This is a genomic window from Kitasatospora sp. NPDC018058 (assembly GCF_044327205.1).
Classification (GTDB): Bacteria; Actinomycetota; Actinomycetes; order Streptomycetales; family Streptomycetaceae; genus Kitasatospora.
The window spans coordinates 1-53,768 of sequence record NZ_JBIRFA010000010.1 but is presented as its reverse complement, the minus strand read 5'-3'; the positions used below and the strand labels follow the sequence as shown (position 1 = coordinate 53,768).

Here is a 53,768-nt window from a genome sequence, read left to right as displayed (position 1 = left end):
TCCACCTCCCGAGCCCCCCGAGCCCCCCGAGCCCCCCGACCGCCGCCGTCCGAGCACCGGAACCCGATCTCCCCGGCTCCGAGTACCAACTCCCCGCCCGCGCAGGCCACATGCTCACTGCGGCGCGGGGCGAGCCGCAGCGCCCCGGCCAGGTCGACCACGAAGGTGAACGGCTCCGCCCATTCCGCCGCCGTCCGCTCGCCCGCCCAGGCGGCGAACTCGCGAGCCGTCCGCACCCGTCGACCATCAGGGCTGCCGTCCGACGTCAACTCCCGCAGCTCCGGCGGCCCCACGTACCGGTACGCCCGCCCGAAGCCCTCCTCGACCTCCGTCGCGACACCCCGCTCGCCCAGCCGCACCCGCCAGTACGCCATCTCGACGGCCGTCCCGCTCAGCCCGAACTCCCGCAGCTCCGCGAGCAATTCACGCGCCTTCGTCAGCGGAACTCCCTTCCGCGGCACCCGCAGCGCGGCCACCGGGTCGTCGAGTGGCTCCGTGAGCCGCAGCCGGGCCGGACCATGAGCGGTCAGCAGCGCCTCGCGGACGTCCGCCGGCGCCGCCTCCGGTCCCGCGTGCTCACACGAGGCGGCGCCGCAGGACGGGCAGCGGCGCTCGGCGTCCCACCACAACTCCCGCCCGCCGCGCAGGAACTGCCCGAGGCTCCGGACGGCAGCGCCCCCACAATCCGTACACCGGACGGCCATCCTCGCGCCCTGCTCCGCCCACGTCATGCCGGCCACCCCGCGAACCCGCTCACGGACGGCGACCGGCGTCGGCGCGCTCGAACAGCCGGACCAGGACGAGCGTGGTCTCCGGATCCGGCTCCACGAAGGCGGCCCGGACCGGGTGACGCCCGGCGGGCAGGTCGAGGCGCAGCCGACCCTCGGCAGCGGACTCCTCGGTCGTCCAGTGGTCGTCGAACGGATGGGTCGCTCTGCATGTCATCTCCCAGACCAACTCCTCCTCCCACTCGGCGAGTTGCAGCGCTCGTGGCGCGGCGGCGACGGTCGCCTCCGCCGACTCGGCCGCCAACCCGCCGCAGCGGCAGCCCCTGCTTCGGCAGGGAGGCGGTCGGCATCGACGCCTCGCCGAGCACCGGCACCGGCACCAGTACCTGCGTCCCGCCGACGTCCAGGAGCCCCGGGTGCCCGTCGACCTCGACGGCCCGGCCGCGGTCCGCGCCCGCACCCCCCGGTCCGCGCGTCCAGCGCCACCTCGGGGCCGGCAGCAGCGGCCCGATCAGGGGATCGACCCACTCCGGCTCGTTCGGTTCCACCCCGGCACCGTAACCCGCGGGTCAGATGAGCCCGCCGGCCTCTCGGGCAGCCCGCTCCACGCGGTCGTGGTGGGACTGCCACCAGTCCTCGTCGCCCGGAGCGGTGTTGACGCCGTCCGAGCGCTGGCCGGTGGCGCCGTCGATGAGTTCGCGGACCAGGTCGGCGTGGCCGACGTGGCGGTGGGTCTCGGCGATCATGTGGACGAGCACCCGGTGCAGGGTCTGCTGGTTGCGGTTGCCGAACGGCACCTGGCCGACCGTGTCCAGCGGCAGTTCCTCGATGATGGCGTCCGAGTGCGCCCAGACCCGCCGGTAACGCCCGACGATCTCCTCGGTGCTTTCGTCCGCCCGGGCCCACAGGTCGCCGTTGGGTTCGGCGTCGCCGACGATCCACAGCGGGGTCGGCTCGGGGAAGGGCCGCCCGAAGGTGGCACCGAAGTGCAGCGCCTCGGCCCCGGTGACGTGCTTGACCAGCCCCAACAGGTTGGTCCCGGTGGGCGTGAGCGGGCGCCGCAGGTCGTACTCGCAGAGGCCGTCGAGCTTCCACAGCAGGGCGTCACGGGCGTCCTGGATGTAGATCCGGAGGTCGTTCTTGTCGTCTGTCGCGGTCATGGGATCAGTCTGTTGACCGCGGGGGAACTGTCCATTGAATTCGGTGCCTGGCGAAGCGCCAGCCCATGTCGTGATTGCCGGGGCGCGTCGGGAGGGCGCGCACGGCGGGGCGCAGCCCCGAGCGGGCCCGAACGGGCCCGGAACAAGCGTGGAGCAAGCGCGGAACGAGCCCTGCGGCGGCCCGACGGCAGCCCGACAGCGGCCCGACGCCCACCATGACGAGCACGGAGAGTGACGGGTGGGGTGGGTATGGCGGACTTGAATCTTTGCGAACGAATGTTCGATCCTGGGGCTGTGCCCATTTTCGAATCTGTTTTCGAATCTGCCGCCGAGCAGCCCGAACGCCCCGCGCTTCGGCCGGTGGCGTCCCCGGCTGCCCTGGCCGGAGAGTCGGGAGAGCCGGGGGAACAGGAGGAACCGAAGACGAAGCCGGTGACGCTCCGCCCGGTGGCGTCCGCCGTCGCGCCCGAGGGCGGGCAGGAGGCGGTGCGCGGGCTGGTGCCGGTGGTGCCCGCGCTGAGGGAGGTGCTGCCGGATGGCGGGCTGCGGCGGGGGACGGCGGTGTCGGTGGCGGGCGGGGACGCAGGGCTGCTGCTGGCGCTGGCCGCCGGGGTGCGGGAGACCGAGGGCGGCTGGGCCGCGGCGATCGGGCTGCCGGACCTGGGGCTGGCCGCCGCCGAGGGGTACGGGCTGGACCTGCGGCGTCTGCTGGTCGCGGACGACCCGGGGCCGCACTGGCCCGAGGTGGTGTCGGTGCTGGCCGGTGCGGTGGAACTGATCATGCTGCGCCCGGCCGGACCGGTGCCGCCGAAGCTGGCCGCCAGGCTGGCCGCGGTGCTGCGGCGCAACGGTTGTGTGCTGTTGGTGGCCGGGCCGTGGCCGGGGGCGGTGCTGCGACTGGGCGTGCGGTCCGGGCGCTGGTTCGGGCTGGGGGACGGCTACGGGCAGCTCGCCGGGCGGCAGGTGGAGGTGGTGGCCGAGGGCCGCGGCTCGGCGGTGCGCGGCCGGTCGGCTCGGCTCTGGCTGCCGGACGAGCACGGCGCGGTGCGCCCGGTCCAGGAGCAGCCCCTCCGGGAGCGCCCGCAACCGGTGGCGGCGGTGGTGTGACATGCCGACGATGCGGGACGGCGACCGAACCCCCCGGGTGCTGGTGGTCTGGTGCCCGGACTGGCCGGTGGTGGCCGTCACCGGCGACGACCCGGTGGCGGTGACCGAGGGCGGGCGGATCCTCGCCTGCTCGGCGGGCGCCCGGGCGGCCGGGGTGCGGCAGGGGCAGCGGCTCAAGCTGGCCCAGCGGCTCTGCCCGGAGCTGGAGCTGCGCGACCGCGACCCGGAGGCGGAGACCCGCCGCTTCGAGCCGGTGGTCGCGGCGGTGGAGGCGTTCACGCCCCGGGTGGAGGTGATCCGCCCGGGCCTGTGCGCCATTCCGGTGAAGGGTCCGGGCCGTTACTTCGGCGGTGAGGAGGCGTTGGCGGTCAAGGTCGGTGCGGCGGTGGCGGAGGCGCTCGGCCGGCCGGCCGTCCCGGACGCCGTCCCCGGCGCGGTGACGGTGCCTGACGCAGTACCGGCAGCACCGGCCGACCACGCAGACCAGTCCGACCAAGCGGATCAAGCGGATCAAGCCGACCAAGCAGACCAAGTAGACCAAGTAGGCCAAGTCGACCCGGCAGCGTCGCCGACCACCCCCCACGCCCAGGTCGGCGTCGCCGACGGCCTGTTCGCCGCCGTGCTCGCCGCCCGCGCCGGGGTGCTGGTGCCCGCCGGACGTACGGCGGAGTTCCTCGCCCCGTACCCGGTGGGCGCGCTGGGCGACGAGACGCTCGCCGAGCTGCTGGGGCGGCTCGGCCTGCCCACCGTCGGGGCCTTCGCCGCGCTGCCCGCGGAGGCGGTCGCGGACCGCTTCGGCCCGGCCGGGACGGCCGCGCACCGGCTGGCCCGCGGCCTGCAGCCGCGTCCGCTGGTGCCGCGAGGCGAGGAGCCGGACCTCTCCGTCGAGCAGCGCTTCGACCCGCCGGAGCCGCTCGCCGAGCCGCTGGTGTTCGTCGCCCGCACGCTGGCCGAGCGGCTGCACCAGCGGCTGGCCGGGGCCGGGCTGACCTGCCGCCGGGTGGCCGTCGAGGTGGCCTGCGCGGACGGCCGGACCGCCTCGCGGCTGTGGCGGCACGAGGGCCGGTTGTCGGCGACGGCGCTGGCCGAGCGGGTCCGCTGGCAGCTCCAGGCCTGGCAGAGCGCGGGCACCTTCGAGGACGGCGGGCAAGAGGGCTTCACCCTGCTCCGCCTGGCCCCCGACGGCCTCTCCCCGGACCAGGGCCGCCAGCTCGCGCTGTGGGGCCAGGCCGTCGCGGACGACCGGGTGGAGCGCGCGGTGGCCCGGGTGCAGGCGGTGCTCGGGCACGCCGGGCTGCGCCGGATCGAGCCGGCCGGCGGGCGCGGCCCGGGCGAGCAGCAGGTCAAGGTGCCGTGGGGCGAGCCGTACGAGGCGGCGGCCCCGGCCGACGCGCCCTGGCCGGGGCGGCTGGCGGACCTCTGGCCGGCCGTGGTGCTGCGCGAGCCGGCGCCGGTGCGGGTGCTGGACGGGGCGGGGCAGCCGGTGACGGTGGACGGCCGGGCGGGGGTGTCGGGCCGGCCGGCCCTGGTCGTGGTCCGGGGTCGGGAGGAGCGGGTGGAGGGCTGGACCGGGCCCTGGCCGGCGGTCGAGTACTGGTGGGACCAGTCGCTCGCCCGCCGCCGGGCGCGGTTCCAGGTGGTGGTGGACGGCGGCCGCGCGCTGCTGCTCACGGTGGAGGGGGGTGCGTGGTACCTGGAGGCCGGCTACGACTAGCGGTCCCGGAACCCGGAGAGCCGGCGGTCCCGGAATCCGAAGGAGGGCCTTCGGTCCCCGGGACCTGAAAGAGGGGGGAGCAGGACGAGCACGAGAACGACGAAGGCAACCCCCGATGGGCTTCACCAGCCACCCCACCCTCCCCTGGAGCGAGCTGCACCGACGGCTGACCGGCGCGGCGCCGGACCGTACGGTCGTCCCGCTGCGCCGCCCCGCCGGGGAACCCCCTGCCGTCAGGGTCGACAGCGACGAGCCCTGGGCCGAACTGCACGTCCACTCCGCCTTCAGCTTCCTGGACGGCGCCAGCGACCCGGAGGACCTGGTCGCCGAGGCGGCCCGGCTGGGTGTGGAGACCCTCGCGATCACCGACCACGACGGTCTGTACGGCGCCGTCCGGCTCGCCGAGGCGGCCCGGGGGACGGGCGTGGCCACCGTGTTCGGCGCCGAGCTGACCATCCGCCACGAGACGGGCGACACCGAACACCTGCTGGTCCTCGCCCGTGACCCGGCCGGCTACCGCCGTCTCTCCGCCGCGATCGCCGCCGCCCAACTGGCCGGCGGCGTCAAGGGCCGCCCGAGGTACGACCTCGCCACGCTGGCCGGGGCGCACGACGGCCACTGGGCGGTGCTCACCGGCTGCCGCCTCGGCCGGGTCCCCGCCGCGCTCGACGGAAAACCGCTCGACGGAAAACCGTTCAACGGAAAACCGCTCGACGGAACACAGCGCCCCGAACACCAACTCCGCACCCTCACCGAGGCGTTCGGCCGTGGGAACGTGTACGTCGAGCTGATCGACCAGCGGCTGCCCGGCGACGACCGGCGCAACGACGCCCTCGCCGCGCTCGCCGCCCAGGCGCGACTTCCCGTCGTCGCCTCCACCAACGCCCACCACGCCGGCCCCGCCCAGGGCCGCCTGGCGCAGAGCCTGGCCGCGCTGCACGAGCGCCGCACCCTGCAGGAGGCGGCCGGCTGGACCAGGGCGGCCGGCACCGCGCACCTGCGCTCGGGCCGGGAGATGGCCGCCCGGCTGGCCCGCTTCCCCGGGGTGCAACGGGCCACCGTCGAACTCGGCCGGTCCTGCGCCTTCGACTTCGCCAAGCTGGACCCGGAGCTGCCCGGCTACCCCGTGCCCGAGGGCGAGACCGAGATCAGCCATCTGCGGGTCCTGGTCGCGGCCGGGGGCCCGGCCCGCTTCGGCCCCGGCAACGCCGCCGCCCGTCGCCAGCTCGCCAAGGAGCTGGACGTGATCGAGGACCTCGACCTGGCCGGCTACTTCCTGATCGTGCACGACATCGTGGACTTCTGCCGCCGCGAGTCCATCTGGTGCCAGGGCCGCGGCTCGGCCGCCAACTCGGCGGTCTGCTTCGCCCTCGGGATCACCGCCGTCGACCCGATCCACTACAAGCTGCTGTTCGAGCGCTTCCTCTCCACCGCCCGGGACGGTCCGCCCGACATCGACCTGGACATCGAGAACCGTCGCCGCGAGGAGGTCATCCAGTACGTCTACCGCCGCTACGGCCGCGAGCACGCCGCCCAGGTCGCCAATGTGATCACCTATCGGCCCCGGCTGGCGATCCGCGACGCCGCCCGGGTGCTCGGCTACCCGCAGGGGCAGGTGGACGCCTTCAGCCGGCAGACCGACTTCCGCTCCGCCCCCGGCGCGGACGCCGTCATCCCCGCCGACGTGCTCTCGCTCGCCACCCAACTCCACGGCCTGCCAAGCCACTTGGGCATCCACTCGGGCGGCATGGTGCTCACCAAGGAGCCGATAGGTGAGATCTGCCCGACCGAGTGGGCCCGGATGTCCGGGCGCTCGGTGCTGCAGTGGGACAAGGAGTCCACCGCCGGCGCCGGGCTGGTGAAGATCGACCTGCTCGGCCTCGGCATGCTCGCCGCGCTGCACGACACCTGCGACCTGGTCGCCGAACACCACGGCCTGCGCTACGACCTGGCCACCATCCCGGACGACGACCCGGGCGTGTACGCGATGCTGCGCCGCGCCGACACCGTGGGCGTGTTCCAGGTCGAGTCCCGGGCGCAGATGGCCACCCTGCCCCGGCTCAAGCCGGACCACTTCTACGACCTGGTGGTCGAGGTCGCGTTGATCCGCCCCGGCCCGATCCAGGGCGGATCCGTCCACCCGTACCTGCGCCGCCGCGCCGGGGTGGAGCCGCCCGGCTGCCCGCACCCGCTGATGGAGAACGCCCTCGGCAAGACCCTCGGGGTGCCGCTGTTCCAGGAGCAGATGATGCAACTCGCCATCGACTGCGCCGGGTTCACGCCCTCCGAGGCCGACCGGCTGCGCCAGGCGATGGGTGCCAAGCGCTCCCACGAGCGGGTCGCCCGGCTGCGCGAGCGGCTACTGGGCGGGATGGCCGAGCGCGGCATCCCGCCCGAGGTGGCCGAGGACGTCTACGGCAAGATCGAGGCCTTCTCCAACTACGGCTTCCCGGAGAGCCATGCGATCAGCTTCGCCTACCTGGTGTACGCCAGCGCCTGGCTCAAGTACCACTTCCCGGCGGCCTTCACCTGCGCCCTGCTGGCCAACCAGCCGATGGGCTTCTACTCGCCGCTCAGCCTGGTCGCGGACGTCCGGCGGCACGGCGTACGGGTGCGCGGGGTGGACGTCAACGCCAGCGGGCCGCGCCCCACCCTGGAGCCGTACCGGGGCCCGACGCCCGAACCGCCGCTGACCGCCGGCCGCCCCCAGCCGGCCATCCGGCTCGGCCTGGAAACGGTGCGTGGCATCGGCACCCCGCAGGCCGAGGCGATCGCGGCCGGGCAGCCGTACGCCGACCTGGAGGACTTCGCCCGCCGCACCGGCCTGCCCGCGCCCGTCCTGGAGGCGCTGGCGACGGCCGGCGCCTTCGGCTGCTTCGGGCTGACGAGGCGTCAGGCCTTGTGGGCGGCGGGCGCGTTCGCCGGGATCTCGGCCGAACTGCTGCCCGGCACCACCCCCGGCGCCGAGGCGCCGGAGCTGCCCGAGCTGAGCCCGGTCGAGGCGACCATCGCCGACCTGTGGGCCACCGGCACCTCCGCCACCAGCCATCCGCTCCAGCACCTGCGTGCCCACCTGGAGCGCGGCGGCGCGCTCTCCGCGGCCCAACTCCCGGACGTGCCGCCGGGAACGGCGGTGGTGGTCGGTGGCCTGGTCACCCACCGGCAGCGGCCGCCGACGGCCGGCGGGGTGCTCTTCCTCAGCCTGGAGGACGAGACCGGCCTGATCAACGTGATCTGCAACCGCCCGGTCTGGGAGTCCCAGCGCCGCACCGCCCTGGACCGGGCAGGCCTGCTGGTGCACGGCCACATCGAGCGTGACCGGGGCGCCACCAACCTGATCGCCACCCGGCTCACCCCGCTCCGGATCGGCCTCTGAGCGGGGTGAGCCGGGGAGGCCGGGAAGGCGGGCTCGTCGCCCAGGTCGAGGATCCGGCCATGGGGCGACCGGTCGGCTCAGTGGACAGCCGATCTCCGTGAGGTCCTCGGCCGGTTCCTCCAGGTCCGGGTCCGGGGTGAGCGCCGCCACCTGGCGGGCAGGCGGCTGAGCGGGGCGTTCATGCCCGCCATGGAACGCCAGGGGTCCGACAGGCCCTACGCCCGGGGCTGCCGTCCCTTGCCGGGCGGCCCGGCGAAGGCCTGGGCGATCGGGATCCAGGCGGTGGCGACCGGGCCGGTGGCGGTGAGGGCGAGGTCGTCCCGGTGGCGGCGCTGGGTCACCAGCAGGCAGAAGTCCAGGGCCGGGCCGGTCACCACATCCGGCACGTCGGCCGGGCCGAGGGCCCACAGCCCGCCGTCGGGGGCGGTCAGTTCGAGTCGCACCGGTTGCTCCGGCGCGGGCAGCCCGTGCGCGGCGAAGGCGAAGCCCAGGGTGCGCAGCCCCAGGTGGGCGATGTGCCGCAGTCGGGCGGTGGGCTCCCGGGTCGCGCCGAGCGCGTCCGCGACATCCTGGCCGTGCGCCCAGGTCTCCATCAGTCGGGCGGTGGCCATCGAGGCGGGCTTCATCGGCGGGCCGAACCAGGGCAGCCGGACGTCGGCCGGGGCGGCGGTCAGCGCGGCCAGCGCCTCCTCCCGGCCGGCCCGCCAGCGGGCCAGCAGCTCTGTGGGCTCGGCGGCCGCGCCCTCCCGCGCCCCCTCCTCGACCGGGTCGGCCCCGGAGGCCAGCAGCTCGGTGAAGCGGCCGCCGAGCGATGCGGTGAAGCGCTCCGGGTCGCGTGCGGCCAGTACCGTCCAGTCGTCGGTCCACGCCAGGTGGGCGATCTGGTGCGCGATCGTCCACCCCTCGGCGGGGGTCGGCCGGGCCCAGTTCTCGGCCGCCGTCCCGGCCACCAGGCCGTCCACGACGGCGCTCTCGGCCCGCAGGTCGGCCAGCAGGCCGCGCAGGACGTCATCCGGGCCGCGCAGGACGTCACCAGGGGCGTTCGGGTCGGTCATCGGCTTCCCCTTCCAGGAGTGCCATCAAGGCAGTTGCTACCCGCCGGTAGCTCGCGGCCGCACCCTACGCCGGGCCCGGCACCGGCGTCCGCCACTCCACGAAACACGCATGTCAGGACTCTCGCCACCGGCCCCACCGCGTGTGACAATTCCGCGATGACCAGGGCCGCGGACACCCCCACCGCTGCGCGCACGGACGACCCGACCGTTGAGCGAACGGACGACCCGACCGTTGAGCGCACGGACGACCCGACCGTTGAGCGATCCGACGAATCCGAACTCGCCGCGCGCGCCGCCGAGCTGGTCCGGGACGCCGTGCTCGGCGACCTCGCCCGCCGGGTGGTGGCCGAGTGCGGCGCCGACGTCGGCCTGATCGGCGTGCCCGAGCCGCTGCCCGGGAGCCGCCCCGGCAGCGAGGGCATGGTGCTGCGCCACTGGGCCGGCACCCGGGCGGACCTGCTGCACGACGTGCCCGTCCCGGCCGGCCTCGGCCTCGGCGGCCGGGCGCTCGCCGAGCGCACGCCCACCTGGGTGCCCGACTACCGTGCGGCGACGACCATTTCGCACCACTACGACGCGGCCGTGGCCGCCGAGGACCTGTACGCGATGCTCACCGTCCCGCTGATGGACGGCGGCACCGTGCACGGCGTGGTGTACGCCTCACTGCGCGCCGTCGTGCCGTTCGGGGACGTCCGGATCTCCGCCGTCGGCAAGCTGGCGGCGGCCGCCTCCCGGGCGCTCGCCGGGGCGGCCGCCTGGAACCGGGAGCGCCCCCGACCGGCTGCCCCCGTACGGCCGTTGACCCCGCGCGAGCACGAGGTGCTGCGCTGGGCGGCGACCGGCCGGACCAATCCGGAGATCGCCGCCCGACTGGGCCTGACCTGCAACACCGTGACCGGCTACCTCAAGTCCGCGATGCACAAGCTCGGTGTCCGCAACCGGACCGAACTCGCCCTCGCGGCGCGCGAATCGGGCCTCGTCGGTTGAGCCCTGACGTCAGCTGAGCCCTGACGTCGGCTGAGCCCCGACGTCAGTTGACCTGGCGCTCCCGCGTCGACCAGTACGGCTCGCGCAGCCGGAACTTCTGCAGCTTCCCGGTCGCGGTGCGCGGCAGCGTGTCCCGGAACTCCACCGAGGTGGGTGACTTGTAGCCGGCCAGCCGCTGCTTGCAGTGCGCGATCAACTCCGCCTCGGTGACGGCCCCCTGGCCCTCCCGGAGCACCACCAGCGCCTTGACCGTCTCGCCCCACTTCTCGTGCGGCACCCCGATCACCGCCGCCTCGGCCACCGCCGGGTGGCTGTACAGACAGTCCTCCACCTCGATCGAGGAGACGTTCTCCCCGCCGCTGATGATGACGTCCTTCTTCCGGTCCGAGATGGTCAGCTGGCCGTCGGTGAGGGTGCCGCCGTCGCCGGTGTGGAACCAGCCGTCCCGCAGCGCCTCGGCCGAGGCCTCGGGCTGCTGCCAGTAGCCGTCCAGCACGGTGTTGGAGCGCACCAGCACCTCGCCGGAGGGGTCGATCCGCAGCTGGGTGCCGAGCGCCGGGGCGCCGGCCTGCACCAGCTTCTCGGCCCGCTCGGCGGCCGGCAGGGCGTCCCACTCGGCGCGCGAGCGGTTGACCGTGACGATCGGGGCGGTCTCGGTCAGACCGTAGAGCTGCATGAACTCCCAGCCCAGCTGCTCCTCGACCTGCTGCACCACCGAGGTCGGCGGCGGCGCGCCGGCCACGATCATCCGCACCCGGTCCCGGCCGGGCACCGGGCCGTCCCAGTCGGCGGCCGCGTCCAGCACCATCTGCACCACGGCGGGCGCGCCGGACAGGAAGGTCACCCCGTGCCGCTCGACCCGGCGCAGGATCTCCGCGCCGTCCACCTTGCGCAGCACGATGTGCTGCGCGCCGAGCCCGGTGAGCGAGAACGGCAGGCCCCAGCCGTTGGCGTGGAACATCGGCAGGGTGTGCAGGTACACGTCCCGGTCGTTCGCGCCGTAGTGCAGGCCCATCAGGGTCGCGTTCAGCCAGGCGTTGCGGTGGGTGAGCTGAACGCCCTTGGGGCGGGCGGTGGTTCCGCTGGTGTAGTTGATCGTGGCGGTGTCGTTCTCGGAGACGGCGTACCGGCGGGGTGCGTTGTCGAAGTCGTAGAGCACGGCGTCGCTGTCCGCGCCGAGGACGAACTTGTGCTTGGCCACCACCCCGGCCAGCGCGTCGGCGAGTTCGGGGTCGACCAGCAGCACGGAGGCGCCGCTCTGCTCGACGATGTACGCGACCTCCTCGGCCTTCAGCCGGAAGTTCACCGGCACCAGCACCCGGCCGTACCCGCTCACCCCGAAGAAGGCGGTCAGCAGCCGCGCCGAGTTGTGCGAGACGATCGCGACCCGTTCGCCCGGCCCGACGCCGAGCCGGTCCAGCCCGGCCGCCTGGGCCCGGGCGAGTTCGGCGATCCGCCGGTAGCTCAGCTCGCCCCAGGTTTCGGCCGGTTGCACCGGCTCGTCGACGATGCCGACCCGGTCGCCGTAGACCAGCTCGGCCCGGTCGAGGAAGTCCATCACGGAGAGTGGAATCTGCATGCGCCCACTGTCCTCTCCCGCCCGCCCCCTGCACACCCCCGATCGGGGGTGTCACCCGTCCGGGCAAGGCCTGTCCGCGTGTGGTCCGACGGCCGCCAGCGCCGCGACCAGCCGGTCCCGCGCCTCGGTCTGGGCGGCGATCCGGCGCTCCAGCACCGCCAGCCGCTCCCGGACGATCCCCAGCACCCGATCGGACGGCGGGCGCGAGAGCACGTCCCCGTCCAGGCAGCCCAGCAGTGGCCGGAGGTCCTCCAGGGTGAGCCCGGCGCCCACCAGCGCGCGGATGTTGCGCACCCGGACGACCGCGGACTCCCCGTACTCCCGGTAGCCGTTGGCGGCCCGCTCGGAGTCGATCAGCCCGGCCTGCTCGTAGTGCCGCAGCGCCCGGGCCGTACTGCCCGTCCGCTGCGCCAGCTCACCGATCCGCACTCGCCACCGCCCCCACCGCCTAACCCGCCGGGGCGCCCCCACGGCCTAACCCACCAGCGCGCCCCCGTCGACCGACAACACTACGCCGGTGACGAACGAGGCGTGCGGCGAGGCGAGTTGGGTGATCGCCCAAGCCACCTCCGCCGGTCGGCCGATCCGGCCCAGCGGGGTGTGCTCGATCTGCCACGTGCGCACCGCCGCCCGCTGCTCGGGGCTGTACCCGGAGTGGTCGGCGATCGGGGTGTCGATCGCCCCGGGCGCCACCGCCGCCACCCGGATGCCGCGCGGCGCCAGCTCCACCGCCCAACTGCGGGTGATCGTCTCCAACGCGGCCTTGCTCGCCGCGTACACCGAGTTGGTCGGCCAGCCGCGCTGCCCGACGGCGGTGCTCACGTTGACCACCACCCCCCGGCTCTCGGTCAGCGCCGGGACCGCGGCCTGCCCGAGCAGCACCGGCGCGACCAGATTGACGGCCAGCAGCGCCTCGATGCCCGCCGCGTGGTAGCGGCCCAGGCCCTGCCCGCTCTGCACGATCCCGGCGTTGTTGACCAGTACGTCCAGCCGCCCGAACTTCTCCAGCGCCGCCCCGACGATCGCCTCCGGCGCGTCCGGCCCGGTGATGTCCGCGGCCAGCGGCTCGATCAGCCCCGGGTGTGCGGCCGCCGTCTCCGTCAGCGGCTCCACCCGCCGCCCGACCGCCAGCACCCGCGCCCCCTCGGCCGCGAAGGCCCGCGCGGTCTCCCGCCCGATCCCCGTCCCGGCCCCGGTGACCACCACGACCCGCTGCTTCACCACGTTCTCGTCGCTCATGCGGAGAACCCTCCGACCCTGCCGCCAGCGTCAAGGTCAAACCGAAGTCCGGGCCTCCGCTTACTGAGCCCCGCGCGAACAGCGCCGCCACGACCCCGCCCGAGCAGCCACCCGCCTGCTAGGAAGGTCGTACTGCGCAGCCATACGCACCCACGGGGAGAACGACCATGAGTGACCAACGCCCTGACACCCTCTACGAGGCCGCCGGCGGTATCGAGGCCCTGCGCCGCCCGATAGTCGACGGCCTGCTGCTGCGTCCCTTCCGGGACTCCGACGCCCCGGCCCTGATCGAGGCCTACCGGGACGAGGTGCTGCGCCGCCGCAACCGCAAAGTGATAGACGACGCCGAGCAGGCCGCGCACTGGCTGGGCCTGCAGTACGAGGGCTGGGCGGCCGGCACCCGCTACTCCTTCGCCGTCCTCGAAGCCGGCGAACTGGTCGGCAACGTCGCGCTCAAGCGCGGCGTCCCGGGCGGGGAGAGGGCCGAGGTCGGCTACTGGACGGCGGCCCCGGCGCGTGGTCGGGGTGTGGCCCCGCGCGCGGTGGAGGCCCTCACCGACTGGGCCTTCGCCACCTTCGCCGAGGACGGCCTGCTCCGGATCGACCTTTTGCACGAGGGGGACAACGACGCCTCCTGCCGGGTCGCGGAGAAGAGCGGCTACGCCTTCACGGAGATCGTCCCGGCCTTCCCGCCGTATCCGCTGGACGGCCACCGGCACACCCGGAAAAGGCTGGACACGTCCGAACGACACAGGTCAGAGTGAGCGCATGGCCTCTCTGGTACGGCATGTGACGATCGATTGCGCAGACCCGTTCGCCCTCGCGAGCTTCTGGGCGCAGGTGCTGGACGGCACCCTGGCCGAAGACGACAACCCGGGCGACCCGGAGGCGGTGGTGAACTCCGCCGGTGCCTCGCTGCTCTTCATCAAGGTGCCCGACGGCAAGTCGGTGAAGAACCGGACCCACCTCGACCTCCAGCCGCAGGACCGCAGCCGGGACGCGGAGGCGGAGCGCCTGGTCGCCCTGGGCGCCACGGTGCTGGCGGACCACCGCCGCCCGGACGGCACGGGCTGGATCACCATGGCCGACCCGGAGGGCAACGAGTTCTGCGTCGAGCGCAGCCGGGCCGAGCGCATCGCCACCGGCAGCGCCTGAGAAAGCGCCCTGGTCCGGCCACTCACCCATGGCCGCCCGCCAGTCCCACGAGGCTCGCGCGGGCGGCCGTTCAGTTCCCCGGGCCGTCACACGATAGGGCGAGGCTCCGGGCCGCCGCCGAGGGTTCGTCTGATAATCGACCCTGTCTGACGCTTTCGAAGCGATCCCCGTACTCGAGCACCCAGGCAGGTACCCCATGGCCAGAATCGTCGTGATCGGCGCCAACGGCAGCATCGGCAGCGCCGTCGTCGCGGAGGCGGCGTCCCGCGGACACGAGGTCACCGCCGTGGTCCGCGACCCGGACCGCTACCGGGGCGAGGCCGCCTTCGTGGAGCGAGCCGACGTGCTGGACCCGGCCGACGTGGCCCGGGTCGCGGTCGGCCGGGACGTCCTGGTCAGTGCCGTCGGCGGCGGCAACGGCCCAGGCCACCTGGCGCTGATCGAGCCCGCCGCCCGCTCCCTGGTCGAGGGCCTGCGCGCGCTCGGCGACGGGGCGCCCCGGCTGGTCGCGGTCGGCGGCGCGGGCAGCCTGGAGACCGCGTCGGGCGTTCGGGTCTGGGACACCCCGGGCCTGCCCGAGCCGCTCCTGCAGATCATGCACGCCCACGGTGCGGCGCTGGACTACTACCGGACGGTCTCCGACATCCGCTGGACGGTGCTCAGCCCGCCCGCCGAGATCGGCCCGGGGGAGCGGACCGGCCGCTACCGGACGGGCCTGGAGCAGCTGCTCACCGACGCCGAGGGGAACAGCCGGATCTCGGTGCCGGACTACGCGGTCGCCCTGGTGGACGAGGTCGAGCAGCCGGAGCACATCGGCGAGCGCTTCACCTGCTGCGCCCTGTAGCCGTCGGCGGCGGGAGCCCCCGGTCAGCCCAGCTGGATCGACCGCTTGGCCAGCCCCATCCAGAACCCGTCGATGACGCTGCGCTGGCTGCCGAGGTCGGCCTCGCCGGCGCCGAGGGTGACGAACAGCGGGGCGAAGTGCTCGGTGCGCGGGTGGGCGAGGCGTCCGGCCGGGGCCTTGTGCTCGAAGTCGAGCAGCGCGTCCAGGTCGTGGGCGTCCAGGGCGCGCCGGCCCCAGTCGTCGAACTCGGCCATCACCGAGCTGATCCGGCCGTCGCTGCTGAGCGCCCGCAGGTTGTGGGTGAAGAAGCCGCTGCCGATGATCAGCACGCCCTCGTCGCGCAGCGGGGCGAGCCGACGGCCGGTCTCCAGCAGGCGCTGCGGGTCGAGGGTGGGCAGGGAGATCTGCAGCACCGGGATGTCGGCCTCCGGGAACATCTCCACCAGCGGCACGTACGCGCCGTGGTCGAGGCCCCGGTCGGGGATGTCCTGGACGGGCGTGCCGGGGGCGCGCAGCAGCTTGCGCACGCGCTCGGCGAGCTCCGGGGCGCCGGGGGCGGCGTACTGGACCGTGTAGTAGTGCTCGGGGAAGCCCCAGAAGTCGTAGACCAGCGGGACGGTGGTGACGGCGCCGACGGCCAGCGGAGCCTCCTCCCAGTGGGCGGAGACCATCAGGACGGCCTTGGGGCGCGGCAGGTCGGCCGACCAGGCGGCCAGCTCGCCCGGCCAGATCGGGTCGTCGGCGAGCGGCGGCGCGCCGTGCGAGAGGTACAGGGCGGGCATACGCTCGGGGGCCGCGGCGCTCATGGCGTCCTCCTCGGATCGGACCGGGGCGAGTAGTTCAAATTTGAACCTCTGTACTCGACGGTACACCTTCGTTCGAATTTGAACAACGGGAGTAGGCTTCGCCTCATGTCCTCACTGAACGAACCCCGCTGGCTCGACCAGGACGAGATGGCCGCCTGGCGGGGCTTCGTCGTCGCGAGCAACCTGCTCAACCGTCGGCTGGAACGCCAGCTCAAGGAGGACTCCGGCCTCTCGCACCAGCAGTACGAGATCCTGGTGCACCTGTCCGCCGCCCCGGGCGACTCGCTGCGGATGACCGAGCTGGCCGACAAGCTGGTCACCTCCAAGAGTGGACTGACCTACCAGGTCACCCAACTGGAGCGGATGGGCCTGGTCGCCCGCCGCTCCTGCCCCAGCGACGTGCGCGGCGTCATCGCCGAACTCACCGACCAGGGGCGGGAGATGCTCCGCCAGGCCGCCCCCGGGCACGTCGCCCTGGTGCGCGAGCTGCTGATCGACGTGCTCACCCGCGAGCAGCTGGCCGTCCTCGCCGAGGGCCTCGGCGCGGTCAGCGCCCGGCTGCGCCAGGACGAGACCCCTTAGGTCCTCTGAACTCCCCTGAGTTCCCCCTGATCTCCCTGATCCCCCAGCGAGGCGGCCCGCCCCCGCAACAGCTCCCGCTCCCGCGCGTTGCGGGTCAGCTCCGCCGCCCGCTCGAACTCCGCCCCGGCCTCCGTCGTCCGCCCCAGCCGGGCCAGCAGGTCGCCCCGCACGCTCGGCAGCAGGTGGTACTCGCGCATGGCCGGCTCCGCCGCCAGCGCGTCCACCAACTCCAGTGCGGCGGCCGGGCCCTGGGCCATCGAGACGGCCACCGCCCGGTTCAGCGCCACCACCGGCGAGGGCGTCAGGACGAGTAGCCGCCCGTACAGCGCGGCGATCGTCGCCCAGTCGGTGTCCTCGTACCGCCGGGCCTTGGCGTGGCAGGCGGCGATCGCGGCCTGCACCGAGTACGGCCCGCTGCCCGCCCGCTGGATCGCGTCGAAGCCGCGCCGGATCAGCAATCCGTCCCAGCGGGCCCGGTCCTGCTCGGCCAGCAGTACCGGCCGCCCGTCCGGCCCGGTCCGGGTGGCCGTCCGCGAGGCCTGGAACTCCAGCAGCGCGGCCAGCCCGTGCGCCTCCGGCTCGGCGGGCATCAGCGCGGCCAGCACCCGGGCCAGCCGCAGCGCGTCCTCGCACAGCTGCGGGCGCAGCAGGTCGTCCCCGGCGGTGGCCGAGTAACCCTCGTTGAAGATCAGGTAGATGACCTCCAGCACCGAGGAGAGCCGCCGCGCCCGGTCGTCGCCGTACGGCACCTCGAACGGCACGCCCGCCTTGGCCAGCGTCCGCTTCGCCCGGACGATCCGCTGCGCCACCGTCGCCTCGGGCACCAGGAAGGCCCGGGCGATCTCCGGAGTGGTCAGCCCGCCGAGCAGCCGCAGGGTGAGCGCGATCCGGGCCTGCTCCGGGAGCAGCGGGTGGCAGGCGGTGAAGATCAGCCGCAGCAGGTCGTCGTCGATGTCGTCCGGCTCGACCGGCTCCGGCGGCGGTACGTCCTCCACCGACCGTCCCACCTCGGCGAGTTTGCGGGCGTAGACCTCCCGGCGGCGCACCAGGTCGATCGCCCGCCGCTTGGCGGTGGCCGTCAGCCAGGCGCCCGGGTTGTCCGGGACGCCGTCGCGCGGCCACTGCTCCAGCGCGGCCACCAGCGCGTCCTGCGCCAGCTCCTCGGCGATGCCCACGTCCCGTACGATCCGGGCGGCCCCGGCGATGATCCGCGCGGACTCGATCCGGAACACCGCCTCGACGGCCGCCGCCGCATCCCTCTCCGTCACGGCCACCCATCAGAGCAGTCGACGGCGAGGGAGGCAAATACTGCCACGGCTGTCGCCACCGCCACGCCGGTCACCGCGGGGGCTGCGGCATCTCGTCGATCTGCCGGACCTCCGCCTCGACCGTCCACTTCGCCGGGTGGGTCTGCAGGAAGCGACGGGTCCACTCCAGGGCCTCGGCCTTGTCCTTGCACTGCAGGATGGCGTAGCCGCCGACGACCTCCTTGGTCTCGGTGAACGGCCCGTCGGTGTAGCCGACCTTCCCGTCGGTCCAGGTCAGCCGGGTGCCTTCGGCGGTCGGGGTCAGCCCGGCGGTCTCCAGCATCACCCCGGCCTTGGTGATCTCCTCGAACAGCGCCCCCATCCGCTGCTCGAACCCCGGGTCCGGCTCCCAACCGCCGCGGGCGTTCTCGTCGATGCGGATCAGCGTCATGAAGCGCGGCATGGTGACTCCTCGGTCGTGCGGGCGGGGCCTGTCCCCGCCTCTCACCCCTGCGTCGATCGGGCCGGTGCCGGATCGACACCCGCCGCGAAGAATTCTCCGCCGGTTCCCGTGCCGGGGTCCGCGGACTGCTCCGTCCGTGGTCGAATGATTCGAACGCGACAGCGACGGTGGGGGGAGAGGACGATGCTCGGGGACATTCTTCTGGCGGTCGGAGAAATGCTGGGGACCGCGATCGGGGAGGGGCGGACCGAAGCCCGGAAGACGCGTGACGGCTTCGCCAAGGGGCAGGTGGTGGTCGTCGAGGGCTGCGTCGCGGGCGCCCGGCCGTACTGCCGCCCGGAGCCGGGCTTCCTGCACGTCTCGGCCACCGCGCTCGCCGTCTCGCCGGTGCGGGAGCCCAGCGCGCTGGCGCGCTACCTGCCGAGCGGCGGCCTGGAGCTGGTCGAGCTGCGCCGGTGGCGCCAGGGCGACCCGGAGACCGTGGCGAAGCATTGGGACGTGTTCGTGTGCCGGGACGGCGAGGACGTCGTTCTGATCGGCTGCTCGGACTACGCGAGCCTCGTCCGTGCGGCGCTTCAGTTCGACGGGGCCTGAGGCGCGGCGCCCCCGGCGCCCCCGGCGCGTACAGCAGTGCCGCCCGCAGGTCGATCCGGTCGGTGACGGCCCGGAAGCTCACCCCGGCGGGTACCGCGAGCAACGGGATGCCGTGAGTGCGGCAGGCCTCGGCCGTCTCCTCCGGCGCGTGACCACGGCCAGGCTCGCAGCTGCGAGCTGAACGCCGCCAGTGTCATCGCAGCTGCTGATGAAAGACGCCATTCAGCGCCGCAACTGCGAATGTCCGGGCTTCCCCTCGGGTAACCCTCTCCCGGGCCGCAGCGGCGCGGCCCGGGAGGAGGAGCACCATGACCCCGGCGAGACCCACCGTCCGGCTGCACGGCCACCTCGACCAGCCCGCCGAGTTGACCGTCGAGCAACTGCGCACCCTCCCCGCGCACCGGGTCGAGGTCAGCTTCGACTGCCTGACCGAGGGTGAGCAGCGCCACGGCTACGAGGGCCCGGCGCTGCTGGACGTCCTGCTCGCCGCCCGGCCCCGGATCGACTTCTCCGGCCGCAAGCAGCGGTTGCGCTTCCTGCTCAACGTGGTCGGCGCCGACGGCCACCGGGCCGTGGTCTCCTGGGCCGAGATCGACCCGGACTTCGGCGGCCGCCGGATCCTGCTCGCCACCAGCATGGACGGCGCCCCGCTGGACACCGCAGGCCCGCAGCTGGTCGTCCCCGACGACCACTGCGGCGCCCGCTACGTCAGCGCCGTCACCGCCGTCTGGCTCGGCCCGCTCGGCGACCCGGCGCCACCTACCGCGTGACTCCCCGACTCCCTTACCGCAGGCCCGCCTTGGGCCGCAGCTCCGGCGGCAGCGGCTGCGCGCCGGAGAGCCGGACGGCGGCCCCGCGCGCCTGCTCGAAGGCGGCCACCGGGTCGTCGGACTCGGTCCACGGCTTGCAGCCGCAGTACGGGCCGATCGCCCGGAACTGCTCCAGCGCGACGTCGTACAGCTCCGCCCGGCCCGCGTAGGCGGCGAGCAGGTGCCGCGGCATGGTCAGCCGCTGGTCGTCCGGCCGGACCTGCGCCAGCGACGCCGCCACCTGCTCCAGCCGGCGCTGCGTCGCGTGACTGGTCAGTCCGCCGAGGGTCTTGCGCAGCTGCAGCTCGTACAGCGCGAAGAGGTAGATGCCGGCCAGCGGGCTGCCGGCCGGGGCCGAGTCCATCGCCTTCTCGGCGAAGGCCATCATCTTCTTGTCCGAGCCGAACCACTTGGCGCACCAGTACTGCAGCGCCTGCAGGTGTCCGTCGTAGTGGAACGGCGCCCGCTCGACCAGGCCGCGCCACAGCTCCTCGAACTGCTCGGGCTGGTACCGCGCGCCGCGCGCGGCGGTCACCATGACCACCCAGGGCGCCGGGTTGGCCGGGTCGAGCAGCGAGGCCCGCTTGGCCGCCTCGATCGCGGCGGGCAGCATCGCCCGGAAGCGGTTCATGTCCTCTTCGGGCACCTCGTGGGCGTACTTGCTCCCCCGGATCTCCCAGGCCGCGTGCACCATCCGGCTGGCCTCCAGGGCCGCCGCGTCGCAGTGGCCCGGGTCGGCCGCGCGCCAGGCCTTGAGCCAGGCGTCGTCCTGGTCGGCGATCGAGTCCAGCAGGTCCAGTCGGGACCAGCGCTCGTCCCAGTCCTGCCCGGCGGCCTCGACGTACTCGGCGGCGGGCCGCCAGTTCCCGGCCCAGGCCGCGTCGGCTATCGCCTGCGACTCCTTGCGGCGGTGCGGGGCGGGCGCCGGGCCGGCCCGGCGCGGGTCGAGCCGGTCGCGCGGGGCGAGTCCGTAGGCCGCGGCGTCGAACGCGGTCTGCGTCCAGGTGGTGGCCCTGGACTTCCGGGCCCTGGTCACGGCGGCGGAGATCGCCACGACCAGCACGATGATGATGAAGTGTGTCACGGCGGAGCATCATCCCTGGTCGCGCGGGGTGCGGGCAATGCGGTCAAGGCTGCGGGCAAGGTGGTCAAACCGCTCGCCGCAGGCCGGTTTCCGTGCCAACATGCCCCATATGGGGACGATTCTGCACGGCACCTTGGTCACCCTCCGCCCGGCCACCGGGGACGACATCCCGGCGCTGGTGGCGATCCGCAGCACGCCCGAGGTGTTCGCCCGCTGGCGCGGCGGTGACGACCTGGCCGACGAGGTCGCGGGGGACTTGGAATCGCCCGACACCGAGACCTTCGCGATCGACCTGGGCGGCCGGGTGGTCGGCGCCATCCAGTGGTACGCCAACAACGACGACGAGTACCGGCACGCCGGGATGGACCTGTACCTGGACCCGTCGGTGCACGGTCTGGGCCTGGGCACCGACGCCGTCCGCACCATGGCCCGGCACCTGGTGCACGACCACCACTACCACCGGCTGGTGATCGACCCGGCCGCGGACAACGCCGCCGCGATCCGCTGCTACGCCAAGGTGGGCTTCCGCCCGGTCGGCACCATGCGCCAGTACGAGCGCGGCCCGGACGGAAGTTGGCACGACAACCTGCTGATGGATCTGCTCGCGGACGAACTGTTGGACGGCTGACGGCGGTTCACCGGGGCTCGGGTGTCGGGTGCGAGGGTGTACAGACATCTTGTCGTCCACCCGCCCAGAGCTGTACAGACATCTCACGGCCACACGATCTGCCGGAACTGATCGCCTGGCGTTCTTCCCGACGTACCGAGCGGTAGCTAGCGTTCCCCCGCCAATCCCCGGCGGCCGGTCCCCTCCGGCGCCGGGACCACCGGATTGACGGATCCCCCCAGGAGAACGCCCATGCTCTCGCGTCGCACGGCCACCGCCCTCACCTCGGCGGCCGCCGCCGCACTGCTGTTCGGCGGCACCGCCCCGACCGCTTCCGCCACCGCCTCGGCGAACCCGACCACGCTCTCCGTCTTCGCCTTCAACGTCGACCTCGGCACCGCCGTCGTCGACAGCACCCAGAACGAGCAGGCCGCCCGCCGTACCCCGGTGATCGAGCAGATCGTCCGTCAGCACAACGCCGACGTGGTCATCCTGGACGAGCAGTTCAACAACAGCTCGACCGCCGACATCAACAGCAAGCTGGCCGACCTCTACCCGTACCGCACCCCGGTGGTCGGCGAGACCTGCTCCGGCGGCGGCTGGACCGGCATCAGCGGCAACTGCTCCAACTCGTGGTTCGTCATCAACGGCGGCACGATGATCCTCTCCAAGTACCCGATCACCGCCCAGTACGCCCACGTCTTCAGCAACTCCACCTACGGCACCTGGGACTACCACGCCAACAAGGGTGCGGCGCTGGTGCAGGTGGACAAGGGCGGCAACACCTCCTGGGTGGTCGGCACCCACCTGCAGGCCGACGAGTCGGACGTCTCCACCGACACCACCCAGTCCACCCGGCTCGGCCAACTCGCCGAGATCCGCGCCTGGGTCGACGGGATCGTCGGCAGCAGCGCGCCGGTGCTGATCGGCGGCGACCTCAACGTCGAGTACTTCCACGGCCAGAGCCGCGGCGACTACTCCAACGCCCAGAACGCGGTGAACGGCGTGCTCGGCACCCCGGCCACCGACCCGGGCCAGGACCGCACCACCATGGACTGCCCGGTCGCGTCCTGGTGCCAGTACATGGCGGGCGTCGAGACCTTCCCCAAGGACTACCGGGACGACCTCGACTACATCGGCTACCTCAACGCCCCGGGCCGCCCGGTGCCGGCCGGGATGTCCAACGTGAAGGTCGACTTCGACCCGCAGGCCGGCTGGACCCCGGGTCAGCTGGACACCAACGCGCCCAGCGACCACTACCCGGTCGAGGCCACCTTCCAGCTGAACTGACCCGCCGCATCACGTCCTCGGCGTCACGGCTTTGACATCACGGCTTTGACATCACGACAGGCGGCTCGGAGCCGGGCAGCCGCAGGAGCGCCGCACCACCAGCCTGGCCGGGAAGGTCCGGGCCCCGGTGGCGCGGCGCTCCGGCCCGCCGAGGACCAGCTCCAGCGCGGCCCGGGCCATCTCGTCCTGCGCGGTGGTGACGGTGGTCAGCGCCGGTCCGGCGATCACCGCCTCGGCGATGTCGTCGAAGCCGGCCACCGCGAGGTCCTCCGGCACCCGGATACCGAGGTCGTCGGCGGCCCGCAGCAGGCCTATCGCCTGGTCGTCCGTCGCGCAGAACACGGCGGACGGCCGGTCGGGCCGGCTCAGCAGGGCGAGCGCCTCGGCGTGCGCCCGGACCCGGTCGAAGGGCGCCTGGGTCAGCCGGCCCTCGGGGGACAGCCCGGCCTCGGCCAGCGCCTCGGCCCAGCCGGCCGTCCGCCCGGTGACCGGGTCGAGCGGGCTGAGCGCCAGGGTGCCGCCGAAGCAGTGCACCTCGGCGTGGCCGTGGGCCAGCAGGTGGCGCACCACCTCGCGGGCGCCGCCCTCGTCGTCCGCCACCACGGCCACGCCGTCCGCGCTCTCCGCCCGGTGGTGCAGCAGCACGACCGGGGTGCCGTCGGCCGAGTCGAAGCCGGTCAGCCCGGGGGTGGCCGGGTCCTGGGTGACCAGGATCAGCCCGTCCACCTGCATGCCGAGGAAGGCGCGGATGTAGTGCGCCTCGCGCTCGTCGGCGTAGTCGGAGTTGCCGATCAGCAGCAGCCGCCCGTGCTCGGTCGCGGCCTGCTCCACGGCGTGGGCGAGCCCGGCGAAGAAGGGCTGGCGGGCGTCCGGCACGACCATCCCGAGCAGGTTGGTCCGCCGCCGCGCCATCGCCTGGGCGACCCGGTTGGGTCGGTAACCGAGCTCCTCGACCGCGGCGAGCACCCGGGCCCGGGTCGCCGGTGCCACCGGCCGGGGCCCGTCATTGATCACATAACTCACGACCGCCGTGGATGTCCCCGCCACCCGCGCCACATCGTCCCGTGTCACCCTCGCCATGAGCATTGAGCCTACACAGCACCTCCGACCAGCGGGTTTCCCGAGCCCCGAACGGGCCCCGATCGGCCCGCCGGGTTTGCGGAACCGGTGCTGCCGTGTCGAGGCTGGCGGGACGGGCGGCATTCGGTGCCGCCGCCGACCGTGGGAGCAGGTCGATGAGCACGCCGCCGCACCGCCGGACCGCCCGGCCACCGCGCCCGACGGCCCGGCCGCGGGTCCGCGTCCACACCCGGGTGCGCGCCGTCAGCGCCACCCGGCCGAAGGTCAGGCCCTGGAGCGCCTACGCCGTGGTGGTGACGATCGTGCTGTCCGTGGCCGCCGGGCTGCTGTTCTACCTCAACGAGCGCTCCAGCCGCGGTCACGCCCAGGTGGTGAGCACCGCCTCCGGACCGGACTTCGTGGAGGTCGACGTGGTGCTCCAACGGGTGGACGCGACCGCGCAGACGGTCGCCGCGAAGGTCCTGGTCCAGCCGCGCGGCACTCTGCAGGGGCCCTCCGGCCAGTTGGTTCCCGCGCAGGACATGGTGGTGGAGACCACCTCGCTGGAACAGACCCTGCTCAGGTACCCGGCCGGGCAGCCGATCGGTTCCAACCCGGTGTCGTTCAGCCTGTTCGGCGGGCGGATCACGGACTACCCCTTCGACGGCTACCGGGCGCAGATCGGCTTCCGGGCCACCGTCGGCGGGAAGCCGACCCCGGTGGTGGTCGGGATCCAGGAGGCCGACCCGTTCTTCGCCTTCAAACTGGGCGACAAGGAGACCGAAGGCCTCGGCATCGGGGTGACCGAGCGGATCAGCCGCTCGCGCAGCACCTTCATCCTGGCCTGGTTCATGATGGCGGCGATGTGGGCGCTGGCCCTGGCCGTGCTGCTCGCGGCCTGGCTGATCGTCCGGCAGCGCCGGGGGATCATCTGGCCCGCCCTGAGCTGGATGGCGGCGACGCTGTTCGCCCTGGTCGGGATGCGCAACGCCGCGCCCGGCAACCCGCCGATCGGCTCGCTGCTGGACTACGCGGCGTTCTTCTGGGCGGAGCTGCTGGTCGCGGTCGGCCTGACCATGGTCGTGGTGCACGGCGCCCGGGTCGAGGGCGAGCACCGGCCCCGCTCCTAGCCTGCTCACGGGCGGTTCTAGTAGGCGTAGCGCGCGCAGGCGTCCGCCGAGAGGCGCAGGGCCTGCTCCGCGCGCGGCCCGCGCAGTGCCAGCAGGGTCTGGGCGAGCGCGTCCACGGCGGCCAGGTGGGCGAGGCGGCTGGCCGTGGTCTCCAGGCCGAAGACCAGGTCCTGCCCGCCCGCGATCAGGGCGCAGGTCGCCGTCTCGGTGAGCGGCGAGCGGGCGTAGCTGGTGAGCGCCAGCACCTCGGCCCCGGCCTCGCGGGCGCTGCGCGCCGTGTCCACCACGATGCGGGTCGCGCCGGTGTGGCTGACGGCCAGGCAGACGGCACCCGGCGCCAGCGTGGCGGCGACCAGCTGGGCGGTGATCGAGTCGGCGGGGGCGTCCACCGGCAGGCCGAGCGCGCGCAGCCGGTAGGCGAGGTCGAGCACCACCGCGCCGGACAGCCCGGTGCCGACCAGGAGCACCTGGGGGGCGCCGTTCAGCAGTTCGGCCGCCGCCCGCAGGTCGTCCGGGCCGAGCGTGGCGGTGATGCCCTCCAGGGCCTCCCGGGCGGCGCGCAGGGTGTCGGCGAGCGCCCGGGCGGCCGGGTCGTCGGCGTCCGCGGCCGGCCCCGGGGTGGGGACGGCGGGGGCGTGCAGGGCGGCGGCGATCTTCAGCTCCTGGAAGCCGCGGAAGCCCAGCCGCTGGCAGGCCCGGACCACCGAGGAGGGTGCCGTCCCGGCCAGTGTCGCCACGTCGCTGACGCTCAGGTGCACCAGGTCGGCGCCCCGGTCCAGCACCACCTGGGCGACCCTCGCCTCGGTGCCGCGCAGCTCGCCGAGCCGGGCCCGGATCCGCGCGGCCAGCTGGGATTCCAGGGGCGTGAAAAATTCGGAACGTTCTTCCATGGGGCTAGGGTAGCGTGGAATTCAGTTCCAAGCCCGCCGGAAATCCGGCAGGCTGACGGGAGGGGAGCTTCGCCATGTCTGAACTCGGGTCGGCCGTGCCGGTGGCCGTGCTCACGGCGGCCGTGCTGCACGCCGTGTGGAACGGGCTGGCGCACCGGATCCCCGACAAACTGGTCGGTTTCACGCTGATCAACCTGACCTACACCGCGTGTGCGCTGGTCCTGGTCGCGGTCAACCCGCTGCCGGCCGCCGCGGCCTGGCCGTACCTGCTGGCCTCGACGGTCGTCCAGACGATCTCGACGGTCCTGCTGCTGAGGGCGTACCAGTTGGGCGACTTCGGGCAGATGTACCCGATCGCCCGCGGCTCGGCGCCGCTGTTGGTCGCCGTGCTGTCGGTCACCGTGCTCGGCCAGCACCTGGGCGCGGGCGAGCTGGTGGGCGTGGTGGTGATCTCCTGCGGCCTGATCGGGTTGGCCTTCTCCCAGGGCATACCCGGGCGGGCGCAGCTGCCCGCACTCGCGGCCGCGGCCGGTACCGGCGTGATGATCGCCGGGTACACCGTGCTGGACGGCAGCGGCGTCCGGCACGCCGGGACGGTCGGCGGCTATGTGGCCTGGCTGTTCCTGCTCCAGGGGCCGACGCTCGCTCTGGTCGTCTGGGCCCGGCGCGGCCGCACCCTGCTCGCCGGGGCGGGCAGGGTGCTGCCGCTGGGGATCGCGGGCGGGGTGCTCTCCCTGACGGCGTACGGCCTGGTGGTCTGGGCGCAGTCCCGGGGCAGCCTGGCGACGGTCGCGGCGCTGCGCGAGACCAGCATCGTCATCGCCGCGCTGATCGCCGCCGTGGTGTTCCGGGAGCGCCTCGGGCGGCTGCGGCTGACCGCCGCGCTCACCGTTCTGGGCGGGATCGCCGTCCTGGAGCTCGCCCGCCCCTGAGCCTTGAGTGCTACCCGGCCTCGGGCACGATCACGGTCAGCGAGGTCTCCTGCAGCAGGAATCCCAGCGACTCGTAGACGCGGCGGGCCGGGTTGCCCTCGGACACCATCAGGTGCACATCGGCCAGCCCGCGGTCGGCGGCGTCCGCGACGGCGCGGCGCAGCAGGTCGGAGCCGAGGCCGCGGTAGCCGCGTCGGGGGTGGCGGAAGACCTCGGCGACCCACGGCAGGCCGTCGCGGTCGGTCAGGGTGGCCCCGGCGACCACCCGGTCCTCGGCGTCCACCGCCAGCACGCTGGAGGGCAGCACCGGGCCGATGGCCTTTCCGGCGAGCAGCGGGCCGATCCGCTCGGCGATCGCCTGGGCGTCGTCGCCGGGGAAGTGGTCCACATGGTCGGGGTGGAAGGCGGCCCGCCAGGCCTCCAGCAGCTCCTCCGGGGCGCGGTCGCAGGGCACCGCCCGCAGGCCCTCGCGCAGCGGCGTCCCGGCCCAGTCGGCGGGCGGGGGATCGGCGCGCAGGTCGCGCCGGAAGGTGTGGGCGTGTCGCAGGGGCTTCGCGCCCAGCTCCAGCAGCCGCTGCCCGAGCTCGGGGGTGCCGGAGACCACCCACCCGGGCAGCTCGGTGCGGATGAACCCCGCCGCGTCCACCGAGTCGTCCAGGACCTCCAGCAGGTCGGCCCAGGGCCGACCCTCCCGCTCGCCCGGCTGGTAGCGCACCACCGGTACGCCTTCGCCGTTCCGCCTGATCACCCAGTCCGCTTCGGGCATGGCCCACCCCACTTCACGAGATCGTTCGTCGGCGGCCCATGCTCACCAGAACCGGAGCGTCGCGGCAACAGGTTTTCGACCGGCGACTTTGCCGGCGGCCGCGGTTCAGGCCACCACCGCAGCGCGGACGCAGAGCACGTCCGGCAGGTGGGACAGCAGCAGCGACCAGTTCTCGCCCTCGTCCCGGCTGCCGTACACGTCGCCGGTGCGGTTGCCGAAGTAGATCCCGGCCGGTTCGGCGTCGTCGGTGCGCAGGGCGTCGCGCAGCACGATGCCGTAGTGGTCCTCGCCGGGCAGGCCGTTGGCGAGCTGCTGCCAGCTGGTGCCGCCGTCGGTGGTGCGGAAGACCCGGCAGCGGCGGCCGGGCGGGATCCGGTCGTCCGAGCCGCCGAGCGGGAAGAGGTAGGCGGTGTCGCCCCGGCGCGGGTGGGCGGCGACGGCGAAGCCGAACTCGGCGGGCAGCCCGTCCACGATGGAGCGCCAGCTGCCGCCCCAGTCGTCGCTGCGGTAGACCCCGCCGTGGTTCTGGAGGTAGAGCCGGTCCGGGTGGGCCGGGTCCCGGGCGATCTTGTGGACGCACTGGCCGAACTCGGGGTACTGGCTGTTCGGCGGGAGGAACTCGGCGCGCAGGCCGGTGTTGGAGGGCTCCCAGCTGTCGCCGCCGTCCTTGCTGCGGTAGACGCCGCCGCTGGAGACGGCGACCAGCAGCCGCTGTGGGTCGTGCGGGTCGGTCAGGATGGTGTGCAGGCCCTGCCCGCCGTAGCCGGCGCCCCACTCGCTGCGCTGGGGGTGGTTCCACAGCGACTCGACCAGGGTGAAGGTCTCGCCGCCGTCGGTGGAACGGAACAGCGCGGCGGGCTCGGTGCCGGCGTACACGACCCCGGGGGACTCCGGTCCGGCGGGCTGGAGCTGCCAGACCCGGGTGAGCGAGACGCCGGTGGACTCGGGGAAGCGGATCGCCGGCTGCGGCGGCTCGTACCAACTGGCGCCGAGGTCGTCGGAGCGCCAGACCGAGGGCCCCCAGTGGCTGCTGTCGGCGCCGACCAGCAGTCTGGTGCGGCCCTCGCGGCGGTCGATCGAGACGGAGTAGATCGCGTTCATCCGGAAGTGCGGCCCGCTGAACTCCCAGTCCAGCCGGTCGCGGCTGTGGCCGAGAAAGAGGCCCTTCTCGGTTCCGACGGCCAACAGCACCTCGGTCATGCCTCACACCACCTGGTCACCAGAACGGCCCCCCGGGACGCCCTCCCCGACTGCCAGTGTCCCGCCGTCCACCGGAGGTCACATCTCGCCGCGCCGCCCGCCCGGACCGCACGGCTACCCGCGGCAGCCCTCCAGCAGCCGCAGCCACACCTCGCTGATCGTCGGGTACGCCGGTACGGCGTGCCAGAGCCGGTCGATCGGCACCTCTCCGACCACCGCGACGGTGGCCGAGTGCAGCAGCTCGGCGACGGCGGGCCCGACCAGGCAGGCGCCGACGATCACCTCCCGGTCCAGGTCGTAGACCACCCGGGCTCGGCCGCGGTAGCCGTCGGCGTACAGCGAGGCCCCGGCGACGGAGCCGATCTCGTGGTCCACGGCCCTGACCCGCAGTCCGAGTTCCTCGGCCGCCGCCAGGGTCAGGCCGACGGCGGCGACCTCCGGTTGCGTGAACACGACCTGCGGCGCGCCCGCCAGGTCGGCGGACGCGGCGTGCGTGCCCCAGCGCGAGGTGTCCAGCGGGCGCCCCTCGGCGCGGGCGGCGATCGCCGCGCCGGTGATCCGGGCCTGGTACTTGCCCTGGTGGGTGAGCAGCGCCCGGTGGTTGACGTCCCCGGCGGCGTAGAGCCACTCGCCGTTCACCCCGAGCACCGTGCAGCTGTCGTCCACCTCCAGCCAGCCGCCCGGCCGCAGCCCGACCTGCTCCAGCCCGATGTCGGCGGTGCGCGGGGCCCGGCCGGTCGCGTAGAGCACCTCGTCGACGGTCAGCCGCTGGTCGTCGGAGAGCGTCAGCACGGCGGGCCCGGCGGCCCCGGCCCGCTCCAGCGCGGTGACCACGGCGGCGAAGCGCAGGTCCACCCCCGCCTCCCGCAGCCCCTCGGCGACCAGCTCGCCGGCGAAGGGCTCCATCCGCGGCAGCAGCGCGTCGCCGCGCACCAGCAGGACGACCTCGGCGCCGAGCGCCCGCCAGGCGGTGGCCATCTCGACCCCGACCACCCCGCCGCCGACCACGGCCAGCCGCCCGGGGACGGTCGGCGAGCCGGTCGCCTCCCGGTTGGTCCACGGGTGTGCCTCCGCCAGCCCGGGCACCCCGGCGGGCAGTACCGGGCGGCTGCCGGTGCACACGGCGACGGCGTGCCGGGCGGTGAGCACCCGCTCACCGCCGTCCTCCTCCTCGACCGTGACGGTCCGCACCCCCGCCAGCCGGCCGTGGCCGCGGACCAGCTCGATGCCGGTGTCCCGCAGCCACTGCACCTGGCCGTCGTCCTTCCAGTTCGAGGTGAAGGAGTCCCGCCGGGCCAGCACCGCGGCCGCGTCCAGCCGCCCGTCGCCCACCGCCTCCCGGGCGCCGGCCACCGAGCGGGCGTCGGTCAGCGCGGCCGCCGGGCGCAGCAGCGCCTTGCTCGGCATGCAGGCCCAGTACGAGCACTCGCCGCCGACCAGTTCGGCCTCCACGATCACCGTGCGCAGCCCGGCGGCGACCGTCCGGTCCGCCACGTTCTCGCCGGTCGGGCCCGCGCCCAGGACGATGACGTCGTACTCCTCGGCGGTGCTGCTGGTCATGTCCCGTCCTCCGTGGTCTCGATGGCCACCCCGCCCCGGGGCGGGGGCTGCGGCTGCCCGCGCGTGCTCCCGTACGCCCACCCGTACCCGGGCGTGGCGTGGGCCCATCCTGCGACGCGGACGGGCCTTCGCGCGGGCGAACACGCGGACGGGGTCAGATTGCCGCGAGCTCCGCCAGCAGCGCGGCCGTGTCGGCCGGGCGGGAGAACATCGGCCAGTGCCCGGTGGGCAGTTCGCGCAGTTCCCAGTTCGGCCCGTCCATCCCGACGAACCACGGGTGGCCGGCGGCGATCATCGCCCGCACCTGGTCGATCGTGAAGGAGCAGGACACCAGCGCCTGCGGCAGCGCCGCTCCGGCGCCGGTCAGCCGCAGCCGGTCCCGGAACGTCCCGGCCGGCTGCGGCGTGACCCGCGCGCCGACCCGGGCCAGGGTGGCCTCGTCCAGGCCCTCGATGCTGGCGACGTTAGCGGCGACGACGTCCCAGGGCGGCATCGGCAGGCGGCCGTCGACCACCGTGGCCTCGACGGTCTCGCGGTAGTCGGGCTGCCAGAGGTCGTACAGCGAACCGCCGTCGATCATCGGGCCGCTGTCCAGGTAGACCACCCGGCGGATCCGCTCCGGCATCCGGTCCGCGACCCCGCTCACCGGGGCGCAGGCGCCGCTGTGGGCGACCAGCACGACGTCCCACAGGTCCTCGCGCACCAGCAGCTCGGCCAGGTCGGCGATGTGGTCCTCCAGTCCGAAGTCGCCCTGCTCGCCGGCGCGTTCGGCCACCCCGGGCAGGCTCACCGGGTGGACTTCGTGCCCGGCCGCGCGCAGCGGCGCGGCGACCTCGTCCCAGGCCCAGGCACCGAGCCAGAACCCGGGGACCAGTACGAACGTGCTCATGGTGGATCGCTCCTTCGTCGGTGGGGCCTCCGTCACCGCCGACTCTAGGATCGAATCCGGACAGATCCCGCCCGGATGTCAGGGCAAGGAAGGAACGCCCCGGTGGAACACCCGGTCAGCCGTGTGCTCGCCCTGCTGGAGCTGCTCCAGGACCGCCCCGGCCTGACCGGCGCCGAACTGGCCGCCCGGCTCGACGTGGACGAGCGCACCGTCCGCCGCTACACCGCGCGCCTGGCCGAACTCGGCATCCCGGTCCAGGCCGAGCGCGGCCGCTACGGCGGCTACCGCCTGCTGCCCGGCTACCGGCTCCCGCCGTTGATGCTCAACCCCGACGAGGCCGCCTCGGTGGTCCTCGGTCTGCTGGCCGGGCGCAGCTCGGGCCTGTCGGTGGGGGAGCGGGCCGCCGAGACCGCCCTCGCCAAGATCCAGCGGGTGCTTCCCCCGCCGCTGCGCGAGCGGATCACGGCCGTCGAACAGACCCTCGGGCTGACCGCCGCGCCCGCCGTCGGCCCCAGCCCGGCCTCCGCCGCGCTGTTCACCCTGGCCGAGGCGGCGCGCCGTCGACGCCGGGTGCGGCTCGCCTACCGGGACCGCGAGGACCGGCCCAGCGAGCGCGAGTTCGACCCGTACGGCCTGGTCTTCCACTCGGGCCGCTGGTACACCACCGGGCTCGACCACCGCAGCGGCGAGCCGCGCACCTTCCGGCTGGACCGGATCGAGCGGGTCGAGCCGGGCGAGACCGGTTTCGAGCCGCCCGAGGACGTCGACCCGGTGCAGCGGGTGGTGGAGTCGCTGGCCGGGGCGCCCTGGCGGCACCGGGTGGAGGTCGAGTTGGCGACCACCATCGCCGAGGCCCGCCGCCGGCTGCCGCCCGCCGCCGGCACCCTCACCGAACTCGCCGAGGACCGGGTGCTGCTGCGGGCCCGGGCGCAGAACCTGGACGGCGTCGCGGTGCTGCTGGCCGGCCTGGGCTGGCCGTTCACCGTCCGCGAGCCGGCCGAGCTGCGGGTGGAGGTCCGGTCACTCGCGGCCCGGCTCGCCGCCTGGGGCGAGGAAGGCGGGCAGGAGGAGGGCGAGGCGGGCCGGCAGGAGGAGTGCGGGCAGCCGGGTCGGCAGCAGGAGGGCGGGCAGCCGGCATGACGAGGGCCCGGGGAGACATCGCTCCCCGGGCCCTCGGGCGGTCCGGGTCAGGCCTGGCCGTCGGCCGCCTGCTCCTCCGCCACCTTGCGCTTCACCTCGGCCATGTCCAGCTTGCGGGCCTGGCCGATCAGGTCCTCGAACACCGCCTCCGGCAGTGCGCCGGGCTGCGAGAAGACGAGCACGCCCTCACGGATGATCGCCAGCGTCGGGATCGACTGGATGCCGAAGGCGGCGGCCAGCTCCTGCTGTGCCTCGGTGTCGACCTTGGTGAAGACCAGGTCCGGGTGGCGCTCGGCGGCCTTCTCGTACACCGGGGCGAACTGGCGGCACGGCCCGCACCACGCGGCCCAGAAGTCGATGAAGACGAAGTCCTTGCCCTCCGGGCCCGGGACGATCTCGTCGAAGTTCTCCTTGGTCAGCTCGACCGTGTTGCTCATCTCGCGAATCCTTCCCTTCCGAAGGTGGCGGTACGGACCATCTGCCGCACACAACGGTGATGCCCGCCGGGGTATTCCGAGGCCCTTCCGGGTTGAGCACGGGGCCACCACCGACCGTACAGAAGGGTGTCCAGCCCGTTCACCGACGCGGGAGCCGCCCCATGCGCAGCACACCCCGCACGCGCCGGGCCGCCGTGCCGGCCGCCTCCGGCATCGCCGTAGTTGCCCTGGTCACCGACTGCGGGCCGTCCGGGTACACGTCGAGCACACCCGGTACGCCGAGCAGCCCGAGCGCACCGGCCGCCGCGACCCTGCAGACCGCAACGGACCCCGAACTCGGCACGATCGTCACCGACAGCGCCGGGTTCACCCGCGACCACTTCGACCAGGACAAGAGCAACCCCTCGGAGCCCCCCTGCAACGGTAGCTGCGCCACCGTCCGGCCGCCCGAGCACGCCGACGGCGACGTCACCCGCTCCGACGGCACCGAGCAGGTCACCCTTGACCGATGCCGACCGCTCTCGCCCGGGAGGCACGGGTGCGCAACGATGAAGTGGTGACCGAGGAGCATCCCGTCGGCGGCCGAGCCGCACACGGAGCGGGGTCCGCGGACGAGGAGCTGATGCGGGCCCTGTACCGCGAGCACGCCGGTCCGCTCTTCGGCTTCGTGCTCCACCTGGTCGCGGGGGACCGGCAGCGGGCCGAGGACGTCGTCCAGGAGACGCTGGTCCGGGCCTGGCGCAACATCCACCGGCTCGACCCGCAGGCCGGCTCGCTGCGGCCCTGGCTGATCACCGTCGCCCGGCGGATCGTCATCGACGACCACCGCAGCGCCCGCGCCCGGCCGCGCGAGGTGGACGCGGCGGCGCTGGAGCAGCTGCCCGCCGAGGACGAGATGAACCGGGCGTTGCGGATGATGACCGTCGCGGACGCGCTGGGTGACCTCTCGCCCGCGCATCGCGAGATCATCGTCGAGACCTACCTGAAGGGCCGCACGGCCAAGGAGGCGGCCGCCCGACTCGGCATCCCGGCCGGCACCGTGCGGTCGCGGGTGTTCTACGCACTGCGCTCGCTCAGGCTCGCGCTGGAGGAACGGGGAGTGACATCGTGATCAAGCCCTCCGGCGCCGACCCCGGCGGACCCGACCGCGTCCCCGGCCTCCCCGACGTGCCCGACGGCGCCGAGCACGTCGACGCCGGTGCGTACGTCCTCGGCCTGCTGGAGCCCGCCGAGCGCGTCGCCTTCGAGCGGCACCTGGCCGACTGCCCGCAGTGCACCGAGCAGGTGGGCCGACTCGGCTTCCTGGAACCGGTGTTGGCCGGGTACGCCGAGTCGGCGACGGCCGCCGGGCTGGACCCGGCCGAGCCCGTCCCGCGCCCGGACCCGCGGCTCCTGGACCGGCTGGTCGCCGAGGTCACGACCGTCCGGCGGCGGGGCCGGGTGCGGCGGCTGGTGCTCGCCCTGGCCGCGACCGCGATGGTCGCGGCGGGCCCGGCCGTCACCGCCGCGGTGCTCACCGCCGACGGCGCTCCCGCGGTGGTCGCCGTCGCCGAGCAGTTCAGCGCCACCGACCCGGGCACCGGTGCCAAGGCCACCGTCGGCGTGGACGGCACGACCTGGGGCAGCCAGGTCAGCCTGCAACTCTCCGGCATCCAGGGCCCGTTGACCTGCAGCCTGGTCGCCGTCTCGCACACCGGCGAGCGCCAGACGGTCACCACCTGGAGCGTCCCGGCAGCCGGCTACGGCGAGCCGGGCGGTCAGAGCGCGGTGCACACCATCGGCGGCGCGGCCCTCCAGCCGGGCGACATCGACCACTTCGAGGTGCGGGTCCAGAACACCGGCGCCCTGCTGGTCGCCGTGCCCGCGCACCACGCCTGACCCACCAGGCCTGACCCACCAGGCCTGACCCACCAGGCCTGACCCGCCAGGCCCGGCCCACGAGGGCGGAGTCAGCGCGGCGGGTGCTTGATCACGTACGCGGCCAGCTTCTCGATCCGGGCCGTGCCCAGCACCTTCGGCCAGTGCGGGTTGGGCTCGCCGCCACCGTTCATGTGCTCCCGGCGCCAGGTCCGGCTCCAGCCGATCCGCAGCTCGGGTTCGAAGCCGTGCCACTGCTCGCACGGACAGGCCACCAGCACCCGGGCGCAGGAGCGGCACAGCTCGGCCCGGCCGTGGCCGGTCGACACCGACAGCGCCGGCCCCTCCTCCCCGCAGGCCGGGCAGCCGGGCAGCTCGGCCCCGTCCAGCAGCGCGTTCTGCCGCCGGACGTAGTCGGGCAGGCTCAACGGCGGGTGCAGGAAAGGGTCGTTGCGCCAGGCCGAATCCGGCGAGGCCCACCGGGGCAGGTCCCACCAGGCCGGCTGCGAGGGGTGCCGTCGTCCGGCCCGCTTCTCCGCCTGCCGCTGCGCCTCGTACTCCTCCAGCCGGGCCGCCCACAGCTGCCGCGCCTCGTGCAGCTCCTCCACCGCGCGCACCAGCGAGTCCGGGTCGGCCTCCAGCAGCCGGGGCATCCGGGCGCTGACGGTGAGGTGGTGGTAGGTGGCGCGCAGGCCGTAGGGGGCGAAGCGGGTCAGACAGGTGCGCAGGGCGCTGTGGCGCCGGTACAGCGGGAGGGAGGTGTCGTGGACGCGGGCGCGGTGGGTGAGGAAGCTGGTCACACCGGATCCGCCCGTCCCGCCAGGTCCAACGCCCGGGCCAGCGCGGCGGTGACGGCGGCGGCCTGCTCGGGGAGCCGCCGCTCGGCCCAACCGCCCGCCAGCCGGACGAAGTCGCGCAGGTCCTGCTCGGCACCGGCGAGCAGTCGGCGCAGCTCGTCCACCGGCAGCTCGATCACCGCGCTGTCCTCGGCGTCGACGTCCGCCGTCAACCGCACCACGCCGTCGAGGCGTTCGGCTTGCGGGACGGGTCCGTGGCCGAACCGGGCCTTGCCGGAGCCGTCGGTCACCTCCAGCCAGTCACGCCACTCCTCCAGGCCGTTGCAGCAGCCGGGTGCGAAGACGGCGCCGGTGGCCGTGTCGGTCACCCGGAAGCCGCCGTGGGCGATCAGGTCCTCGGCGGTGAGCAGCCCGTACAGGAAGGCGTCCAGCGGGTCGGTCGGCTCGCCCTCCTCGGGGGCTTCCTCGTTGGCGACGGCGATCCGCCACACCGCCGAGCCGACCTCCTCCGGCGTCAACCTCCCGTCCAGCACCAGGAATCCGTACGGCTCGAACGAGTTCGTGGGCCAGAGCGCGAAGTCCTCGTCAGGGGCTTCCATCTCCAGGACCGGCTGCATCGATGTCACCCGCCGATGATGCCAGGGCCTCGGGCCACGGCACCAACCGATTGACGCCGGTACCCGGCGGGCGGCTCGCCGGTGCGGCTGGGGCCCTGCTCGGGGTGGCTGTCGTCGTTCATCGGGGAGTCTCCGCGGCGGTGCTGACCCGGCGCCAGGCGAGGAGCGCGCAGAGGGCGAAGCCGACTGCGTTGCCGAGGCCGTGGGTGGCGGCCATCCAGGCCAGGGTGGGGTGGGGGAGCCGCAGTGGCGCGTGCAGGGCGACGGCCAGGGTGCCGAGCGCGTAGACGACCGCCGGGCCGGTGGCGAGGGCGCCGCGCGGCAGCCAGAGCGAGAGCGCCCCGAGGACGGCGGCGAGCGACCAGAGTCGGCGGATCCGGGCGAGCCCGGGTTCGTCGATCAGCGTTAGGCCGACGGGCAGGACGGCGCCCATGCCGAGCAGGACCAGGAGGTCCACCAGTTCCGTCGTGCCCTTGTCCACGGCGGACACACCCCTTCCTGAACGCGTTCAAATGAGCTTGGGTGCCGACTCTACGCCGCCGACTTGAACGCGTTCAACTCGCCCTCGCTCCGGCTGCTCTGGTGTTCACGCTGGGTGCGGCGCACTCTGGAGGAGTAACCGATGGAGGTGATCCGCCATGCAGACTCTGGTCGGTTGGCACATCGAGATGGAGTTCCGCGAGGAGGGCCCGCGCACGACCGCCGCCGCCCTGCTCCGGCTCGGCGACGGGACCGAACTGCGTGCCCACGGCTACAGCAGCCGCCACCCCTCCGACCCGGAGCAGCTGCGGGTCGGGGAGGAGATCGCGGGCGCCCGCGCGCTCAACGATCTCGCCTCACAGCTGCTCACCAAGGCCCACGGCGAGATCCAGGACGTCAGCCCGGTCCCGACCCACCCGCTGACGTGACCACCCCGCACCTGGGCGCAGACCAGGCCGGACGGGAACCGCACCGCCCGCGCATCCCGCTGATCTGCCCGCGCTGCGGGCACGAGCAGCAGGTCGTCCCCGGCGGCCCCGAGCGGACGGTCAAGGTCGTGCACGTGGGGACCGGCCGGGAGGCCTGCGAGCCGGGGGATCTGGCCCGGGCGCCGGACGACGGGGCCTGACCGGGTTCCGACCCGAGCGGCCGTCAGTTGACGCAGTACGTCGCCGGCGGCCGCCACTCCGGTCCGACCAGTCGCTGCTCCAGCTCGTTCGGCGTGATCCGGATCCCGACCGTCCCCGCCAGCCCCACCCGGAACCGGCTGCGGGCCAGCGCGATCAGCGCCGTCAGGCCGTACTTGTTGATCAGCGAGGTGCGGTAGCCCGCCGTCGTCTCGGGGTCGCAGAGTCGTGCGCGGGCCGGGAGCCGGCGGCCGGTGGGGCGCCCGTGGGCGTCGCAGGGGCCGATCAGCACCCGGGGGTGGCGCCGGATCCGTTCGGCCTCGCCGGAGTGGGCGGGGGTCCAGACGCCGAGCGCCGTGCCGTCGGACACCACCCAGAGCTGGGAGTCCACCCGGCTTCCGTCGTCACCGAAGGTGGTCAGCAGGAGGTACCTGCTGTCGGCGAGCCGGTCGGTTCGGTCGTGCACGATGTCCTCCCTCTGGCGTGGGGGCCGGTCAGTGCCCGTGGCCCTCGGTGATCCCGCGATACTCCTCGGCGGTGGGCTTGGGGATCCGCGCGTGCTCGCCGTGGAACCCGCGGGACAGCCTCGCGCGGGTGCGGGTGAGCGCACCCGCCGGGTGGGCCACTCCATTCTCGTCCACCGCGGGCGGCGGTTCGAGGGGGCGGGGCTGCTCGTGCGCGGTCAGCCGGTGCAGTTCGGCGGGCGCGAGCCCGGCGTGCACCTCGGTGAACTCGCCGTGGGGCAGCCGCTTGATCACGCCGGTCTCCCGTCCATGCAGCACCTTGTCCCGGTCCCGTCGCTGCAGGCCGAGGCACCAGCGCTTGGTGATCACGAACACGGCCACCGGGACGACGAAGAAGCCGATCCGCACCGCGTGGGTGATCGCGTTCAGTGACAGGTGCAGATGGGTGGCGATCAGGTCGTTGCCGCCGCCCGCGAGCATCACCAGGTAGACGCTGATCCAGGCCGCCCCGAGCGCGGTGCGCACCGGCGCGTTGCGCGGCCGGTCGAGCAGGTGGTGCTCGCGCTTGTCGTCGGTCACCCAGGCCTCGATGAACGGGTGGACCGCGATCGCGCCGAGGATCAGCGGGAACATCGCGAACGGGATCAGCACCCCGAGGTTGAGGGTGTGCCCCCACAACCCGATCTCCCAGCCGGGCATCACCCGGATCAAGCCCTCGGCGAAGCCCATGTACCAGTCCGGCTGGGCGTCGGTGGAGACCTGGTCCGGACGGTACGGGCCGTACGCCCAGATCGGGTTGACCGTGGCGACCGCCGCCATCAGCGCGACGACGCCGAACACCAGGAAGAAGAAGCCACCGGCCTTGGCCGTGTAGACCGGCATCAGCGGCATGCCGACGACGTTCCTCCCGGTCTTGCCCGGGCCCGCCCACTGGGTGTGCTTGTGGTAGAAGACCAGGATCAGGTGCGCCACCAGCAGGCCGAGCATGATGCCCGGGATCAGCAGCACGTGGATGGTGAAGAACCTCGGGATGATGTCGTGCCCGGGGAACTCCCCGCCGAACAGGAACATCTGGATGTACGTGCCGACCAGCGGCACCGCCAGCACCACGCCCTCGATGAACCGGATGCCGGTACCGGAGAGCAGGTCGTCCGGGAGTGAGTAGCCGAAGAAGCCGTCCAGCATGCCGAGGAACAGCAGCAGGAAGCCGAACACCCAGTTGATCTCGCGCGGTCTGCGGAACGCCCCGGTGAAGAACACCCGCATCATGTGCACGAACATGGCCGCGACGAAGACGATCGCCGCCCAGTGGTGGATCTGCCGGATCAACAGTCCGCCGCGCACCTCGAAGCCGATGTCCACGGTGGAGGCGTAGGCCTCCGACATCGAGATGCCCTTCAGCGGCACGTACGAGCCGTGGTAGACCACCTCGCCCATGCTCGGCTTGAAGAACAGGGTCAGCCAGACGCCGGTCAGGATGATGATCAGGAAGGTGTAGAGGCAGATCTCGCCCAGCATGAAGGACCAGTGGTCCGGGAAGACCTTCCGCAGGTTGGCCCTGGCCAGGGTGTAGATCCCCAGCCGTCCGTCCGCCCAGTCGGCGGCCCGCTGCCCCCGCCCCGGGTTCTGATTCCGGCTCATGTGCACGCACCTCGGTCCGATGGAAGCGGGGATCATTCCCCGTTTCATGTCGGGGCCACCATAATCGGGGAATGATCCCCACTTCTACCCCCCGGCAGGGGTGGGCGCGGTGCCCGAGAACGCGAACGGCCCGCCCGGTGTCGTGGAGGACACCGGACGGGCCGCGTACGCATCCGCATCGCCCGGGACGGGCGGTACCCCGGGAGGGTCAGTGCACCAGCACCGGCACCTCGTCATTCTTCGCGGCGTCCGAGCCCGCCCCGGCGCCCGTACCCGCCGCGCCGGGCCGGCCGGCGTTGACGAAGGTGAAGGCGACCACGGCGGCCGCCACCAGGATCCCGAAGGACACCCAGATCGCGGTCGAGAAGCCGTGCACCATGCCCCCGAACTGCAGGGCCTTGGCGGCCGCCGGCGAGGTGGCCGCGGCGGCGGTCTTGTGCGAGGCCAGCCAGCTGCTGGTGGCGCTGGCCGCGATGGTGTTCAGCAGCGCGGTGCCGATGGCGCCGCCGACCTGCTGCGAGGTGTTGACCATGGCGGAGGCCACACCCGCGTCACGCGGCTGGACGCCGTGCGTGGCGAGGCTCATGGCCGGCATGAAGGCGGTACCCATGCCGAGGCCCATCAGGATCAGGCCGGGCAGGATCAGCGCCGGGTACGAGGTGTCCAGGCCGATGTGGGTCAGCAGGAACATGCCGACCGAGGCGGTCAGGAAGCCGGGCGCCATCAGGTAGCGCGCCGGGACCCGGGTCATCAGGCGGGCGCCGATCTGGGTCGAGCCGGTGATCATGCCCGCCACCATGGGCAGGAAGGCGACGCCGGTCAGCACCGGGCTGTAGCCGAGCACGATCTGCAGGTAGTAGGTCAGGAAGAGGAACAGGCCGAACATGCCGATCACGGCCATGCCCAGCGACAGGTACACCCCGCCGCGGTTGCGGTCGAGCACCACGCGCAGCGGCAGCAGCGGGGCCTTGACCCCGCGCTCCACCAGGACGAAGGCGGTCAGCAGCACGGCGGCCGCGGCGAACAGCGCCAGGGTGCTGCCGGCCGTCCAGCCGTTGGACTCGGCGCGGGTGAAGCCGTAGACCAGCGAGACCAGGCCGGTGGTCACCAGCAGTACGCCGGGGATGTCCAGCTTGTTGCGGTTGCGGCCCTCGGCGGGCTCGCGGATCACCATGACGGCGCCGGTGGCGGCCACGATGGCGAACGGGATGTTGACGAAGAAGGTCCAGCGCCAGTTCATGTACTCGGTCAGCAGGCCGCCGAGGATCAGGCCGATGGCACCACCGCCACCGGCGATCGCGCCGTAGATGCCGAAGGCCTTGGCGCGCTCCTTGGCCTCGGTGAAGGTCACCGCGAGCAGCGACAGCGCGGCCGGTGCGAGCAGCGCGCCGAACACGCCCTGCAGGGCGCGGGCGCCGAGCAGCATCGTGGTGTTGGCCGCGGCGCCGCCGAGTGCGGAGGCGAGGGCGAAGCCGGTCAGGCCGACCACGAAGGTCCGCTTGCGGCCCCAGAGGTCCGCGATCCGGCCGCCGAACAGCAGCAGGCCGCCGAAGGCCAGCGCGTAGGCGGTGATCACCCACTGGCGGTTGCCGTCGGTGATGCCCAGGTCCTTCTGGGCGGAGGGCAGGGCGATGTTCACGATGGTCGCGTCGAGGACGACCATCAGCTGGGCGAGGCCGATGAAGATCAGCGCCTTCCAGCGCCGGGGATCGGGCAGCGTCGCCGGGCGGGCGTCGGTTTCAGGCATGGGGGTACTCACTTCACGGTGCGTGGCGTGCGAGAACGGTCGACTGCCGTACGGGAACGGCAGGTTGCCGCACGGGATCAGATGCGGGGTGCAGGCGCGCGAAGGCGTCCGGGCGGTGCCGGTCGGCGGCGCGACGGCAGGGTGCTGGTGGGTCGGATCAGTGGTGTCAGTCCAGGTGGTGGGTCAGTCCTGGGGTCGGAAGTCCTCGAAGGTTGCGGGGCGGCCGGGCAGGACCGAACGGGCCGGCGCGCGCAGGCCGTCCAGGAACAGCTGCAGGTGCCGGTGGACGAACTCGTCGAGCAGTTGGCAGGAGGTGCCCGGCAGCGGCCGGGTCAGCTGGCTCATCGCGATGAACAGGTCCCCGTGGTCCACGTCGGACCGCAGTTCGCCCGCGGCCCGGGCACGCTCCATCAGTCCGCTCACGGCGGTCCGCAGGCGCTCCCGGGTCTCGGTCAGCTCAGGGTCGTAGGGGTCGATGGTGCTGGTGAAGACGGCGCAGAGCCCACCGATCTTCTCCGCCACGGTCGCGTGCACGAACCGCTGCAGAGCGTCGAACGGACCGCCGCCCTCGCCCGCATCCGCCTCGGCCGCGGCCGTCTCGGCGCGGGCCAGGATGCGGTTCTTGACGAGCAGCGCCACCTCGCGGATCAGTGCCACCCGGTCCGGGAAGTTCCGGTACAGCGTGGCATTGCCGACCCCCGCCCGCTTCGCGATCTCGTCCAGCGGCGCATCGGCGCCGTGTTCGACGAACACGTCCCGGGCCGCCAGCACGATCCGTTCCCGGTTCCGGCTCGCGTCCGCGCGCAGCTTGGGCGCGCGCACACTCTCCGGGGTACGGGCCGACTCGGCGGCGACGGTGGTCATGGCGACTGCTCCTCCAGGATACCGGGGAAGTTCTCCCCGCTTCTGCCAACGTAGTCGGAAACGGGGAATCTGTCCCCACAATTTCCCGATCCGGTGTGACCTGTGTCACAGCACCCCGGCGGAGTCGTCGACCGGGGTGAGGTCGCGCCCCAGTCGGTCCGGCAACCGCGCCAGTGCGGCCCGGTGGGCCTCGTCGAGCCCGGCCGGGGTGATCGCCTCCGGCTCCCGCCGGGACTGCGCGACGAGGGCAGGGATGGCCTGACCCTCACCTCCACCGGCGAACTCGACCTCGGCGGTGGCGAAGCCGAGGACGCCACCGCCGACCGCATGAAGGCCGGCTGCCTGACTGGGCTGCGACCGAGCAGGTGCTCATGGTCGCGGAGGTCACCTCGTTCGACTCGGACACCGACCGCCGTGACCGCGCCGAGAAGCCTCGGGCCTACGCCGAGACCGGTATCCCCGTCTACCTGCTGATCGACCGGGACTCCGCCGAGGTCGTCGTGCACAGCCGTCCTGACGTCGTCCGCTACGAGACAGTCCAGGCCCTTCCCTTCGGCAAGACCGTCCACCTCCCCGACCCGGTCGGCATCCCCCTGGACACCGAGGCGCTCAAGAACTGGGTGCGCTGAGCCCGGCCGTGCCTTCTCGGGGCCACGGCCGGCTCACCCCCCACCCGCCCCGTTCCGGGCCGCCACGGCTTCGCCGCGACCCCGACGCTCTGCGGCCGATCAGCCCTTCGGGCTGATCACCGCGAACCGGGCGCCCTCGCGGTCCTGCAGCCGGGCCACCCGCCCGTACGGGGAGTCGAAGGCCGGGCCGACCGCCGAGCCGCCCAGCTCCAGTGCCCGGGCCAGTGCCCGGTCGGTGTCCGGGACGGCGAAGGAGACCTCCCAGTGCGGCGGTGTGCCCGCCGGACCGCCCGCCTGTTCCGTGGCCAGCGCCGCAACGCTGTGTCCCTCGGCGCGCAGCACCACCCGGTTGTGCTCCCAGCGGACCTCGAAGCGCTCCGGGTCGCGGCCGTCCCAGCGGAACACCTCGCCGTAGAACAGCGCCGCCGCGAACGGGTCCGGGGTGCGCAGCTCGATCCAGACCGGTGCGCCCGGCAGGTCGAGCTTCCGGGCACGGCCCAGCGGGCCCTCCCAGATGCCGAACACCGCCCCGGCCGGGTCGGCCGCGAAGGCCACCCGCCCGGCGTCGAAGGCCAGCGGGCCGACCGCCAGGGTCGCACCGCGCTCGCGCACCGCGTCGGCGGCGGCGTCGGCGCTCTCCGTCCCGAAGTAGCTGGTCCAGGCCAGCGGCACGGCCCCGAAGCCGGCGAGTCCCAACCCGGCCACCGCCTCCCCGCCGGTCACCGCGTGGACGTACGGGCCGAAGCGCTCCGGCCCGGGCTCGAAGTCCCAGCCGAGCAGTGGACCGTAGAACTCCTTGGCGCTCTCCAGGTCCCGGGCCATCAGGCTCACCCAGCACGGAACGGCCGCCACGCAGCGCACCACGGCGGTCGTCTCACCGCTGCCCATCGCGAACCTCCTCGCCCACCCGGCCGCCGGGCTCCTCCCGACTCCCACGGCCCACCGGCCGCCCGGGACGCCCACAGCCTAGGCCGACGGGGGTACGACCCCGGTGCAGGCACGGCCGGGGTCGGCGCACCCAGTTCCCGATGGGCCCGCGGTCCGGGGCGGGCGGCTCCGCCGGTGGTCGGCGGCCTCCTCAGGCCTCGGCCCGCTCCGCCCGCAGCCGCTCGCCCAGCGCCGCCCGGGCCGCGGCGGGCATGGCCTTGCGGGCGGCCGGGAAGAGCAGCTGCTCCTCGCCGGCCAGGTGCCGCCGGAGGGTGTCGGCGAGGCCGCTCAGCAGGGCGTCGAAGGCCGGGTCGGCCGGGCCGAGTCCCTGCAGGTCGGAGAGGTATTGCCCGATCGCGAGGTGGTCGTGGATGCAGCTGAACACCAGCGCCCCGCCGTCGGGCACGTCGTGCTGGACGACCGGGAAGAGGTGCTCCTCCTCGGCCGAGCAGTGGGTGAACAGCAGGTCGGTCAGCCGGGCCACCAGCTCACCGCGCTCGGCGGAGCCGGCCGCCGAGGCCTCGACCCGGTCGAGCAGCTCGGTGACCGCCTTGTGGTCGGCGGTGAACTCGCCGAGGATGTCCGGCCTGCGGCTCATGGCACGCCCGCCTCTCGTACGGGATCCAGGACGTCCCCCCGTACCCTCCAGTATCCGGCGCGCCCGCGCCAACCCGCTTCACCCTCCGCCGCGCCGCCCGGTGAGGGCCAGCAGTCGGGCCTGTGCACTCGCGTCCTCGGTGACGGGCAGCGGCGGGTCGAACAGCCCGCTGCCGGAGAGGTCCCCGTAGCCGCTGATCTCGCCGAGCGCGAAGTCCACCAGTTCCGCCGGGAGCCGGGTGCGGCTCCCGATGCCGTCGGCGAGGTCCCAGGTGTGCACCACCAGGTCGGTGGTGAGCTGGTCCAGGTAGTACTGCCCGGAGACGTCCGCGAAGGACAGGTGGACGGTGAGCTCGGCGGCGCCGGGGGCGGCGAAGGCCTCCCGGGCGGCCTCGGCGGCGGCCGTCCAGGCGGCGACCGGGTTCGGGCCGAGCACGTCGCCGTCGAAGCGGCTGCCGACCTCGGCGATGGTGGCGCCCATCAGCAGCTCGGGCACCCAGAGCTGCTCGCCGGTGAGGTGGTTGACCAGGTCACGGACCGACCAGTCGGCGCACGGGGTGGGGGAGTCCCACTGGCCGGGCGTGACCAGCCGGACCCGTTCGTCGAAGGCGGCCAGCGCCTCGGGGTAGGGGGTGCCGGACCGGGCGGCCCGTCGGTGTTGCCTGCGTTGAGCCATGTCACCACCCTGCCCCGGTCCGGGCGGGGCCCGCGACTCGCTCACGGGCCGTCAGTTGTTCAAATTCGAACTCCAAGGTACGGTCGAGGAGCAGCCGGTTCAAATTTGAACAACAGGCGCGGTTCGCCACGATCCGCCCGGCCGCATCACCACATCCCGACGACCGACCCCGATCGATGGAGACGCGCATGCCGAGCAGCAGCCCGAGCACGACCGCCGCCACCACTCCCGCCGTCCGCCCCGTCCGGGAGGGCATCGGGTCCGCGGCCACCTCCCCGCACGCCTACGACGCCGGCCTCCTGCTGCTGCGCCTGGCCCTCGGCCTCACCATGGCCGCGCACGGCAGTCAGAAGCTGTTCGGCTGGTTCGGCGGTGGTGGCATCGACGGCACCGGCCAGTTCTTCACCATGAGCGGCTACCCGGCGGGCAACACGATGGCCGTGGTCGCCGGCCTCACCGAGGTGCTGGGCGGACTGGGTCTGGCAGTCGGTCTGTTGACCCCGCTGGCGGGCGCCGCGATCGTCGGCACGATGGTCAACGCGCTCGCCGTCATCTGGGGCGGCGGCTTCTTCGCCCCGAAGGGCAACGAGCACGAGCTGCTGCTGACGGTCGGTGCCGCCGCCCTCGCGCTGACCGGCCCGGGCCGCTACGCGGTGGACCGCTTCCTGCCGGTGCTGCGGGCGCACCGCCTGGCCTACGGCGTGGCCGCCGTGCTGGTCGGCCTGGCCACCGCCGGGGTGATCCTGCTGCTCCGCAAGTAGCCCAACTCGCCTGTCCCGGGGCCGTGGTGGCCGATCGTCACCACGGCCTCCGCGCGTTTCCCGCGCAAACCGCGCACAATCCTGAGGCTTCCCAGGGGCATGTGATGTGTGCCATGGTACATGTCACATCCCCCGCCGTGTCCACGACAGCCCCGCCCCACGCGGCGCCGTCGCCAACGGTCCTCGCCCCCACCGGCCGCGCCCCAAGCCGCGGCCGACGACGGCCCGGAGGCCTCCACGTGAGTCCCGTACGTCTGCTGCGACTTCCGCAGCTGGCACGACTGTTAACGCTCGCCCTGACCCTGGTCCTGGCGATCGGCCTGTTCGCCCCGAGCGGCCACGCCACCCCCGCCACCGCCCGCGGCGGCGCCGCGCCCGCCCCCACCGGCCCGGCCCCCCAGCCGGCCACCGGCACGTCCGAACGCGCCGACGGCGAAGGGCGGTTCGCCTCCGCCGACCGGCGCTCCCCACTCCCGCTGGACACCCGCCCGGCCGAGGCCCGCCCGTCCGCGAAGGCGCCCAGTCTGGCCGCCCAATCGGCCTGCAACGTCGGCGACTTCACCAGTCGGACCGGCAGCGCGCTGGTCCAGCAGATCACCTCCGTCGACACCCAGTGCATCAACCAGCTGTTCCAGCTCACCGGCACCGACGCCAACGGCGCGTTCCGCGAGGAGCAGATGACCACCGTGGCGTACGCGCTGCGCGACGCCTCGGCCGGCTACCCGGGCGACGACAGCACCGCGGTCGGGCAGTTGGTGCTCTACCTGCGCGCCGGCTACTTCGTGCAGTGGTACCACCCGGGCGACGTCGGCACCTACGGCACCACCCTGCAGGCCGCGATCCGCGCCGCGCTGGACGCCTTCTTCGCCAGTGCCCACTCGCGTGACGTCAGCTCGGCCAACGCGGCCATCCTGGGCGAGGCCGTCACCCTGATCGACAGCGCCCAGGAGAACATCCGCTACCTGTGGGTGGTCAAGCAGCTGCTGAACGACTACGCCAGCGCCACCTGGAACCCGGCCGGCATGGCGTGGGCGGTGAACCCGGCGTTCACCGTACTGTTCCGCGGCCACCAGCTGACCGGCTTCGAGGCGGCCGTCGAGGCCGACCCGAGCGTGCTGGACGCGCTGTCCGGCTTCGTGGCCCGCAACGAGGACCAAGTCGGCGGCGACTACGGCGTGTTGGAGTACAACTCCACCAAGGAGCTGGGTCGCTTCCTGAAGTACCCCGGGCTCCAGGCCAAGGTCCGTCCGCTCGCCCAGGCGCTGGCCGCGCAGGCCGCGCCGAGCGGCCGCATGGTCTACCAGTGGGCCGCGGTCGCCGAGTCGGTCGGCTACTACGACGCCGCCAACTGCTCGTACTACGGCACCTGCAACGCCGCCGACCAGCTCAAGTCCGGCGTGCTGAAGGTGAACCACACCTGCAGCCAGAGCATCAAGCTGATCGCCCAGGCGCTGGACAGCACCCAGCTCTCCACCACCTGCACCAGCCTGACCGGCCAGGACGCCTACTTCCACTCGGTGGTCCGGGACGACGGCCCGGTCAAGGACGACCACAACGACACCATCGAGGTCGTGGTCTTCCACTCCTCCTTCGACTACCAGGTGCTCGCCGCCGCCATCTACGGCATCGACACCAACAACGGCGGCATGTACCTGGAGGGCGACCCGGCCGCCGCCGGCAACCAGCCACGCTTCCTCTGCTACGAGGCCGAGTGGGTCCGCCCGGCGTTCCAGATCTGGAACCTCAACCACGAGTACACCCACTACCTCGACGGCCGCTTCGACATGTACGGCGACTTCAACGCCGGGATGTCCACTCCGACCGTCTGGTGGGTCGAGGGCTTCGCCGAGTACATCTCCTACTCGTACCGCCAGGTCACCGACGACGGCGCCGTCGCCGCGGCCGCCCGGCACACCTACAAGCTGAGCGACCTCTTCGACACCGTCTACGGCGACCAGGATCGGGTCTACCGCTGGGGCTACCTCGCCGTCCGCTACATGCTGGAGCAGCACCGCGCCGACGTGGACGCCGTGCTCGCCAAGTACCGGGTGGGGGACTGGAACGGCGCCCGTACCCTGCTCAAGACCACCATCGGCACCAGCTACGACGCCGACTTCGACAGCTGGCTGACCGCCTGCGCGAACGGCGCCTGCGCCACCACCCCGACCGTCCCGCAGGTGCCCGAGTGCACCGCCGCCGACACCCGCCAGCTGGGTGCGAACTGCGGCCGCAGCAACGTCGCCGCCACCACCGGCAACTACGCCCACTTCTACCTCCTGGTGCCGGCCGGCACCCAGCAGGTGAAGATCACCACCAGCGGCGGGACGGGCAACGCCGACCTCTACTACAATTCCGGCAGCTGGGCGTACACCAACGCCTACGCGGCACGCTCGGCGGGCCCGGGCAACTCCGAGACCCTGACCGTCACCAACCCGCCGGCCGGGTACGTCTACTTCAGCCTCTACGCCCAGCAGGGCTTCAGCGGGGTGAACGTCACGAGCCAGTTCTGATCGGCCCGGCGAACCGCCCCGGCACTCCGCCGGGGCGGTTCCGTGTGCCCGGGGCCGGCTGTGCCCCGGCGGTCACTCGCCGATCTGCACCAGCGCCAGGGTGATGTTGTCCGGCCCACCCGCCTCGATCGCCGCCTTCCACAGCTCGAACGCGGCCCTCCCGTCGGCCCGCTCCGCCCCCTCGTACGGCCGGGCGAGCAGCTCGGCCAGCTCCTCCTCGGGCACCGGGTCGGTCAGCCCGTCGCTGCACACCAGGTAGCGGTCGCCGGTGGCCAGTGGCGCGGCCCGCACATGCGGCTCGACGAAGGTGAGCCCGAGCGAGCCGCCCAGGGTCTGGGTGACCACCGAGGTGGTGCGTCGGCCGGGCGGCAGCGGCGGGCTGTCGTCCACGCTGACCCGGTGCAGTCCGTCCCCGGTGATCCGGTAGACCCGGCTGTCACCGACGTTGAAGGCCACCGCCTGCTCGGGCAGCAGCACCAGCCCGGCGACCGTGGTGCCCATCGCGGCCAGCTCCGGCGCCCCGGCCGCGGCCGCGTACACCGCCCGGTTGCACTCCTGCAGTTCCTCCCGGACGGCCTCCTCGCCGTCCAGTCCGCCCCCGGCGACGGCCAGCCGGCGGGCGACCAGGGCGCTGGCCACCTCGCCGCCGGGGTGGCCGCCCAGGCCGTCGGCCACCGCGACCACGCAGGGCGGGCCGAGCGGGAAGAGCAGGGTCTGCGGGTTGGCGGTCACGGTGGCGCAGAGCGTCCACGGCCCGACCGTGAGGCTGTCCTCGTTGTGCTCCCGCACCAGGCCCTCGTGGCTCAGTGCGCTCACCGCGATGTACGGCGCCATCGTTTGCCGCCTTCCGGAACCCTCCTCTCATTGTCGGTGCCCCGCCTTCCGTTGTCGGCGGGAACGGCGGGAACGGCGGGAACGGCGGGAGCAGAGGAAGCAGCGGAAGCAGCGGAAGTAGAGGGGAATAGCGAGACCCGTCCGGATGCTAAGGTGGTTGAAAGTTGAACGACATGGACCGTCTGGAGTGTGGTGAGCAGCATGCAGTTCGGAATCTTCACCGTCGGCGACGTCACCCCCGACCCGACCACCGGCCGCACCCCGAGCGAGCACGAGCGGATCAAGGCGATGACGGCCATCGCGCGCAAGGCCGAGGAGGTCGGCCTGGACGTCTTCGCGACCGGTGAGCACCACAACCCGCCGTTCGTCCCGTCCTCGCCGACGACCATGCTCGGCTACATCGCCGCGCAGACCGACCGCATCATCCTCTCCACCTCGACCACGCTGATCACCACCAACGACCCGGTGAAGATCGCCGAGGACTTCGCGATGCTCCAGCACCTCGCCGAGGGCCGGGTCGACGTGATGATGGGCCGCGGCAACACCGGCCCGGTCTACCCCTGGTTCGGCAAGGACATCCGCCAGGGCATCCCGCTCGCGGTCGAGAACTACGCGCTGCTGCACCAGCTGTGGCGCGAGGAGGTCGTGGACTGGCAGGGCCGCTTCCGCACCCCGCTGCAGGGCTTCACCTCCACCCCGCGCCCGCTGGACGACGTCCCGCCGTTCGTCTGGCACGGCTCGATCCGCAGCCCGGAGATCGCCGAGCAGGCCGCCTACTACGGGGACGGCTTCTTCGCGAACAACATCTTCTGGCCCAAGGAGCACTTCCGGAGGCTGGTCAACCTCTACCGCGAGCGCTACGCCCACTACGGCCACGGCACGCCCGAGCAGGCGATCGTCGGTCTCGGCGGGCAGGTGTTCATGCGCAGGAACTCCCAGGATGCGGTGCGCGAGTTCCGTCCGTACTTCGACAACGCGCCGGTGTACGGGCACGGGCCGTCGCTGGAGGAGTTCACCGAGCAGACCCCGCTGACCGTGGGCAGCCCGCAGGAGGTCATCGAGAAGACGCTGACCTTCCGCGAGACCTTCGGCGACTACCAGCGCCAGCTGTTCCTGATGGATCACGCCGGCCTGCCGCTGAAGACCGTCCTGGAGCAGCTCGACCTGCTCGGCGAGGAGGTCGTGCCGGTGCTGCGCGAGGAGTTCGCCAAGGGCCGCCCGGCCGACGTGCCGGACGGGTCGACCCACGCCGCGCTGGTCGCGGCCCGCGACGGGAAGGCCGACGAGGAGAAGGCCGACGACGAGAAGGCGGAGGTGGCCAAGTGACCGTGTTCAAGCTGGCGGTGGTGAGCGCCGGGCTGAGCAAGCCGTCCTCGACGCGCCTGCTGGCGGACCGGCTCGCCGAGTCGACCGTACGGCAACTCGCCCTGGACGGCCGGGAGGTGGAGGTCGCCGTGGTCGAACTGCGGGACCTCGCCGTGGACATCGCCAACAACTTCGTCGCCGGCTTCCCGGCCGCCGCGCTGCGCGAGGCGATCGACACGGTGACGGAGGCGGACGCGGTGATCGCGGTGACGCCGATCTTCACCGCCTCCTACAGTGGCCTGTTCAAGTCCTTCTTCGACGTGATCGACCAGGACGCGCTGACCGGCAAGCCGGTGCTGATCGCCGCCACCGGCGGGACGCCCCGGCACTCGCTCGCCCTGGAGCACGCCGTCCGGCCGCTGTTCAGCCACCTGCGCGCGGTGGTGCTGCCGACCGCCGTGTACGCGGCCACCGACGACTGGGGCACGGCGGGCGACGCGCTCACCGACGGCCTGCCGGGCCGGATCGACCGCGCGGCGGGCGAGCTGGCGGCCCTGCTGGCCGGCCGCGGCCCGGCGGCGCAGCACCAACGGCTGAGGGACTCGCTGCCCGAGCAGGTGGTGCCCTTCGCCGAGCAGCTGGCGGCGCTGCGGGGCTAGGACCGCACCGGGGACGGACCACCCCAACGGCCCTGTCGGAGCACCCTCCGACAGGGCCGTTCGGCTGGTGTCGACCATGCCGAACTGTCCGCTATGCGATGTAATCGTCGGCATGATCAGATTGGCACTGATCCATCACGCTCTGTGCGCGCCGCTGCGGGGGCGCCCGTCGCGAGCCGGCCGCGTGAGGCGGACATCCGCCGACCACCGCGCCGAGTGGGAAGCCACCCGGGCGTCCTGAGGAGGAGCGCTTCCATGCAGCCCGAACCGCAGGTCGTGCTCTCCCCGCTGACCGGCGCGGCCGTCTTCCTGGTCCTCACCGTCGAACCCGGCGGCGAGGACGCCGTCCGCGAGCTGCTGCCCGACCTCGCCGGACTGCGCCGGGCCGTCGGCTTCCGAGCCCCCGAGGGCGGCCTCACCTGCGTCACCGGCATCGGCTCCGACGCCTGGGACCGGCTCTTCACCGGCCCCAGGCCCGCCGGGCTGCATCCCTTCCGCGAGGTGGCCGGCCCCCGCCACCGGGCCCCGGCCACCCCCGGCGACCTGCTGTTGCACCTGCGGGCCGCCCGGATGGACCTCTGCTTCGAACTGGCGACCCGGATCACCGACCGGCTCGCCGGGGCGGCCACCGTGGTCGACTCCGTCCAGGGCTTCAAGTACTTCGACGACCGGGACCTGCTCGGCTTCGTGGACGGCACCGAGAACCCCGAGGGCAGGGCCGCCGAGGCCGCCGCCGTAGTGGGGGAGGAGGACCCGGACTTCGCCGGCGGCAGCTACGTCATCGTCCAGAAGTACCTGCACGACCTGGACAAGTGGAACGCGCTCGGTGTGGACGAGCAGGAGCGGGCGGTGGGCCGGACCAAGCTCACCGACATCGAGTTCGACGACGACGCCAAGCCCGCCGACTCGCACGTCGCACTCACCACCCTGACCGGCCCGAACGGCGAGGAGCGGCAGATCGTCCGCTTCAACATGCCGTTCGGCTCCTTCGGCTCGGCCGGGAGGGGCGGTGAGTTCGGCACCTACTTCATCGGCTACGCCCGTGACCCCGAGGTCACCGAGGAGATGCTGCGCAACATGTTCGTAGGCCGCCCACCGGGCACCACCGACCGGCTGCTCGACTTCTCCACCGCCGTCACCGGCTCGCTGTTCTTCGTCCCGACCGCCGACTTCCTGGACTCCCCGCCGCCGGCGCCCGTCGCCCCCGCTGCCGCGCCCGCCCCCGATCGTGCCGGGGACGGCTCGCTCGGCATCGGCAGCCTCAAGCAGACCCCCTGAACAGGACCCGCGCATGAACAACCTCCACCGGGACCTCGCCCCGATCTCCGCCGCCGCGTGGGAGGAGATCGAGAAGGAGGCCCGCCAGACCTTCAAGCTGCACATCGCCGGCCGCCGGGTGGTCGACCTGCACGGCCCCGAGGGCGCCACCCTGGCCGCCGTCGGCACCGGTCACCTGACCGACCTCGAACCGCCCCTCGACGGGGTCCAGGCGCACGCCCGTGCCAGCCGCCCGGTGGTCGAGCTGCGGGTCCCCTTCACCGTCGCCCGTTCGGCCGTGGACGACGTCGAACGCGGCTCCCGGGACTCCGACTGGCAGCCCGCCAAGGACGCCGCCCGTACCCTGGCCCTCGCCGAGGACCGCGCCGTCTTCGAGGGGTACGGCGCCGCCGCCATCGAGGGCCTCCGGGCCGCCTCCGGCAACCCGCCGGTCCGACTCCCCGAGGACGTCCGCGAGTACCCCGAGGCCGTCAGCCGCGCCCTCACGGCGCTGCGCCTGGCCGGGGTCGGCGGGCCGTACTCACTCCTGCTCGGCGCGGCCGCCTTCACCGCCGTCAACGAGACCAGCGACCACGGGTACCCCGTCCACAACCACCTCGCCCGCCTGCTGGACGGCGACATCATCTGGGCCCCCGCCATCGAGGGGGCCTTCCTGCTGTCCACCCGAGGCGGCGACTTCGAGCTCTTCCTCGGTCAGGACGTCTCCGTCGGCTACCTCTCCCACGACGCCGACTCCATTCGGCTCTACCTTCAGGAGTCGTTGACGTTCCGCGTCCACACGGGGGAGGCGGCCGTGGCCCTCGGTGGACCGGTGGCGACGCCCGTGGACGGCCCCCGACCCCCCGGCCATCGGGAAGGGTACTGAGTGCCTTTACCAGGGGTACTGAGTGCCGTAAGCTCTCGGTGGAGCCTCTGACGCCAGTCGAAGAGAGCCGACACGGCATGCCGGTCCAGGTGGCGCTTGCGGCGCATGGGTCGCGGCCGGGCCGGTCTTGGCACTCAGTACCCTCGGCATGACCTGAGGCCATGGATCCAGTGCATCCGTGCACCCGTGACAGGAGATACCGCTCATGAGCTTGAGGATCGTCGTCTGTGTGAAGTACGTGCCGGACGCGACGGGTGACCGTCGTTTCGCGGACGACCACACCACCGACCGGGAGGGCGTGGACGGCCTCCTGTCGGAGCTGGACGAGTACGGCGTGGAGCAGGCGCTGCGGATCGCGGAGGCGAACGAGGGCGCCGAGGTGACGGTGCTGACGGTGGGTCCGGACGACGCGAAGGACGCGCTGCGCAAGGCGCTGTCGATGGGTGCGGACAAGGCCGTTCACGTGAACGACGACGACATCCACGGTTCGGACGTGATCGGGACGTCGGCGGTCCTGGCGAAGGCGCTGGAGAAGACCGGGTTCGACCTGGTGATCGGTGGTATGGCGTCGACGGACGGCACGATGGGTGTGCTGCCGGCGCTGCTGGCGGAGCGTCTGGGCGTGCCGCAGGTGACGCTGCTGTCCGAGGTGTCGGTCGAGGGCGGCGTGGTCAAGGGCCGCCGTGACGGTGACGCCGCGACCGAGCTGGTGGAGGCCGCGCTGCCGGCCGTCGTGTCGGTGACGGACCAGTCGGGCGAGGCCCGCTACCCCTCGTTCAAGGGGATCATGGCGGCGAAGAAGAAGCCGGTGGAGTCGCTGGACCTGGACGACCTGGGCATCGAGGCCGACGAGGTCGGCCTGGCGGGTTCGTGGACCGCGGTCGAGTCGGCGGCGGCGCGTCCGGCGCGCACCGCGGGCACGGTCGTCAAGGACGAGGGCGAGGGCGGCAAGCAGCTCGCCGCCTTCCTCGCGTCAGCGAAGTTCGTCTAATAGGGCAGCCTCGCCGGCCAGAAGTCCATCTGAGCCGCCCCCACCCCCCGATCCAGCGAAACACGGAGACATTGAGCAATGGCTGAGATTCTCGTCCTGGTGGACCACGCCGAGGGTGCGGTCCGCAAGCCGGCCCTGGAGCTGCTGACCCTGGCCCGCCGCATCGGCGAGCCCTCCGCGGTCGTGCTCGGCGCCGGTGCCGCCGCCGCCGACA

At 73.4% G+C, this 53,768-nt stretch carries 56 protein-coding genes and 2 pseudogenes (1 of these 58 running past the window's edge); 29 read left to right on the top strand and 29 right to left on the bottom strand.

Going from position 1 to position 53,768, the window contains the following annotated elements; translation table 11 throughout:
• The 3 genes from ACH4E7_RS16155 to ACH4E7_RS16145 form a co-directional block, all read right to left on the bottom strand.
• Nucleotides 1-731, bottom strand: the 5' portion of a protein-coding gene (locus tag ACH4E7_RS16155; protein WP_396249679.1) for a hypothetical protein. It extends 238 nt beyond the left edge of the window; the window shows 731 of its 969 coding nt (coding positions 1-731); it begins with the start codon at nt 729-731; its stop codon lies off the left edge, out of view.
• A gap of 22 nt (nt 732-753) precedes the next feature.
• Complete coding sequence (locus ACH4E7_RS16150) at nt 754-1,032, bottom strand: Imm21 family immunity protein (protein WP_396249678.1); 279 nt, start codon at nt 1,030-1,032, stop codon at nt 754-756.
• A 265-nt stretch (nt 1,033-1,297) separates the two neighbouring features.
• Nucleotides 1,298-1,888 (bottom strand): DinB family protein, encoded by a 591-nt coding sequence (locus ACH4E7_RS16145; protein WP_396249677.1) that lies wholly within the window; start codon nt 1,886-1,888, stop codon nt 1,298-1,300.
• A gap of 447 nt (nt 1,889-2,335) precedes the next feature.
• Between ACH4E7_RS16145 and ACH4E7_RS16140 the strand changes: the two genes are divergently transcribed.
• From ACH4E7_RS16140 to ACH4E7_RS16130, 3 genes are all read left to right on the top strand, one after another.
• Nucleotides 2,336-2,995 (top strand): hypothetical protein, encoded by a 660-nt coding sequence (locus tag ACH4E7_RS16140; protein ID WP_396249676.1) that lies wholly within the window; start codon nt 2,336-2,338, stop codon nt 2,993-2,995.
• 1 nt (nt 2,996) lies between these two features.
• Nucleotides 2,997-4,709 carry a DNA polymerase Y family protein gene (locus ACH4E7_RS16135; protein ID WP_396249675.1) on the top strand — a complete coding sequence of 571 codons (1,713 nt, stop codon included), beginning with the start codon at nt 2,997-2,999 and terminating at the stop codon, nt 4,707-4,709.
• A gap of 115 nt (nt 4,710-4,824) precedes the next feature.
• Nucleotides 4,825-8,085 (top strand): error-prone DNA polymerase, encoded by a 3,261-nt coding sequence (locus ACH4E7_RS16130; protein WP_396249674.1) that lies wholly within the window; start codon nt 4,825-4,827, stop codon nt 8,083-8,085.
• A gap of 215 nt (nt 8,086-8,300) precedes the next feature.
• Here ACH4E7_RS16130 and ACH4E7_RS16125 read toward each other — a convergent pair whose 3' ends face one another.
• Nucleotides 8,301-9,140: a TIGR03084 family metal-binding protein gene (locus ACH4E7_RS16125; RefSeq protein ID WP_396249673.1), complete on the bottom strand. Its 840-nt coding sequence runs from the start codon at nt 9,138-9,140 to the stop codon at nt 8,301-8,303.
• Nucleotides 9,141-9,296: 156 nt separating this feature from the next.
• On the opposite strand from ACH4E7_RS16125, the gene ACH4E7_RS16120 reads away from it, so the two are divergent.
• The gene (locus tag ACH4E7_RS16120; protein ID WP_396249672.1) at nt 9,297-10,127 is read left to right on the top strand and encodes a LuxR C-terminal-related transcriptional regulator; all 831 of its coding nucleotides are present in this window, start codon (nt 9,297-9,299) and stop codon (nt 10,125-10,127) included.
• 43 nt (nt 10,128-10,170) lie between these two features.
• Here ACH4E7_RS16120 and ACH4E7_RS16115 read toward each other — a convergent pair whose 3' ends face one another.
• From ACH4E7_RS16115 to ACH4E7_RS16105, 3 genes are read right to left on the bottom strand one after another with little or no spacing between them, the layout of a single operon-like run.
• A complete protein-coding gene (locus ACH4E7_RS16115; RefSeq protein WP_396249671.1) occupies nt 10,171-11,706 on the bottom strand; it encodes an AMP-binding protein in 1,536 nt (511 codons plus the stop codon).
• A 51-nt stretch (nt 11,707-11,757) separates the two neighbouring features.
• The gene (locus ACH4E7_RS16110; RefSeq protein WP_396249670.1) at nt 11,758-12,135 is read right to left on the bottom strand and encodes a MerR family transcriptional regulator; all 378 of its coding nucleotides are present in this window, start codon (nt 12,133-12,135) and stop codon (nt 11,758-11,760) included.
• 45 nt (nt 12,136-12,180) lie between these two features.
• Nucleotides 12,181-12,945: an SDR family NAD(P)-dependent oxidoreductase gene (locus ACH4E7_RS16105; RefSeq protein WP_396249669.1), complete on the bottom strand. Its 765-nt coding sequence runs from the start codon at nt 12,943-12,945 to the stop codon at nt 12,181-12,183.
• Nucleotides 12,946-13,112: 167 nt separating this feature from the next.
• Between ACH4E7_RS16105 and ACH4E7_RS16100 the strand changes: the two genes are divergently transcribed.
• The 3 genes from ACH4E7_RS16100 to ACH4E7_RS16090 all read left to right on the top strand — a co-directional run bounded on the left by ACH4E7_RS16100 (nt 13,113) and on the right by ACH4E7_RS16090 (nt 14,944).
• Nucleotides 13,113-13,709, top strand: coding sequence for a GNAT family N-acetyltransferase (locus tag ACH4E7_RS16100; RefSeq protein ID WP_396249668.1), 597 nt, complete (start codon nt 13,113-13,115; stop codon nt 13,707-13,709).
• A 4-nt stretch (nt 13,710-13,713) separates the two neighbouring features.
• Nucleotides 13,714-14,100 (top strand): VOC family protein, encoded by a 387-nt coding sequence (locus ACH4E7_RS16095; RefSeq protein ID WP_396249667.1) that lies wholly within the window; start codon nt 13,714-13,716, stop codon nt 14,098-14,100.
• Between the two features lie 196 nt (nt 14,101-14,296).
• On the top strand, nt 14,297-14,944 hold the full coding sequence (locus tag ACH4E7_RS16090) for an NAD(P)-dependent oxidoreductase (protein ID WP_396249666.1): 648 nt from the start codon (nt 14,297-14,299) through the stop codon (nt 14,942-14,944).
• Nucleotides 14,945-14,967: 23 nt separating this feature from the next.
• Here the strand turns inward: ACH4E7_RS16090 and ACH4E7_RS16085 are convergent, their stop codons facing one another.
• Entirely contained in the window at nt 14,968-15,750 is a 783-nt protein-coding gene (locus tag ACH4E7_RS16085; protein WP_396249665.1) for a dioxygenase, read from the bottom strand.
• A 114-nt stretch (nt 15,751-15,864) separates the two neighbouring features.
• Here ACH4E7_RS16085 and ACH4E7_RS16080 point away from each other — a divergent pair, with 114 nt between their 5' ends.
• Nucleotides 15,865-16,332, top strand: a complete 468-nt coding sequence (locus ACH4E7_RS16080; RefSeq protein ID WP_396249878.1) for a MarR family winged helix-turn-helix transcriptional regulator — start codon at nt 15,865-15,867, stop codon at nt 16,330-16,332.
• Here the strand turns inward: ACH4E7_RS16080 and ACH4E7_RS16075 are convergent.
• Both ACH4E7_RS16075 and ACH4E7_RS16070 read right to left on the bottom strand, forming a co-directional pair.
• On the bottom strand, nt 16,329-17,600 hold the full coding sequence (locus ACH4E7_RS16075) for an RNA polymerase sigma factor (protein WP_396249664.1): 1,272 nt from the start codon (nt 17,598-17,600) through the stop codon (nt 16,329-16,331). The genes ACH4E7_RS16080 and ACH4E7_RS16075 overlap by 4 nt on opposite strands.
• A 70-nt stretch (nt 17,601-17,670) precedes the next feature.
• Nucleotides 17,671-18,042: a YciI family protein gene (locus ACH4E7_RS16070; protein ID WP_396249663.1), complete on the bottom strand. Its 372-nt coding sequence runs from the start codon at nt 18,040-18,042 to the stop codon at nt 17,671-17,673.
• Nucleotides 18,043-18,225: 183 nt separating this feature from the next.
• Between ACH4E7_RS16070 and ACH4E7_RS16065 the strand changes: the two genes are divergently transcribed.
• Both ACH4E7_RS16065 and ACH4E7_RS16060 read left to right on the top strand, forming a co-directional pair.
• Nucleotides 18,226-18,636 carry a hypothetical protein gene (locus ACH4E7_RS16065; RefSeq protein ID WP_396249662.1) on the top strand — a complete coding sequence of 137 codons (411 nt, stop codon included), beginning with the start codon at nt 18,226-18,228 and terminating at the stop codon, nt 18,634-18,636.
• Nucleotides 18,637-18,944: 308 nt separating this feature from the next.
• Complete coding sequence (locus ACH4E7_RS16060; protein WP_396249661.1) at nt 18,945-19,406, top strand: molybdopterin-dependent oxidoreductase; 462 nt, start codon at nt 18,945-18,947, stop codon at nt 19,404-19,406.
• A gap of 13 nt (nt 19,407-19,419) precedes the next feature.
• On the opposite strand, the gene ACH4E7_RS16055 is transcribed toward ACH4E7_RS16060, so the two are convergent.
• On the bottom strand, nt 19,420-20,529 hold the full coding sequence (locus tag ACH4E7_RS16055; protein WP_396249660.1) for a hypothetical protein: 1,110 nt from the start codon (nt 20,527-20,529) through the stop codon (nt 19,420-19,422).
• A 109-nt stretch (nt 20,530-20,638) separates the two neighbouring features.
• On the opposite strand from ACH4E7_RS16055, the gene ACH4E7_RS16050 reads away from it, so the two are divergent.
• On the top strand, nt 20,639-21,157 hold the full coding sequence (locus ACH4E7_RS16050) for a GNAT family protein (RefSeq protein ID WP_355673783.1): 519 nt from the start codon (nt 20,639-20,641) through the stop codon (nt 21,155-21,157).
• A 231-nt stretch (nt 21,158-21,388) separates the two neighbouring features.
• Nucleotides 21,389-22,426: a sphingomyelin phosphodiesterase gene (locus ACH4E7_RS16045; RefSeq protein WP_396249659.1), complete on the top strand. Its 1,038-nt coding sequence runs from the start codon at nt 21,389-21,391 to the stop codon at nt 22,424-22,426.
• A gap of 51 nt (nt 22,427-22,477) precedes the next feature.
• Here the strand turns inward: ACH4E7_RS16045 and ACH4E7_RS16040 are convergent, their stop codons facing one another.
• Nucleotides 22,478-23,506, bottom strand: coding sequence for a LacI family DNA-binding transcriptional regulator (locus ACH4E7_RS16040; protein WP_396249658.1), 1,029 nt, complete (start codon nt 23,504-23,506; stop codon nt 22,478-22,480).
• 155 nt (nt 23,507-23,661) lie between these two features.
• Between ACH4E7_RS16040 and ACH4E7_RS16035 the strand changes: the two genes are divergently transcribed.
• Nucleotides 23,662-24,615 carry a DUF4436 family protein gene (locus ACH4E7_RS16035; RefSeq protein WP_396249657.1) on the top strand — a complete coding sequence of 318 codons (954 nt, stop codon included), beginning with the start codon at nt 23,662-23,664 and terminating at the stop codon, nt 24,613-24,615.
• 17 nt (nt 24,616-24,632) lie between these two features.
• Here the strand turns inward: ACH4E7_RS16035 and ACH4E7_RS16030 are convergent, their stop codons facing one another.
• Nucleotides 24,633-25,505 (bottom strand): MurR/RpiR family transcriptional regulator, encoded by an 873-nt coding sequence (locus tag ACH4E7_RS16030; RefSeq protein ID WP_396249656.1) that lies wholly within the window; start codon nt 25,503-25,505, stop codon nt 24,633-24,635.
• 74 nt (nt 25,506-25,579) lie between these two features.
• Here ACH4E7_RS16030 and ACH4E7_RS16025 point away from each other — a divergent pair, with 74 nt between their 5' ends.
• The gene (locus tag ACH4E7_RS16025) at nt 25,580-26,437 is read left to right on the top strand and encodes an EamA family transporter (protein ID WP_396249655.1); all 858 of its coding nucleotides are present in this window, start codon (nt 25,580-25,582) and stop codon (nt 26,435-26,437) included.
• Nucleotides 26,438-26,447: 10 nt separating this feature from the next.
• Here the strand turns inward: ACH4E7_RS16025 and ACH4E7_RS16020 are convergent, their stop codons facing one another.
• The 4 genes from ACH4E7_RS16020 to ACH4E7_RS16005 form a co-directional block, all read right to left on the bottom strand.
• Nucleotides 26,448-27,203, bottom strand: coding sequence for a GNAT family N-acetyltransferase (locus ACH4E7_RS16020; protein WP_396249654.1), 756 nt, complete (start codon nt 27,201-27,203; stop codon nt 26,448-26,450).
• 105 nt (nt 27,204-27,308) lie between these two features.
• A complete protein-coding gene (locus tag ACH4E7_RS16015; protein WP_396249653.1) occupies nt 27,309-28,403 on the bottom strand; it encodes a WD40/YVTN/BNR-like repeat-containing protein in 1,095 nt (364 codons plus the stop codon).
• A gap of 114 nt (nt 28,404-28,517) precedes the next feature.
• Nucleotides 28,518-29,963: a dihydrolipoyl dehydrogenase family protein gene (locus ACH4E7_RS16010; protein ID WP_396249652.1), complete on the bottom strand. Its 1,446-nt coding sequence runs from the start codon at nt 29,961-29,963 to the stop codon at nt 28,518-28,520.
• Between the two features lie 154 nt (nt 29,964-30,117).
• The gene (locus ACH4E7_RS16005) at nt 30,118-30,852 is read right to left on the bottom strand and encodes an alpha/beta fold hydrolase (RefSeq protein ID WP_396249651.1); all 735 of its coding nucleotides are present in this window, start codon (nt 30,850-30,852) and stop codon (nt 30,118-30,120) included.
• Between the two features lie 102 nt (nt 30,853-30,954).
• On the opposite strand from ACH4E7_RS16005, the gene ACH4E7_RS16000 reads away from it, so the two are divergent.
• Nucleotides 30,955-31,992, top strand: coding sequence for a helix-turn-helix transcriptional regulator (locus ACH4E7_RS16000; RefSeq protein WP_396249650.1), 1,038 nt, complete (start codon nt 30,955-30,957; stop codon nt 31,990-31,992).
• A 47-nt stretch (nt 31,993-32,039) separates the two neighbouring features.
• Here the strand turns inward: ACH4E7_RS16000 and ACH4E7_RS15995 are convergent, their stop codons facing one another.
• Complete coding sequence (locus ACH4E7_RS15995; protein ID WP_396249649.1) at nt 32,040-32,429, bottom strand: thioredoxin family protein; 390 nt, start codon at nt 32,427-32,429, stop codon at nt 32,040-32,042.
• A 161-nt stretch (nt 32,430-32,590) separates the two neighbouring features.
• Between ACH4E7_RS15995 and ACH4E7_RS15990 the strand changes: the two genes are divergently transcribed.
• The 3 genes from ACH4E7_RS15990 to ACH4E7_RS15980 are packed head-to-tail and all read left to right on the top strand — an operon-like array spanning nt 32,591 to nt 34,307.
• A complete protein-coding gene (locus tag ACH4E7_RS15990) occupies nt 32,591-32,989 on the top strand; it encodes a hypothetical protein (RefSeq protein WP_396249648.1) in 399 nt (132 codons plus the stop codon).
• Entirely contained in the window at nt 32,938-33,540 is a 603-nt protein-coding gene (locus ACH4E7_RS15985; RefSeq protein WP_396249647.1) for a sigma-70 family RNA polymerase sigma factor, read from the top strand. Before ACH4E7_RS15990 ends, ACH4E7_RS15985 begins: the two co-directional genes overlap by 52 nt.
• A complete protein-coding gene (locus ACH4E7_RS15980) occupies nt 33,537-34,307 on the top strand; it encodes a zf-HC2 domain-containing protein (protein ID WP_396249646.1) in 771 nt (256 codons plus the stop codon). Before ACH4E7_RS15985 ends, ACH4E7_RS15980 begins: the two co-directional genes overlap by 4 nt.
• A 71-nt stretch (nt 34,308-34,378) precedes the next feature.
• Here ACH4E7_RS15980 and ACH4E7_RS15975 read toward each other — a convergent pair whose 3' ends face one another.
• The 3 genes from ACH4E7_RS15975 to ACH4E7_RS15965 all read right to left on the bottom strand — a co-directional run bounded on the left by ACH4E7_RS15975 (nt 34,379) and on the right by ACH4E7_RS15965 (nt 36,133).
• Nucleotides 34,379-35,086, bottom strand: a complete 708-nt coding sequence (locus ACH4E7_RS15975) for a hypothetical protein (RefSeq protein WP_396249645.1) — start codon at nt 35,084-35,086, stop codon at nt 34,379-34,381.
• Nucleotides 35,083-35,700 (bottom strand): hypothetical protein, encoded by a 618-nt coding sequence (locus ACH4E7_RS15970; RefSeq protein ID WP_396249877.1) that lies wholly within the window; start codon nt 35,698-35,700, stop codon nt 35,083-35,085. Before ACH4E7_RS15970 ends, ACH4E7_RS15975 begins: the two co-directional genes overlap by 4 nt.
• A 118-nt stretch (nt 35,701-35,818) precedes the next feature.
• Nucleotides 35,819-36,133: a YndJ family transporter gene (locus tag ACH4E7_RS15965; RefSeq protein ID WP_396249876.1), complete on the bottom strand. Its 315-nt coding sequence runs from the start codon at nt 36,131-36,133 to the stop codon at nt 35,819-35,821.
• 205 nt (nt 36,134-36,338) lie between these two features.
• Here ACH4E7_RS15965 and ACH4E7_RS15960 point away from each other — a divergent pair, with 205 nt between their 5' ends.
• Nucleotides 36,339-36,608: a DUF1876 domain-containing protein gene (locus tag ACH4E7_RS15960; protein ID WP_355673769.1), complete on the top strand. Its 270-nt coding sequence runs from the start codon at nt 36,339-36,341 to the stop codon at nt 36,606-36,608.
• Nucleotides 36,605-36,808, top strand: coding sequence for a hypothetical protein (locus ACH4E7_RS15955; protein ID WP_396249644.1), 204 nt, complete (start codon nt 36,605-36,607; stop codon nt 36,806-36,808). The genes ACH4E7_RS15960 and ACH4E7_RS15955 overlap by 4 nt, the downstream gene beginning before the upstream one ends.
• Nucleotides 36,809-36,831: 23 nt before the next feature.
• Here the strand turns inward: ACH4E7_RS15955 and ACH4E7_RS15950 are convergent, their stop codons facing one another.
• The 4 genes from ACH4E7_RS15950 to ACH4E7_RS15935 form a co-directional block, all read right to left on the bottom strand.
• Nucleotides 36,832-37,272 (bottom strand): PPOX class F420-dependent oxidoreductase, encoded by a 441-nt coding sequence (locus ACH4E7_RS15950; protein WP_396249643.1) that lies wholly within the window; start codon nt 37,270-37,272, stop codon nt 36,832-36,834.
• Nucleotides 37,273-37,300: 28 nt separating this feature from the next.
• Entirely contained in the window at nt 37,301-38,911 is a 1,611-nt protein-coding gene (locus ACH4E7_RS15945; protein ID WP_396249642.1) for a cytochrome bc complex cytochrome b subunit, read from the bottom strand.
• Between the two features lie 208 nt (nt 38,912-39,119).
• On the bottom strand, nt 39,120-40,658 hold the full coding sequence (locus tag ACH4E7_RS15940; protein ID WP_396249641.1) for an MFS transporter: 1,539 nt from the start codon (nt 40,656-40,658) through the stop codon (nt 39,120-39,122).
• A 183-nt stretch (nt 40,659-40,841) separates the two neighbouring features.
• Nucleotides 40,842-41,522, bottom strand: coding sequence for a TetR/AcrR family transcriptional regulator (locus ACH4E7_RS15935; RefSeq protein WP_396249640.1), 681 nt, complete (start codon nt 41,520-41,522; stop codon nt 40,842-40,844).
• A 305-nt stretch (nt 41,523-41,827) separates the two neighbouring features.
• Between ACH4E7_RS15935 and ACH4E7_RS15930 the strand changes: the two are divergent.
• Nucleotides 41,828-42,151 (top strand): annotated as a pseudogene (locus tag ACH4E7_RS15930) (Uma2 family endonuclease); the annotation flags it as partial.
• A 99-nt stretch (nt 42,152-42,250) separates the two neighbouring features.
• Here ACH4E7_RS15930 and ACH4E7_RS15925 read toward each other — a convergent pair.
• From ACH4E7_RS15925 to ACH4E7_RS15915, 3 genes are all read right to left on the bottom strand, one after another.
• Entirely contained in the window at nt 42,251-43,039 is a 789-nt protein-coding gene (locus ACH4E7_RS15925) for a VOC family protein (RefSeq protein WP_396249639.1), read from the bottom strand.
• A gap of 190 nt (nt 43,040-43,229) precedes the next feature.
• A complete protein-coding gene (locus ACH4E7_RS15920) occupies nt 43,230-43,676 on the bottom strand; it encodes a hemerythrin domain-containing protein (protein WP_396249638.1) in 447 nt (148 codons plus the stop codon).
• 78 nt (nt 43,677-43,754) lie between these two features.
• Nucleotides 43,755-44,351, bottom strand: coding sequence for a TIGR03086 family metal-binding protein (locus tag ACH4E7_RS15915; protein WP_396249637.1), 597 nt, complete (start codon nt 44,349-44,351; stop codon nt 43,755-43,757).
• Between the two features lie 188 nt (nt 44,352-44,539).
• Between ACH4E7_RS15915 and ACH4E7_RS15910 the strand changes: the two genes are divergently transcribed.
• Entirely contained in the window at nt 44,540-45,112 is a 573-nt protein-coding gene (locus tag ACH4E7_RS15910) for a DoxX family protein (protein ID WP_396249636.1), read from the top strand.
• Nucleotides 45,113-45,351: 239 nt separating this feature from the next.
• Nucleotides 45,352-47,622: a M9 family metallopeptidase gene (locus tag ACH4E7_RS15905; protein ID WP_396249635.1), complete on the top strand. Its 2,271-nt coding sequence runs from the start codon at nt 45,352-45,354 to the stop codon at nt 47,620-47,622.
• 72 nt (nt 47,623-47,694) lie between these two features.
• Here the strand turns inward: ACH4E7_RS15905 and ACH4E7_RS15900 are convergent, their stop codons facing one another.
• Nucleotides 47,695-48,456, bottom strand: coding sequence for a PP2C family protein-serine/threonine phosphatase (locus ACH4E7_RS15900; RefSeq protein WP_396249634.1), 762 nt, complete (start codon nt 48,454-48,456; stop codon nt 47,695-47,697).
• Between the two features lie 201 nt (nt 48,457-48,657).
• On the opposite strand from ACH4E7_RS15900, the gene ACH4E7_RS15895 reads away from it, so the two are divergent.
• From ACH4E7_RS15895 to ACH4E7_RS15870, 6 genes and pseudogenes are all read left to right on the top strand, one after another.
• Entirely contained in the window at nt 48,658-49,782 is a 1,125-nt protein-coding gene (locus tag ACH4E7_RS15895) for an LLM class flavin-dependent oxidoreductase (protein WP_396249633.1), read from the top strand.
• Nucleotides 49,779-50,420: an FMN reductase gene (locus ACH4E7_RS15890; RefSeq protein ID WP_396249632.1), complete on the top strand. Its 642-nt coding sequence runs from the start codon at nt 49,779-49,781 to the stop codon at nt 50,418-50,420. Before ACH4E7_RS15895 ends, ACH4E7_RS15890 begins: the two co-directional genes overlap by 4 nt.
• Before the next feature lie 255 nt (nt 50,421-50,675).
• A complete protein-coding gene (locus ACH4E7_RS15885; RefSeq protein ID WP_396249631.1) occupies nt 50,676-51,698 on the top strand; it encodes a Dyp-type peroxidase in 1,023 nt (340 codons plus the stop codon).
• Nucleotides 51,699-51,711: 13 nt separating this feature from the next.
• A complete protein-coding gene (locus ACH4E7_RS15880) occupies nt 51,712-52,563 on the top strand; it encodes a family 1 encapsulin nanocompartment shell protein (RefSeq protein ID WP_396249630.1) in 852 nt (283 codons plus the stop codon).
• A gap of 205 nt (nt 52,564-52,768) precedes the next feature.
• The gene (locus ACH4E7_RS15875; protein WP_396249629.1) at nt 52,769-53,554 is read left to right on the top strand and encodes an electron transfer flavoprotein subunit beta/FixA family protein; all 786 of its coding nucleotides are present in this window, start codon (nt 52,769-52,771) and stop codon (nt 53,552-53,554) included.
• Between the two features lie 78 nt (nt 53,555-53,632).
• Nucleotides 53,633-53,768 (top strand): annotated as a pseudogene (locus ACH4E7_RS15870) (electron transfer flavoprotein subunit alpha/FixB family protein); the annotation flags it as partial.

Bases quoted from the DNA above. Each gene is read 5' to 3' on its own strand.
- ACH4E7_RS16145 (WP_396249677.1), bottom strand. From the start codon at position 1,888: ATGACCGCGACAGACGACAAGAACGACCTCCGGATCTACATCCAGGAC.
- ACH4E7_RS16135 (WP_396249675.1), top strand. From the start codon at position 2,997: ATGCCGACGATGCGGGACGGCGACCGAACCCCCCGGGTGCTGGTGGTC.
- ACH4E7_RS16130 (WP_396249674.1), top strand. From the start codon at position 4,825: ATGGGCTTCACCAGCCACCCCACCCTCCCCTGGAGCGAGCTGCACCGA.
- ACH4E7_RS16125 (WP_396249673.1), bottom strand. From the start codon at position 9,140: ATGACCGACCCGAACGCCCCTGGTGACGTCCTGCGCGGCCCGGATGAC.
- ACH4E7_RS16120 (WP_396249672.1), top strand. From the start codon at position 9,297: ATGACCAGGGCCGCGGACACCCCCACCGCTGCGCGCACGGACGACCCG.
- ACH4E7_RS16115 (WP_396249671.1), bottom strand. From the start codon at position 11,706: ATGCAGATTCCACTCTCCGTGATGGACTTCCTCGACCGGGCCGAGCTG.
- ACH4E7_RS16105 (WP_396249669.1), bottom strand. From the start codon at position 12,945: ATGAGCGACGAGAACGTGGTGAAGCAGCGGGTCGTGGTGGTCACCGGG.
- ACH4E7_RS16100 (WP_396249668.1), top strand. From the start codon at position 13,113: ATGAGTGACCAACGCCCTGACACCCTCTACGAGGCCGCCGGCGGTATC.
- ACH4E7_RS16095 (WP_396249667.1), top strand. From the start codon at position 13,714: ATGGCCTCTCTGGTACGGCATGTGACGATCGATTGCGCAGACCCGTTC.
- ACH4E7_RS16090 (WP_396249666.1), top strand. From the start codon at position 14,297: ATGGCCAGAATCGTCGTGATCGGCGCCAACGGCAGCATCGGCAGCGCC.
- ACH4E7_RS16085 (WP_396249665.1), bottom strand. From the start codon at position 15,750: ATGAGCGCCGCGGCCCCCGAGCGTATGCCCGCCCTGTACCTCTCGCAC.
- ACH4E7_RS16070 (WP_396249663.1), bottom strand. From the start codon at position 18,042: ATGCCGCGCTTCATGACGCTGATCCGCATCGACGAGAACGCCCGCGGC.
- ACH4E7_RS16065 (WP_396249662.1), top strand. From the start codon at position 18,226: ATGCTCGGGGACATTCTTCTGGCGGTCGGAGAAATGCTGGGGACCGCG.
- ACH4E7_RS16060 (WP_396249661.1), top strand. From the start codon at position 18,945: ATGACCCCGGCGAGACCCACCGTCCGGCTGCACGGCCACCTCGACCAG.
- ACH4E7_RS16050 (WP_355673783.1), top strand. From the start codon at position 20,639: ATGGGGACGATTCTGCACGGCACCTTGGTCACCCTCCGCCCGGCCACC.
- ACH4E7_RS16045 (WP_396249659.1), top strand. From the start codon at position 21,389: ATGCTCTCGCGTCGCACGGCCACCGCCCTCACCTCGGCGGCCGCCGCC.
- ACH4E7_RS16040 (WP_396249658.1), bottom strand. From the start codon at position 23,506: ATGGCGAGGGTGACACGGGACGATGTGGCGCGGGTGGCGGGGACATCC.
- ACH4E7_RS16035 (WP_396249657.1), top strand. From the start codon at position 23,662: ATGAGCACGCCGCCGCACCGCCGGACCGCCCGGCCACCGCGCCCGACG.
- ACH4E7_RS16030 (WP_396249656.1), bottom strand. From the start codon at position 25,505: ATGGAAGAACGTTCCGAATTTTTCACGCCCCTGGAATCCCAGCTGGCC.
- ACH4E7_RS16025 (WP_396249655.1), top strand. From the start codon at position 25,580: ATGTCTGAACTCGGGTCGGCCGTGCCGGTGGCCGTGCTCACGGCGGCC.
- ACH4E7_RS16020 (WP_396249654.1), bottom strand. From the start codon at position 27,203: ATGCCCGAAGCGGACTGGGTGATCAGGCGGAACGGCGAAGGCGTACCG.
- ACH4E7_RS16015 (WP_396249653.1), bottom strand. From the start codon at position 28,403: ATGACCGAGGTGCTGTTGGCCGTCGGAACCGAGAAGGGCCTCTTTCTC.
- ACH4E7_RS16010 (WP_396249652.1), bottom strand. From the start codon at position 29,963: ATGACCAGCAGCACCGCCGAGGAGTACGACGTCATCGTCCTGGGCGCG.
- ACH4E7_RS16005 (WP_396249651.1), bottom strand. From the start codon at position 30,852: ATGAGCACGTTCGTACTGGTCCCCGGGTTCTGGCTCGGTGCCTGGGCC.
- ACH4E7_RS15995 (WP_396249649.1), bottom strand. From the start codon at position 32,429: ATGAGCAACACGGTCGAGCTGACCAAGGAGAACTTCGACGAGATCGTC.
- ACH4E7_RS15990 (WP_396249648.1), top strand. From the start codon at position 32,591: ATGCGCAGCACACCCCGCACGCGCCGGGCCGCCGTGCCGGCCGCCTCC.
- ACH4E7_RS15985 (WP_396249647.1), top strand. From the start codon at position 32,938: ATGCCGACCGCTCTCGCCCGGGAGGCACGGGTGCGCAACGATGAAGTG.
- ACH4E7_RS15970 (WP_396249877.1), bottom strand. From the start codon at position 35,700: ATGCAGCCGGTCCTGGAGATGGAAGCCCCTGACGAGGACTTCGCGCTC.
- ACH4E7_RS15965 (WP_396249876.1), bottom strand. From the start codon at position 36,133: ATGGGCGCCGTCCTGCCCGTCGGCCTAACGCTGATCGACGAACCCGGG.
- ACH4E7_RS15960 (WP_355673769.1), top strand. From the start codon at position 36,339: ATGCAGACTCTGGTCGGTTGGCACATCGAGATGGAGTTCCGCGAGGAG.
- ACH4E7_RS15945 (WP_396249642.1), bottom strand. From the start codon at position 38,911: ATGAGCCGGAATCAGAACCCGGGGCGGGGGCAGCGGGCCGCCGACTGG.
- ACH4E7_RS15940 (WP_396249641.1), bottom strand. From the start codon at position 40,658: ATGCCTGAAACCGACGCCCGCCCGGCGACGCTGCCCGATCCCCGGCGC.
- ACH4E7_RS15935 (WP_396249640.1), bottom strand. From the start codon at position 41,522: ATGACCACCGTCGCCGCCGAGTCGGCCCGTACCCCGGAGAGTGTGCGC.
- ACH4E7_RS15925 (WP_396249639.1), bottom strand. From the start codon at position 43,039: ATGGGCAGCGGTGAGACGACCGCCGTGGTGCGCTGCGTGGCGGCCGTT.
- ACH4E7_RS15920 (WP_396249638.1), bottom strand. From the start codon at position 43,676: ATGAGCCGCAGGCCGGACATCCTCGGCGAGTTCACCGCCGACCACAAG.
- ACH4E7_RS15915 (WP_396249637.1), bottom strand. From the start codon at position 44,351: ATGGCTCAACGCAGGCAACACCGACGGGCCGCCCGGTCCGGCACCCCC.
- ACH4E7_RS15910 (WP_396249636.1), top strand. From the start codon at position 44,540: ATGCCGAGCAGCAGCCCGAGCACGACCGCCGCCACCACTCCCGCCGTC.
- ACH4E7_RS15900 (WP_396249634.1), bottom strand. From the start codon at position 48,456: ATGGCGCCGTACATCGCGGTGAGCGCACTGAGCCACGAGGGCCTGGTG.
- ACH4E7_RS15895 (WP_396249633.1), top strand. From the start codon at position 48,658: ATGCAGTTCGGAATCTTCACCGTCGGCGACGTCACCCCCGACCCGACC.
- ACH4E7_RS15885 (WP_396249631.1), top strand. From the start codon at position 50,676: ATGCAGCCCGAACCGCAGGTCGTGCTCTCCCCGCTGACCGGCGCGGCC.
- ACH4E7_RS15880 (WP_396249630.1), top strand. From the start codon at position 51,712: ATGAACAACCTCCACCGGGACCTCGCCCCGATCTCCGCCGCCGCGTGG.
- ACH4E7_RS15875 (WP_396249629.1), top strand. From the start codon at position 52,769: ATGAGCTTGAGGATCGTCGTCTGTGTGAAGTACGTGCCGGACGCGACG.